Source organism: Teichococcus aerophilus (assembly GCF_014490485.1).
Taxonomy (GTDB): Bacteria; Pseudomonadota; Alphaproteobacteria; order Acetobacterales; family Acetobacteraceae; genus Pseudoroseomonas; species Pseudoroseomonas aerophila.
Map to the genome: position 1 here is coordinate 1 of NZ_JACTVA010000036.1, position 54980 is coordinate 54980.

The window sequence follows — 54980 nt, forward strand, 5'->3', positions numbered from 1 at the left end:
GGCGGCGCGGGCGGGCCAGTCGGCGGCGGCGGCCCAGCCATCGTCTACCACCAGCAGCAACGGCCCGTCGCCGGCGGTGGCGGCGCCCGGGCCCCAGACAGGGCGGGCCAGCCCCAGCACGATCAGCGCGGCCGCCGCCAGCCGCAGCAGCAGCAGCCACCAAGGCGTGCGGCTGGGCGTCTGCTCCGGCATCGGCAGGTCCCGCAACAGCCTCACGGCGGGGAAGGCCTGCCGGCGCGGTGCCGGCGGCGTCACGCGCAGCAGCCACCAGATGGCCGGCAACAGAGGCAGCGCCAGCAGCAACCAGGGAAGCACGAAGCCGATCGGGCCGAGTTGCAGCATCAGGGGCGGCCTATCCGGGCGAGAGGGTCTGCCACAACGCCAGCAACGCGGCCTCGGGCGGGGTGTCGGTACGGTGGGTGGCGAAACGCCAGCCGGCGGCACCGGCGATGGCGGCCAGCCCGGCACGGTGGGCGGCCAGCCGCTCGGCGTAGAGTGCCCGCACGCTTTCCACGCGGGGCAGCAGCAGCGGCGCGTCGCCGGTCAGTGCCTCGAAGCGGACGCGGCCGGTATAGGGCAGCGTCTCCTCCGCTGGGTCCAGGATCTGCAGCAGGTGGCCGGTGACGCCGCGCCCGGCCAGGGCGGCGACAGCGGCGCGCGTCTCCTCCAGCGGAGCCAGGAAATCGCTGAACAGCACGGCGCGGGCGTGGCGGGGCAGGGCATCATCGGCCGGTGGCGCGGTGTGGCGGCTGAGCGCATCGGCGAGCGAGGGCAGCACGCCGCGCCCGGTCCAGGCCCGGCGCTGGCCCAGCAGGCGCACCCGTTCCCCACCCCGCATCAGCAGCGCGGCGAGCGCCAGCAGCAGCAATTCAGCGCGTTCGGCCTTCCGGGGCAGGGCGGGCGTGCCGGACCATTGCATGGTCTGCCCGGCATCGCGCCACAGGGCGATGCTTTGCGCCGCCTCCCACTCGGTCTCCCGCACGAACAGGCGGTCGGACTTGGCGCTTTGGCGCCAGTCCAGCCGGCTGATGGAATCGCCGGCCAGGTAGGGGCGGAACTGCCAGAAGGCATCGCCCTGTCCGGCGCGGCGCCGGCCATGCACCCCCTGCATGACGGTGGAGGCGACCCGCTCGGCCGCCACAACCAGCGGCGGCAGCCGGGCACCCAGCGCCTCAGCCCGTAGCGCGGCGTTCGGCGCCGCGGGGCGGGAGGCGGGGGGCGAGGCGGGCGCCTCAGCCAAGGCTGGCCTTCAGCGCGCCGATGACATCGGCCAACTGCACCCCGTCCGCCCGGGCCGAGAAATTCAGCGCCATGCGGTGGCGCAGCACCGGCTCGGCCAGGGCCAGCACGTCCTCGATGCTCGGGGCCAGGCGGCCATCCAGCACGGCACGGGCGCGGGTGGCCAGCATCAGCGCCTGGGCGGCGCGCGGGCCGGGGCCCCAGGCCAGGTGCTTCCGCACCGCCTCCAGCGAACCGGTTTCCGGCCGGGCACCGCGTACCAGCTTCAGGATGGCGTCCAGCACCTGCTCGCCCACCGGGATGCGGCGGATCAGCGCCTGGGCGGCCAGCAACTCTGCCGCCGTCAGCGCCGGGCGTGCCTTGGCCTCCTGCGCGCCGGTGGTGGCCAGCAGCATGGCGCGCTCGGCGGCTTCGTCCGGGTAAGTGACCTCCACTTCCAGCAGGAAGCGGTCCAACTGCGCTTCCGGCAGCGGATAGGTCCCTTCCTGCTCGATCGGGTTCTGCGTCGCCAGCACATGGAAGGGCGCCGGCAGCGGGTAGGTGGTGCCGCCCACCGCCACCTTGCGCTCCTGCATGGCCTGCAGCAGCGCCGACTGCGTGCGGGGCGAGGCGCGGTTGATCTCGTCCGCCATCAGCAGCTGGCAGAAGATCGGGCCATGGATGAAGCGGAAGGCGCGCTTGCCGTCGCCGGCTTCCTCCAGCACCTCGCTGCCCAGGATATCAGCGGGCATCAGGTCGGGGGTGAACTGTACGCGGCCTTCATGCAGGCCCAGCACGGTGCCCAGCGTCTCCACCAGCCGCGTCTTGCCCAGGCCCGGCACGCCGACCAGCAGAACATGGCCGCCGGAGAGCAGGGTGATCAGCACCTGCTCCACCACAAGCGGCTGGCCGAAGATTACTTCGCCGACCGCGGCCTTGACGCGGGACAGGCGGCTTCCCAATGCCTCGACGTCCGCGACGAGGGATGTGGGGTCAATGGGGGCTGCCACTTCAACCATGCCAGTCGGGCTCCTTATATAGGCTGGATATGGGAGGCCGGGTGCTCTCCGCCAGCCGGCCCTTTATCCAGGAGCGAGACTTGGAAAGCTTATGACCCAGCGTATGACCAGCGGGCGTGCGGACAAAGCATTGAATGCGCCGCAACAGGAGGATGTGAGCGGCGCGTGCTGCCGCCCACAGCCGGATGCCAGCAGCGGCGGCCCTTGCGGCCTGCCCCTGGCGGGGCTGCGCCCGGGCCGCCCCGGTGCCACCAGCCCGGCCCGCCTACGCCACGAATGCGGCCCGCTGGAGATGCGGATCGCCCGGGACGGCAGCTGGCACTACAAGGGCAGCCCGATCGGCCGGAAGGAGCTGGTCTGCCTGTTCGCCTCCGTGCTGAAGCGGGAGGAGGATGGCAGCTACTGGCTGGAAACCCCGGTGGAGCGCGGGCAGATTGAGGTTGAGGACGCGCCCTTCATCGCCGTCGAGGTGTTCTGGCGCAGATGTGAGGGCCGCCAGTGCCTGACCTTCCGCACCAACCTCGATGAAATGATCACCGCGGACCACGACCACCCCATCCGTGTCGCCATCGACCCGCGCACGCGGGAGCCGCGGCCCTATGTGCAGGTCCGCCCCGGGCTGGAAGCCCGCATCAACCGCGCCGTGTTCTACGAGCTGGTCGCCCTGGCCGAGCCAGAGAAGGTGGAAGGCCGCGACCTGCTGGGCGTGTGGAGCGAGGGCGTATTCTTCCCCATCGACGACGCGCCGGCCGAGGCGCCGCCGCGCAAGGCCAGAAGCCGCGCCGCCAATGGCGCCACTGCCGCCGCCCGCACCGCCGGCGCCAAGTGAGCACCACGTTGCTGTCGGCCACCGAAGTGGCCGAACGCCTCTCCGACCCCGCCCGCCTGGCCCGCGCGGATGCGACGATGACAGAGGGGTGGGAGGACACCGGCCACCCGCCCATTGCCTCCGCCGTGCTGGTACCGGTGGTGATGCATCCGTCGCCCACCATTCTGCTGACGTTGCGGACCGCGAAGCTCTCCGCCCATGCCGGCCAGGTCGCCTTTCCCGGCGGCCGCATGGAGCCGGGCGAAAGCGCCGAGCAGGCCGCCCTACGGGAGAGTTGGGAAGAAGTCGGCCTCGGCCCCACTTTGCCTAAAGTGCTTGGCCGGTTGCCGGACCACCTGACCGGCACCGGCTACCGAATCACCCCGGTACTGGCGCTGGTGGAACCGCCGCTGCAATTGATCCCCGAACCAGGGGAGGTGGAGCTGATCTTCGAATACGACCTCTCCCGCCTGCTGGACCCCGCGCTGCCGCAGAAGCAACGGGCGAAATTCCGTGGCGCGGAACGGAGCTTCTGGGTGTGGCCGCATGAGCGGCACTACGTCTGGGGCGCCACGGCGGCCATTCTGCGCAATCTGGCGCTGGTGTTGCGCTGAAAATTGGACGGACGGGAGAAGGCCGGGGAAGGCATTCCCCGGACCCCTTCTTCTATTTTTGCGAATTGGCGTGAGGGCCGAAAACGGCTGGCGGGTGACATTTGGCTCATGTGTCGCTGCCGACGCCGATATGTCCTGCGCGACGCTTCCCCCTGAAGGGGCCACCCGGCGCACCAAACCACTTGCAGACATAAAAGAAGGGGCCGGGGATTCCCTCGCCGGCCTTCACCCGTCAAAACAAAAAATGCGGCCCCGAAGGGCCGCATTTCCTAAAAGGCGGGGGTGAGCCCCGTTCGTCGTGCGCGGATCAGAGGATCCGCAGGCGGCCCAGCACATAGCCAATGGCGGCGCCGATCAGCACGGAGGTCAGCGGTTGCTCGCGCACCGCATCGCCCAGCTGGCCGAGCGCGTTGGTCGCCTGGCCCTGCACCTGGTTGTAGGCGCCACGCGCCTGGGCGTTGCGGTCGCCAGTGACGCTGCCCACGGCTTCCTGCACACGGCCGAAGGCGTCGCGGGCGGCACCGGTCACGCGGTTCTCGTCAACCATCTGGCTATTCCTTCTGACTGTTCATGTCGGGCTTGATCGCCCGGTTGCGTGGTCTCAACGCGGCGTCTTCCAATTGGATGCGCGCAGATAGCGCTTGAATGGAATGCGCGTGGCGCACCTTGAAATCAGGCGCGACAAGCGTTCCGGAAGGCGCCGCACCGATTGCGCGGGGCGCGCATGCGTGCTGCCCTGCCGCCGCCATGCATGACGATCCTCCGCACGACCGGCTCCCGCCCCCCGAATGGCTCTCCCACGGCGCGCCCGCCGCCGTGCTCGCCGCGCTGCCGGGCGCGCGCGTGGTCGGCGGCGCGGTGCGGGATGCGCTGGCACGGCGGCCGGTGCATGATGTTGATGTCGCCGTGGCGCTGCCGCCGGAGGAAGCCGCGCGCCTGCTGCGCGAACGCGGGATCAAGGTGTTCGAAACCGGGCTGGCACACGGCACCGTCACCGCCGTGCTGGACCACCAGCCGGTGGAGGTGACGAGCCTGCGCCGGGATCTGGTGACCGATGGCCGCCATGCCGAGGTAGCCTGGAGCACCGACTGGCGGGAGGACGCCGCCCGGCGCGACTTCACCATCAACGCGCTGTCGATGGATGCCTCCGGCGCGCTGTGGGACTACTTCGGCGGTCGGCGGGACCTGGCGGCCGGCCGCGTGCGCTTCGTGGGTGACCCGGCGACGCGGCTGGCGGAAGATTACCTGCGCGTGCTGCGCTTCTTCCGCTTCCAGGCCCGCTACGGCACCGGCGCACCGGATGCGGCGGCGATACAGGCCATCCGGGACGCGGTGCCCGGCCTTGCCCGCCTCTCGGTGGAGCGGGTGTGGATGGAGCTCAAGCGGCTGCTGCAGGCGCCGGAGCCGTTGGAAGCGCTGGCGCTGATGCGTCAGACCGGCGTGCTGCCCGCCATCCTGCCGGAAGCCGACAGCACCGACGCCCTGGCGCGGCTGCTGGCCGCCAGGGCACCGGCTGAGCCCCTGTTGCGCCTGGCCGCCCTGCTGCGCCCCGGCACCGAGGCCGCTGCGCTGGCCCGCCGCCTGCGATTCTCCACCGCCGAGGCCGCCCGGCTGCGCGGTCTGCTGGACGCCTCCCTCCGCCCGGCGCCGGAGCTGGACGGCGCCTCCCTGCGCCGCTGGCTGGCCGAGGCGCCGGCGGACCTGCCCGCCGACCTGGCCTGGATGGCGGAGGCGGCGGATGGGCAGGACCGGGCCGCGCTGCGGCACCGCATCGACACCACGCCCCGTCCGGTCTTCCCGCTGCAGGGGCGGGATGCGCTGGCCGCCGGCCTGGCGCCCGGCCCCGCCATGGGGCAGGCCCTGGCCGCGGTGCGGGCCTGGTGGCTGGCCGGTGGCTGCGAGGCCGATGCCGCCGCGTGCCGCGCCGCGCTGCTCGCCCTGCAAAGTAACGGGCCAGCCTGACCAGACGATAGTGATTGCGAGGCATTCTCAGCGGGTATAGACGGCCCTGCAACGGATCGTCGCTGGACCGTGCCAGCCGCCGCCGTGCCCCCGAACGAGGTTGCCATGTCCATGACCCGCCGCGGTCTTCTTGCCCTCTCCGGGGCAGCGCTGCTGCCTGCCGTCCCGTCGCGCGCCGCGCCGGCCCCGGTGCAGGTCACCGACATCACCGGCCGTACCGTCACGGTCAAGGCACCGGTCGAGCGGATGATCATGGGGGAGGGGCGGCAGAGCTACCTCGTCGCCGCGCTGGACCGGCAGAACCCCTTCGGCCGCGTCGTCGGCTGGCGGGACGATTTCCGCAAGGCGGACCTCGATGGCTACACGATCTATGAGAAGCAGTTCCCGCAGATCGCCCGGATCCCCAGCTTCGGCGGCTGGAAGGATGGCGCCTTCGATATCGAGCAGGTGATCTCGCTCCGCCCCGACGTGGTGGTGATGAACCTGGAATCGAAGGTCGCCATCGACGATGGCGGGCTGATCGGCAAGCTGGAGCGGGTGGGCATCCCCATCGTCTTCATCGACTTCCGGGAGAAGCCGTTCGAGAACGCCGAGCGCAGCATCGCCATCATGGCCCAGGTGCTGGGGCGGGAGGAGCAGGGCCGCACCCTGGCCGATTACCGCCGCACGCAGATCGAGCGCGTCACCAGCCGCCTGCAGGGCTTCACCGGCCCACGCCCCAAGGTGATGATTGAGCGCGCGGCGGGCTACGACGAGAGCTGCTGCATGTCCTTCGGCGACGAGAATTTCGGCCGGATGGTCACGCTGGCGGGCGGCATCAACATCGCCGCCACGCTGATCCCCGGTACGTTCGGGGTGGTGAACCCGGAACAGGTGGTGGCGGCGCAGCCCGACGTGGTGGTGGCCACCGGCAGCAACTGGAAGCTCTACGCGCCGGATGGCGCCTGGGTCGGCGTCGGCCCCGGCGCGGACCAGGCGGTGGCGCGGCAACGGCTGCGCAAGCTGATGGAGCGCCCCGCCTACCGCACCCTGCCGGTGGCGCGCAGCAACCGCGTGCACGCCATCTGGCACCAATTCTACGACAGCCCCTACCAGTTCGTCGCCATCCAGGTCCTGGCCAAGTGGCTGCACCCGGAGCTGTTCGCCGACCTGGACCCAGACGCCACCTTCCGCGAGTTCCACGAGCGCTTCCTGCCCGTGGCCTATGCACCGGGCTACTGGGTCTCCCTCTCCGCATGAGCACGGCATTGCAGGCGGACAGCATCGCCGAGGGTCGCGGCGCCTATCGCCGGCTGGCGCGGCGCAAGCTGGTGCTGCTCGGCGTGCTGGCGGCGCTGCTGCTGGCCAGCCTCGTCGCCGACCTGACGCTGGGGCCCGCGCGCTATTCCTATACCGAGGTGGTGCGGGCGCTGCTGGGGCTGGACGTCCCGCTCTCCGTCAGCGTCGTCGTCTGGGAAATCCGCCTGCCGGTGGCGTTGATGGCGGTGGTGGTGGGGGCGGCACTGGCCGTCTCCGGCGCGCAGATGCAGACGGTGTTGAACAACCCGCTGGCCAGCCCCTTTACTCTTGGCATCTCCGCCGCTGCCGGCTTCGGCGCGGCGCTGGGCTTCGTGCTGGGGGTCAGCCTGCTGCCGGCCGGCTGGTCGGCCTGGACCATCCCGGCCAACGCGTTCCTCTCCGCCATGGGTTGCTCGCTGCTGATCCACTTCCTCAGCAAGCGCCGCGGCATGACGACCGAGACCATCGTGCTGCTCGGCATCGCACTGGTCTTCACCTTCAATGCGGCGCTGTCCGCCCTCGAATTCATTGCGTCCGAGCAGGCGCTGGCGGCGGTGGTGTTCTGGACCATGGGCAGCCTGGGCCGTACCACCTGGGTGAAGCTCGGCATCGCCACCCTTGTGCTGGTGGCCATCTGGCCGCTCTTCGCCCGCCAGGCCTGGGCGCTGACGGCGCTGCGCCTGGGCGAGCACAAGGCAGCCAGCTTCGGCATCCAGGTCGGCCGGCTGCGGCTGCAGACCATCCTGCTGGTCAGCGCCCTGGCCTCGATCTGCGTCTCCTTCGTCGGTACCATCGGCTTCATCGGTCTGGTGGGGCCGCACATCGCCCGCATGCTGGTGGGCGAGGACCAGCGTTTCTTCCTGCCGGCCTCCGCGCTGGCCGGGGCGCTGGTGCTCTCCGCCGCCTCCGTCCTCAGCAAGTCCATCATCCCCGGGTTGATCCTGCCGATCGGCGTCGTCACCGCGCTGGTGGGCGTGCCGTTCTTCTTCAGCCTGATCCTCAGCACACGGAGCCGCCCATGGTGATGATGCCCCCGGTGGCACCGCCCATGGTGACCATGATGGTCGAGGGGTTGGAGGTCGCCTATGGCCGCCGCCCCATCCTGCGTGGCGTGACGCTGCCGGCGCTGCGTGGCGGGCAGATCACCGCGCTGCTCGGCCCCAACGCCGCCGGCAAGTCCACCCTGTTCCGCCGTATCGTCGGCCAGCTCTCCGGCCCCGGCACCGTGGCGGTGGATGGCCGCGCGCTGCGTGACCTCTCGCCGCAGGATGCCGCCCAGCCCTGCTACCTGCCGCAGGATACCTCGGCCAACGCCGTGCTGACGGTGTTCGAGGCCGTGCTGCTGGCCGGCAAGCAAGGCGGCAGCTGGTCGGTGACCGATGCGGAAGCCGATGCCGTGACCCGCACGCTGATGATGCTGGAGATCGAGGACCTCGCCGGCCGCGGCCTGGGCGAGCTCAGCGGCGGCCAGCGGCAGATGGTCGGGCTGGCCCAGGCACTGGTGCGCAACCCGCGCATCCTGCTGCTGGACGAGCCGACCAGCGCGCTGGATCTGCAACGCCAGGTGGAAGTGCTGCACCTGCTGCGCGACCTGGCGGAACGCGACGGGCTGTGCGTCGTCGTGGCCATCCATGACCTCAATCAGGCCCTGCGCTTTGCGGATCAAGTGGTCGTACTCAGCCACGGCAGCATCGTCGCCAGCGGCGCTCCCACGGATGTGCTGACGCCGGCCCTGCTGCAAGAGGTCTATGGCGTGGAAGCCCGGCTTGAGACCTGCTCCCGCGGCGTGCCGTTCCTGACCGTCGACGGCTCGGTCCGGCGCCGCCGGGGCTGAAGGCCGAAGGGGAAGGAATTCCCCATCAAACCTATAGGTTTGATCCTTCTATTCTTTTTTCGAGGTTTTGGTGGTGATTGTTGAAGGGGTGGGGCTGAGAGACGGCTGGGTGCGCCGGAGGTCCGGGACCTCCGGCGACTGACGGTTCAGCGAGGGTGCCCCATTATTTAAATCTTCAAGAAGCGTCCGCTCTCAATCGTAAGTCGCGCCCGCAAACTCGCAGAAAAAAGATGGGGTCTGGGGAATTCTTTCCCCAGCCTTCCTGCTGCACCCATCACCAACCCCGATCAGTATTCCTGCAAAGAAGCAAAACCGCGCGCTCAGGAATGCGCCTTACTCAGCATCCCGCGCCCTCGGCCAGCAAACCGTCATGCTGGTTCAGGCAGGCAGCAACAGCGGGAACCGAGACCCTCAGCCGCCGGGCAGCAGCGCGCGCGCTTCCGCATCCCGTTCCCGCGGCCAGGCGAAGAAGTTGAAGACGTAGGGATCGGAGGCTGCGTAGTTCGAGGGGTCCGGGCTGGCCCGTTGCATGGTCGGGCGGTGCAGGGCGGTGGCGGGGTGCCAGCGCCCGTCCAAGGCGAAGCAAGTGGTGTAGTCCAGCGCGTCCAGGAAGGCGGGCACGGCCCAGGTGGAGCCTTCCCGGTGCCGTTCCTCCAGCTCCAGCGTCAGCACGGGGCGGCAGCGCAGCAGGGTGTCACGGGCGCCGCGCAGCACTTCGTACTCGGCGCCTTCGGCGTCGATCTTCATCGCGGTCAGGTCCTGCAGGCCGAAGCTGTCCAGCGTGACGACGGGCACCTGTACCTGTTCGGCGCCGACATGCTGCCCATAGCCGTCATAGGTTTTGACCAGCGAGGCCCATTGTTCCTGCCGCACGCCCTGCACCACGGGGACGGACAGCGTGAGCTGGCCGGGCGCATCGCCCAGCGCCTGCGGGATCGGCTCGATGGCGCCAAGGCCGGCGCAGGCGGCGGAGAGCCGGGCGAAGGCGGCCGGCAGCGGCTCGAAGGCCAGAACCTGCGCGCCGGGCAGGCGGCTGAGCGGCAGGGTGATCAGCCCGTCATGCGCGCCGACATCGACCAGCCGGCCGGGCCGGTGCAGCGCCGTCAGGAAGCGAAGTTCATCCATGGCGCCTGTCCCGATTCTGTCGGTTGCATCATGGCGGCGGGCGGTCCGGCGGCACAAGCCGTGCCCGGCGCGGGGGCCGCGGCGCGTGTGGTCGGCCGGCCTTTTTGCGCCGTGTAGGCACCGTCGCCATAGCGTTCCAATGCGCCGGCGACGGCACGGAACGACACGGCTGTGGCTGCTGCCAAGGCTGCGGCAGGGCCTGCCAAGGCACCGCCGCGCGATGCCACGCCAAGATGACGCTTAGGTTCTTTCCAGCGCTTCACATTGATTTTCCACAATGACCGATGTGACGCACGGCCCCCTTGCTGCGTTCCCCTCCCGTCTGGAACTTTGGGAGATACGCGCGATGCCGCAGGACCCTCGCACCACCTTCCCGCAACCGCCGCAGCCCGAGCAGCAGCAGCCTCCCCCCGGCCACACCAGCGCCATGGAGCCGAAGCCCGATCATGGCGAGACCTCCTACAAGGGCAGCGGCCGGCTGGCCGGCAAGGTCGCGTTGATCACCGGCGCCGATTCCGGCATCGGCCGTGCCGTTGCCATCGCCTATGCGCGGGAAGGGGCGGATGTCCTGATCTCCTATCTCGATGAGCATGACGATGCGGAAGAAACCGCCCGCTGGGTACGGGAATCCGGCCAGCGCGCTGTGCTGGCGCCGGGCGACATCATCGACCCCGCCCATTGCCGCTCCTTGGTCGAGCGGACGGTGGCCGAGCTCGGCGGCCTGCATGTGCTGGTGAACAACGCCGCCATGCAGCGCACCCATGAAGCGATCGACGAAATCAGCGACGAGGAATGGGACCTCACCTTCCGCACCAACATCTATGCGCAGTTCTACCTGTGCAAAGCCGCGCTGAAGCACATGCAGCCGGGCGCGACGATCGTGAACACCACCTCGATCAACGCCAAGAACCCGTCGCCGACGCTGCTGGCCTATGCCACCACCAAGGGCGCCATTGCCAACTTCACCGCGGGCCTGGCGCAGCTGGTGGCGGAGAAGGGTGTGCGAGTGAACTGCGTCGCCCCCGGCCCGATCTGGACTCCGCTGATCCCCTCCACCATGCCGGCGGAGGAGGTGAAGAGCTTCGGGCAGAACACGCCGATCGGCCGCGCCGGCCAGCCGGCCGAGCTGGCGCCGGCCTATGTGCTGCTGGCATCGGACGAATCCAGCTATATCACCGGTGCGCTGATCCCCGTCACCGGCGGCCGGCCGATGCTGTGACGCTGGCGGGGGCGCTGGCCGCCCCCGCCGTCAGCGCGGCGTGCGCGTCTCCTGGCGGAGCCGCAGCGCCCCCACCGGGTCGTCCGTGGTGAACACGTCGATGCCGAGGCCGAGGAGGCGGCGCACCGTCTCCTCGCCATTGCCGGCATAGGCGCCGATGGACAGCCCGGTGACGCGGCAGGCGGCCACGGTCGCCTCGTCGCAATCCATGCTGTGGGGCGCGATGGCACCGACGCCGGCTGCCTGGGCCGCCGCCAACACGCCGCGCATGCCCGCTTCCCGCCAGCACTGGCGAGAGACCAGCCAGATCGCCCGGCCGCCGAAGCGCGTATCCGCCGCGGCTTCGGCCGCCAATTCCAGCCGGAAGCTGCTGACAGTGGTGCGGCCCAGCAGCCCGGCCTCCGCCAGCACGGCGGCCGATTTCGCCAGCAGACCGGCATAGGGCACGCCCTCCGCCCCCACCTTCAACTCCATCCGCAGGCCGATGGGGGTGGGGGCGAAGATCGCCACCACCGCCGCCAGGGTCGGGACGGCCTCGCCATTCGTGCCCTTCAGCCGGATGCGGGACAGCGCCTCCAGCGGTCGCGCTGCCACCGGGCCCTGTGCTTCGGTGGTGCGGTCCAGCGTCGGGTCATGGATCACCACCACCTCGCCATCGGCGGAGAGGTGGATGTCGAACTCCACCTGTTCCACCGGCAGCCGGGCGGTCTGGCGGAAGGCGGTCGGGCTGTTCTCCGGCCACAGAATGGCGCCGCCGCGGTGGGATGCGATCCAGGTCATCACGCCTTCCAGTTCTGCGCGCGGAAATCCATGCCGAAGGACTGGCCGGCGCGCCAAGGCAGCTCCTTCAGCTTGGCGGTGAAGTTCACCGTCTGGTGCAGCACCGTATAGGCCGGGTCTTCCCGCTCCGCGATCTCCAGCATCCGGCGGAAGGTGCGCTGGCGCACCGCCAGGTCGACCGAGCCGTTCAGCGCCTCGCACAGCTGGCCGAATTCCTCGTTCTGCCAGGCGCCCACCTGCCATTGCTGGCCCTGCGGCCCGTGCGAGGTCGGCATGGAGGCCACCGGGTCGTTGAAGGCGGCGCTGTTGGACCAGTCCCAGATGCCGCGCATGCCATCCTTGGCCAACACCTGCGGGAAGTTCTCCCGCGTCTCGATCTTCACGTTCAGCCCGGCCTGCCGCCAGCCTTCCACCATGATCTGCGCCGTCGCCACCTGCCCGGTGTAGTAGTTGTTGAGCAGGCGGTAGGGGATCGGCTCGCCCTGGTAGTTGGCCTCCTTCAGCAGCCGCCGCGCCTCGGCCAGGTCGAAGCGGGGGGCTTCCCAGTCCCGCTGGTACATCTCGCCGTAGAATTCGAACTGCTCGCCGCGCGGGATGCTGGTGCGGCCGCCCCACAGCGCCTCGACGATGCCCTGGCGGTCGATGCTGTGCGTCATGGCGCGCCGCACCCGGGCATCGCGCAGCACCGGGTTGGTCTTGTCGAACACCGAGAGCCGCATGTTCATGATCAGCCCGCCCACCACGTGCTGGCGCGGCTTCGCTTCCACCTCCGCGATCAGGTCCGGCGGCACGTCGCAGGCAAACTGCGCCTCGCCCGAGGCCAGCATGTTGAGGCGGGAGGCGATCTCCGGCACCTCCACGAAGCGGATCTGCTTCAGCGGCGGCCGGCCGCCCCAATAGGCGTCATGCGCCACCAGGGTCAGGGACTGGTCGGGACGGAATTCCTCGATGGCATAGGGCCCGGTGCCGACCGGCTTGCGCGCCCAGTCCAGCCAGGACGGCGCCGCATCGAACGCGGCCTGGGAGGCGATCATGCCGGCATTCTGTGCGAAGCGGCCCTCGATGGCCGGGGTCGGGCGGTCGAAGCCGAAGCGGATGGTACCAGCGTCGATGATCTCGACCTTCACCAACCCCGGATAGGCCCGGCGGGCGATGGCGGCCACCTCCGCCGGCGCCGCCTTGCCCTGGCGGCTGGTCGGCACGCTGCCGAACAGGTTGGCACCGGCAGCGGCCTCCCGCCCCATCCGCGCGGTGCCGAAGGAGAACACCACGTCCTCCGCCGTCATCACCCGCCCATCATGGAAGCGCACGCCGGAGCGCAGGGAGACCTCCAGCGTCCGCTCATCCACCCGGCGCCAGGCGGTGGCCAGGCCGGGGCGCAGGGAAAGGTCGCCCAGCCAGTCCTGCATCATCAGCGTCTCGGCATAGGAGGCCATGAGCCGGGTACCGACATTGGAGGCCTCGCGCAGTGGCTCCAGCGTATTGGAGTTGGCCAGCTTCTGCACCGCGACGGTAATGCTGGGGCGCGGGTCGGCCCCCGGGCTGCCCTGGGCGATGGCGAAGCGGGGCAGGGCGGCACTCAGTGCGGCGCCGGCGGAAGCCAGCAGGAAAGGGCGGCGGTGCAGCATGGGGTCGTCTCCCGGCCGGCGGGCCCGGGCGCGGAAACCGGCGTCGCGCCGGTCCGCTCCCACGCGCCACGGCGTTGATTGGTCGCGCATTCGCGCCCCAAGCCGGTCTGGCCCGGGACGCGCACGCTCTAGCCGCCGCCGATGACGGGGCGATGACGCTTCGGCGTCAGTCGGCTGACAGCACGCAGCCCTGCCGATGCCGCAACGCAGCGTCCGTCAATTCGGAATGTTTCTGCCGGCTGTGGTTGGCTAAAATTGCGCCACTGCCCCAAATAGGAGCAGAAATTGTCTTTTATCGATAAGGTTCCAGAACGATGGCCGAGAGAGGCGCCGCTGCCGCCCACCAACGACCCTTGAACAGGCGGGACATCCGTACCCTTGTCCTCGCCTCGCTTGGCGGTGCCCTGGAATTCTACGACTTCATTATCTATGTCTTCTTCGCGGCGGCGATCGGTCACCTGTTCTTCCCGCCCGGCATGCCGGACTGGCTGCAGCAGGTACAGACCTTCGGCATCTTCGCCGCCGGCTACCTGGCGCGGCCGCTGGGTGGCATCGTCATGGCGCATTTCGGCGACCTGGTCGGCCGCAAGCGCATGTTCACCCTCTCTGTCTTCCTGATGGCGGTGCCGACGCTGCTGATCGGCCTGATGCCGACCTATGAGACCATTGGCTACGCCGCCCCCGTGCTGCTGCTGGTGTTCCGCATGATGCAGGGCGCGGCCATCGGCGGCGAAGGCCCCGGCGCCTGGGTGTTCGTGGCGGAGCACGTGCCCTCCAAGCATGTCGGCCTGGCCTGCGGCATGCTGACCGGCGGCCTGACGGGCGGCATCATGCTGGGCTCGCTGATGGCGACCGGCATCAACACCGTCTACACCCCGGCCGAGGTGTCGGAGTACGCTTGGCGCATTCCCTTCCTGGTCGGTGGCCTGTCGGGCCTGCTGGCGATGTATCTGCGCCGCTTCCTGCACGAGACGCCGATCTTCGAGGAAATGCGCGCCCAGGCGGCCCTGACCAAGGACATGCCGGTGAAGCAGGTGCTGAAGGGCCATGTGCCCGCCGTCATCCTCTCCATGCTGGTGACGTGGATGCTGACCGCCGCCGTGGTCGTGGTCATCCTGATGACGCCGGCCCTGATGCAGAAGATGCACGGCTTCACCCCCGTGGTGACGCTGGAGGCCAACCTGGTAGCCACCTTCATGCTGACCGTCTGCGCCATGGGCAGCGGCGTGTTGCTGGACCGCTTCGGCGCCGTGAAGGTCGGGCTGGTCGGCGGCGTGCTGCTGATCATCAGCACCTATGCGCTGTATATCGGCGCCGCCACGCACCCTGGCTGGCTGCTGCCGCTGTACGCCTTCGCCGGTGCCACGGTGGGCGTGATCAACGTGGTGCCCTACGTCATGGTCAACGCCTTCCCGCCCAGCGTGCGGTTCAGCGGCGTGTCCTTCAGCTACAACGTGGCCTACGCCATCTTCGGTGGCATCACGCCGCTGCTGGTCTCCCTGCTGGTGGCCGCCAACCCGTTGGGCCCGGCGCATTACGTGGCGGGCGTCGTGGTGGTCTTCCTGATCACCATGGCCACCCAGACCCGTGCCCGCCTGAGCCTCTCTGAACCCGAGGCGGTTCCGGCGCGCTGAGGGAAGGAAGGCCGGGAGGGAAGGAAGGCCGGGGAAGGAATTCCCCGGGCCCCTTCTTTTCTTTCTGCAAGTTTTCTGGGCGGGGCGGTTTTGGGTTTAATCTCTGCGCCCGGGTGGGGCGCGTATGGGGCCTCATCGCCGAGGCGACTGAAAGTTCAGCCCGCGCTGCCTTTTCGCTTCAAAGGTTCCGCCTGACCAGCGCCTGCCCCTGGGAAGCCGGGGCAACACCTGAACTCGAAGAAAAAAGATGGGGGCCTGGGGGAATTCCTTCCCCCAGCCTTCTTCCCACCCCTGACTCCCGCGAACTCGCTTCGCGCTGCACACCCAGCGATGCTAAGCGCCCACGCATGGCCGCCTCCAAGCTCCCCCCTGCCGAGACCACCCGTGCGCTGACCCTGCGTCTGTGGCGGGACTACATGCGCCACCACCGCGCCGGCATCGTGGTGGCGCTGGTCTGCACCCTGGCGCTGGCGGGCTTCACCGCGCTGTACCCCCTGGTCATCCAGCAGGCGTTCGACCTGTTTACCGAGGGCGACGACCGCATCGTCTGGTTGATCCCACCCACCATCATCGTGCTGACGGCGTGCAAGGCGCTGGCGCAGTACGGGCAGGCGGTCTCGGTGCAGGCGGTGGTGCTGCGGGTGATCGAATCCATCCAGAACGACCTGTTCCGCTCGCTGACGCGCGCCGACCTGGCGGTGGTGGCGCGGGAGGCACCGGCCCGCCACGCCGCCCGCTTCACCGCCGATGCGCAGGCCATTCGGGAAGCGCTGACCAAGGCCATCAACGGCCTGGCCAATGGCCTGACCGTCATCGGCCTCGTCGCCTCGATGATCTACCTGGATTGGCAGATGAGCCTGATCCTGGCCGTGCTGTACCCGGTGGCCATCGTGCCGGTGATGCGGCTGGGCAAGCGCATCCGCCGGGCTTCGGGCGGCATGCAGGAACGGGTGGGCGAGGCCGCCGCCATGCTGACCGAGAGTTTTTCCAGCGCCCGCGTCGTCCGCGCCTATGGGCTGGAGGCGCAGGAGGAAGCCCGCGCCGCCAATGCCTTCGCCCGGTTGCGGGATGCGCTGCTGCACATCGCCCGCACCCGCAGCAAGCTGGACCCGATTCTGGAGGCGCTGGGCGGCCTGGCCGTGGCCGGCGTGCTCTGCTTCGTCGGCTGGAAGGTCTCCACCGGCCGCGGCACGGTCGGCGAATTCACCGGCTTCGTCGCCGCCCTGCTGGTGGCGACGCAGCCGATGCGGGCGCTGGGCTCGTTGAACTCGGCGCTGCAGGAGGGCTTCGGCGGGCTGGTGCGGGTGTTCAACGAGATGGACCGCAAGCCGCTGATCGGCGCCCCCGCCGGCGCGCCCGCCCTGCCGGACGGCGCCGGGCGCGTCGAGTTCCGCGAGGTCGGCTTCCGCTATGGGGATGGGGAGGCGGTGCTGAACGGCCTGTCCTTCAGCGCGGAGCCGGGGCAGACGGTGGCGTTGGTCGGCCCCTCCGGCGCCGGCAAGTCCACCGCCCTGGCGCTGCTGCCCCGCCTGTACGACGCCACCAGCGGCGACATCCTGCTGGACGGCGTGCCGGTCAGTGGCGTGACGCTGGAAAGCCTGCGCGCCGCCATCGCCTATGTGGGGCAGGATGCGGTGATCTTCGACGACACCGCCCTGGCCAACATCGCCTGCGGCCACCCCGGCGCCACCCGTGCCGATGTGGAGGCCGCCGCCCGCGCCGCCGCCGCGCACGACTTCCTGGCGGCGCTTCCCGCCGGTTACGACACGGTGCTGGGCCCGGGCGGCTCCCGCCTCTCCGGCGGGCAGCGGCAGCGCGTGGCGCTGGCCCGCGCCCTGCTGCGCAACCCGCGCGTACTGTTGCTGGACGAGGCGACCAGCGCCCTGGATGCTGAGAACGAGGCCGCCGTGGGCCGCGCGCTGGAGACGCTGAGAGAGGGCCGCACCACCCTGGTCATTGCCCACCGCCTGGCCACGGTGCAGGAGGCCGACCGCATCGTGGTGATGCAGGACGGGCGCGCGGTGGAGCAGGGCACGCATGCCAGGCTGGTGGCGGAGGACGGGCTTTATGCCCGCATGGTCCGGACCCAGGCCTTCGCTGTCGAGTGAAGAGGTGAGGATGCGCCTGCCATGGCGCGCCGCTGCCCCGTTGGCGCCGGTGCCGCCGCAGGCGCACTCAAAACGGACAGAAAAAGAAAGGGCCTGGGGGAGTTCGTTCCCCCAACCTCGCCTATTCCCGCCGCAAGATCCCATCCACCAGCCGGTCCGCCCAGGCCCGGCTGCGGAAGGCGGCGCGCAGGGCGTGTTCGTCGTAATCCTGCTCCACCCAGTCCAGGAACGGCTTGGGGCCGTTGGTGCGGGTGAAGGCGGCGTATTCGCGGAAGAAGGCGTCCAGGATACCGGTCTTGCTGGCGGAGACGTGGCCGTGGCGCCAGGAGAGCTGGCGCATCGCCTCCTCCACCGGGCGGCCCTGCATCATCAGCCATAGCCCGGCGGCCAGGCCGGTGCGGTCGGCGCCGGACTTGCAGTGCAGCAGGGCGGGCTCGCGCATCTCGCGGAAGATGCCGGCCAGGCGCAGGATGCGGTCCTTATGCGGCGCGCCCCGGCTTTCCAGCGGCGCGTCGATCTGCACCAGCCCCAGCCCCGCCGCCGCTTCCCGCCCCAGCGCGTCGGAGCCGCAGCTCTCCCGCAGCCCGCGCAGGTTGATGACGGTGCGGATGCCGAAGCGCTGCGCGGCGGCGCGCAATTGCCGCGGGCCGGGGTGGTTGGAGCGGTAGAGGCGCCCGGCCTCCACCACGCCCCAATTGCGCCAGAGCAGGCGCAGCACCGCGTGGTCGACGAACAGGCTGTTAGTCCAGGCGGCACGGCGGCCGGCTGCGGAGGTGAGGTCTTGTGCCACGTCGCGGGTATGGGGGGGCGGGGGCGCCACGGCAAGGGCCAGGGGTGGCGGGGCTTCAGGGACGGCGGGTGGAGAACCAGTCGTGGCCCTCGGGGTCCTTGGCGGAATAGGTCACGCCGTAGCCGTGGTCCGCCAGGTCCTGGGTGATGCGGGCGCCGGCGGCGCGGGCGCGGTCCCGGTGCGCCTCCACATCCGGCAGGTAGACGAACACGCCCTGGGTGGTGGTGCCCCCGGCCACGTCCAGCGGGCTGGCCATGCCGAAGGCCTTGCGCCCTTCCGCACTGGCGATCTGCCCCAGCATGATGCGGCAGCCCTCCAGCATCATCTCGGCATGCAGGCCGCCGCCGGGCGTCTCGTTCCGCAATGTCTCGGTAAAGCCGAAGGCGCCGGTCAGCCAGTCCAGCGCCGCCTTCACGTCGCGGTAGATCAGGTAGGGGATGATCTCGGCCTTGCCCATGGTGCGATGACGCAACGAATCCCGCCCCCGCGTCACGCCGGCAGGCGGGTGCTCAAGCCCATTTCACCTCGGGCGGCAGCGACATCAGGATCGCCTCGGTGTTACCGCCGGTCCGCAGGCCGAACAGCGTGCCGCGGTCGTGCAGCAGGTTGAACTCCACGTAGCGGCCACGCCGCAGCAACTGGTGCTCACGCTCGGCCGGGGTGAAGGGCTCGGCCATGCGGCGGCGGACGATGGCGGGGTAGGCGGCCAGGAAGGCCTCGCCGACATCGCGGGTGAAGGCGAAATGGTCGGGCAGCCGGCTCTCATCCGCATCGTCACGGCCAAGCCAGTCGTAGAAGATGCCGCCCAGGCCGCGCGGCTCGTTGCGGTGGGGCAGGAAGAAGTACTCGTCGCACCACTGCTTGAAGCGCGGGTAGTAGGCGGGGTCGTGGCGATCGCAGGCGGCCTGGAAGGCGGCATGGAAGCCGGCGGCGTCCTCCAGCGACTCGGGGGCATCCATGGCCATCGGCGTCAGGTCCCCGCCGCCGCCGAACCAGGCCCGGGTGGTGGCGATGAAGCGGGTGTTCATGTGCACGGCCGGCACGCGGGGGGAGCGCATATGCGCCACCAGGGAGATGCCGGTGGCGATGAAGCGGGGGTCCGATTCGGCGCCGGGAATATTCTTGCGGAAATCCGCGCTGAACTCCCCATGTACGGTGGAGACGTTGACGCCGACCTTCTCGAACACCCGGCCCCGCATCACGCTCATCACCCCGCCGCCGCCTTCAGGGCGGCTCCAGGCGGTGCGCTGGAAACGCCCGGGTGCCGCATCGGCCAGGGGAACGGCGCCAGGAACGGCCCCGGCCGCGCCGCTTGCGGCACACTCGTCCTCGATAGCCTCGAAGGCGGCGCAGATCCGGTCCCGCAGCGACTCGAACCAGGCGCGGGCGTCCGGGGCGAGGGGGTGGGAGAAGGCGGTTTCCGGCATGGCATGCGCTTTCCTGGTGGCCAGGGCGGGCGGCTAGCCCAGCAAAGGGGGGCCTCGCAACCGCCGGGAGTAAAAGTGGCACGCCAGCGGCGATTGCCTCACCACGTTACGTGCCTTTATATGGCGGCAGCGCAACGTCGGCAGCACAGCTTCACGGCTGCCCGGAGCGCCCCCGCGCCTGTATGATTGCGGGGAATGACCTGCGGCCCATCTGCCCTGCCAGGAACGGGTGGCCGCCAACAGGGACGATGAGGAATGGCCGATACGCTTGCGCCGAGCAGCAGCCCGCCCACTACGGGTGGCCCGCATGCTCCCGCCGACGGAACGAAGCGGGATTTCCTGAAACTGGTTGCGGGTTCCTTCGCGGCGGTCGGTGTAGGCGCCATCGTGTGGCCCTTCATCCACTCCATGAACCCGGCCAAGGACGTGCTGGCGCTTGCCAGCACCGACGTGGACATCACCCATGTCGCCGAGGGTCAGGCCGTCACCGTCATGTGGCGCGGCAAGCCGGTCTTCGTCCGCCACCGCACGGCCAAGGAGATCGAGGAGGCCAAGGCCGTCCCACTCTCCGAGCTGCGGGACCCGCAGACGGACCAGGCCCGCGTGACGCGGGAGCCCTGGCTGATCGTCGTCGGCGTCTGCACCCATCTCGGCTGCGTGCCGCTGGGGCAGAAGTCCACCGACCCGCGTGGCGACTACGGCGGGTGGTTCTGCCCCTGCCACGGCAGCCACTATGACACCGCAGGCCGTATCCGCCGCGGCCCCGCCCCCCTGAACCTGGCTGTCCCGGAATACGAGTTCCGGTCCGACACCCAGGTCCGCATCGGCTGAGGACGGTACCCATGGCCGGTCTCCATAACAGCGAATTCGCCAACCCCGTCGTCCGCTGGATCGACCAGCGCATGCCGGTGTTCACCATGATGCAGAAGGAGTACGGGACCTTCCCGACTCCGCGGAATTTCAACTACTTCTGGAATTTCGGCGCCCTGGCCATGATCAACCTCGTGATCATGATCGCCACCGGCATCTTCCTGGCGATGAACTACACCGCCCATACCAGCCTGGCCTTCGACAGCGTCGAGCGCATCATGCGCGACGTGAACTACGGCTGGCTCATCCGCTACGTGCACATGAACGGCGCCTCGATGTTCTTCATCGTGGTCCTCGTCCATGTCTGGCGCGGCATGTACTACGGCTCCTACAAGGCACCGCGTGAGCTGCTCTGGATGCTCGGCGTCGTCATCTACCTGCTGATGATGGCCACCGCCTTCATGGGCTACGTGCTGCCCTGGGGCCAGATGTCCTTCTGGGGCGCCACCGTCATCACCAACCTGTTCTCGGCCATTCCGCTGGTCGGCAACAGCATCGTGACGCTGCTATGGGGCGGCTTCTCCGTGGACAACCCCACGCTGAACCGCTTCTTCAGCCTGCACTACCTGCTGCCCTTCGTGATCGTGGGCGTGGTGTTCCTGCACGTCGCCGCGCTGCACATCACCGGCTCCAACAACCCGCTGGGCATCGAGCCCAAGGGGCCGCAGGACACGCTGCCGTTCCACCCGTACTACACGGTCAAGGACAGCGTCGGCATCGTCGTCTACCTGATGGTGTTCGCCGTGCTGGTGTTCTTCGCGCCGAACTACCTGGGCCACCCGGACAACTACATCCCGGCCAATCCGCTCTCCACGCCCGCGCATATCGTGCCGGAATGGTACTTCCTGCCGTTCTACGCCATCCTGCGCGCGGTGCCGGACAAGCTGATGGGCGTGCTGGCGATGTTCGGCTCCATCCTGCTGCTGTTCGTGCTGCCCTGGCTGGACGGCTCCAAGGTCCGCTCCATGCGCTTCCGCCCGATCGCGAAGTGGCTGTTCCTGCTCTGGACGGTCAATTTCTTCGTGCTGATGTGGGCGGGCGGCAAGCCGGCCGAGGGCGTCTACGTCCTGATCTCCCGCCTCGCGACGGCCTATTACTTCGCGTACTTCCTGGTGCTGCTGCCGCTGCTGGGCAAGATCGAGCGCCCGCTGCCGCTGCCCGAGAGCATCAGCCGCCCCGTGCTGCGTGGGGGCGGACCGCTGCCCGGCGCCGCCACTGCCCAGCCGATGGAGAAGGCGTGACATGGCGCTTCGTTTCGTGAAGACCGCGGCCCTGGCCGCGGCGATCAGCCTGTCCGCCGCGATGTCGATGGGTGCCGCCCGGGCGGCGGAGGGCGAGGTGCATATCCCGCCCGCCGGCTTCTCCTTCAGCGGTGCCCTCGGCACCTATGACCGGGCCGAGCTGCAGCGTGGCTTCCAGATCTACAAGGAAGTCTGCTCGGCCTGCCATTCGATGCACCTGCTCTCCTACCGCAACCTGCGCGATATCGGGTTGAGCGAGGCGGAAGTGGCCGCCGTGGCCGCGTCCGTGCAGATCCAGGACGGCCCGAACGACAATGGCGAGATGTTCGAGCGCCCCGGCCGCGCCTCGGACCGTTTCCGCAGCCCCTTCGCCAACCCGGCGGCGGCGCGCGCGGCGAATAACGGCGCCCTGCCGCCGGATCTCTCCGTCATCACCAAGGCCCGCAACGGCGGCGCGGACTACATCCACGCGCTGCTGATTGGCTATGCCGAGCCGCCCGCCGGCCTCACCCTGGCGGAGGGGATGCACTACAACCAGTACTTCCCGGGCCACCAGATCGCCATGGCGCCGCCGCTGTCCCAGGACGGTCAGCTGACCTTCGGGGACGGCACCAACGCCACCGTGGACCGCATGTCCCGCGACGTCTCCGCCTTCCTGAACTGGGCGGCGGAGCCGGAGCTGGAGACGCGCCGCGCCATGGGCGTGCGGGTGCTGATCTTCCTGGCCATCCTGGGTGGCCTGACCTACGCCGTGAAGCGCAAGGTCTGGGCCGACGTCCATTAAGGACGTTCGCCAAACCCTCACTTGACCTGGACCAGGGCCGCCCGCACAGGGGCGGCCCTTTCCTGTTCTGGCCCACCCCTTGTTCGCGGAGACACGCTCCATGACCGACACCATCGAACCCGTCATCGGCCTGCTGGGCGGTTCCGGCCTCTATGACATCGACGGGCTGGAGGATCGTGAGTGGCGCACGGTCGAGAGCCCCTGGGGCAAGCCGTCCGACCAGCTGCTGTTCGGCCGTCTCTCCGGCGTGCGCTGCGTGTTCCTGCCGCGCCACGGCCGCGGCCATCCGCTGACGCCGTCCGACCTGAACTACCGCGCCAATATCGACGTCATGAAGCGTGCGGGGGTGACGGACATCCTCTCCCTCTCCGCCGTCGGCTCCCTCAACGGGGACCTGGCGCCGGGCACCTTCGTGATCGTCGACCAGTTCATCGACCGCACCTTCGCCCGCCAGAAGTCGTTCTTCGAATCCGGCTGCGTGGCGCATGTCTCCGTCGCCCACCCGGTCTGCCCGCGTATCGGCGACGCGGTGGAAGCGGCGGCGCGGGAGATCGGGCTGAAGCACAAGCGCGGCGGTACCTACCTGACCATGGAAGGCCCGCAATTCTCGACCAAGGCGGAGAGCGAGCTGTACCGCGCCTGGGGCTGCGACGTGATCGGCATGACCAACATGCCGGAGGCCAAGCTCGCCCGTGAGGCGGAGATTTGCTACGCGACGGTGGCGATGGTCACCGATTTCGATTGCTGGCACCCGGACCATGACGCCGTGACGGTCGATGCCGTGGTGAAGGTGCTGCTGGCGAATGCCGACCGCGCCAAGCAGCTGGTGAAGACCGTGGTGCCGATGCTGGGCCAGACGCGCGGCCTGTGCCCCGCCGGCTGCGACCGCGCGCTGGAATACGCGCTGGTGACGGCGCCGGAGAAGCGCGACCCGGCTCTGCTGGCCAAGCTGGACGCCGTGGCCGGCCGGGTGCTGAACCGGGCTGCCTGAGGCATGGCGCGGCGGGGTCTTCGCGGTACGGTCCTGACCTTCACGGGCGACCCGTTCCTGGCCGATGACCCCGCCGCCACCCTCTCCATCACCGAGGACGCGTTGGTGGTGCTGGAGGGCGGCCACATCGCCGTCATCGGCCCCTGGAGCCCGGAACGGGCGAGGGGGCTGGAGGTGACGCACTACCCGGATGCCATCCTCTGCCCCGGCTTCATCGACTGCCACGTCCACTACCCACAGACGCAGATGATCGGCGCCCATGGCGCCCAGCTGCTGGACTGGCTGGAGCGTTACACGTTCCCAACCGAAGCGCAGTTCGCCGATGCCGGCCACGCCGCCGCCGTGGCCAAGCTGTTCCTGGCCGAGCTGCTGCGCAACGGCACCACCACGGCCGCCGTGTACTGCACCGTCCACCCGCAATCGGTGGAAGCCTTCTTCACCGAGTCACACCGGCTGAACACCCGGATGATCGCCGGCAAGGTGCTGATGGACCGCAACGCCCCCGCCGCGCTGCTGGACACGGCGGAACGTGGCTACGCCGAATCCAAGGCCCTGATCGAGCGCTGGCATGGCCATGGCCGCCAACTCTACGCCGTGACCCCGCGCTTCGCCCCGACCTCGACGCCCACGCAGCTGGAAGCCGCGGGGCGGCTATGGCGGGAACACCCTGGCACCTACCTGCAGACCCATCTCAGCGAGAACCAGAAAGAAGTCGCCTGGGTGCAGGAGCTGTTCCCGGACCGCGCCGGCTACCTGGACGTCTACCACCAGGCGGGGCTGACCGGGCGGCGCGCCATCTTCGGCCACGCGGTGCATCTGACGGAGGCGGAGTTCGCCTGCTGCCACCGCACCGGTTCCGCCCTGGCGCATTGCCCAACCTCCAACCAGTTTCTTGGCAGCGGGCTGTTCCCCCTGTTCCAGGCCCGGCGGCGGGACCGCCCGGTCTGCGTCGGCCTGGGCACCGACCTTGGCGCCGGCACCAGTTTCTCGCTGCTTGGCACCCTGGGCGAGGCCTACAAGGTCGCCCATGCGCAGGACACCACGCTGGAGGCCTTGCACGGCTTCTACCTGGCCACGCGCGGCGGGGCGGAGGCGCTGGACCTGGTGGATAGCATCGGCAGCATCGCCCCGGGCCATGAGGCCGACATCGTGGTGCTGGACCTCAAGGCGACGCCACTGCTGGCTTTCCGCCTGGCCCACGCGCGGGACTGGGCGGAAAAGCTCTCCGTGCTGATGACGCTGGGCGACGACCGCGCCATCCGCGCCACCTGGGTGGCGGGCGAACTGCGCCACGAGCGGTGAGGCGCTGATGAGAGGGGCGCCGCCCCTCTACACTCTCCTCGCCAAAGGCCTCAGGCTTCTGGAAACCCGATTTGGGGGCGCCTGAAGGGAAGCGGTCGCAGCGACGTATCCCGGACAGGAATCGTCGGATCGCGTCAGATCTTATGCTCTGCTGGAAGGCTTGCAGGAGACCCGGACTCTGCGGCCTCGATAGCAGTGACCTGAACCCGCTGCGGGAGCATCCCACGACGATCCCGGCAAGCCGCTTCCAGGCGACGCGCCCAGGTCACTCGCGATCAGAACACCAAAGGCCGTCAGACGCTCCCCCGAGATGCCGCCGCACGGGCAATGGGGCAGGGGAGCGACTTCACCCACCTATTTCAGGTGCTGGGCGAAGAACCCCAGGCTGCGCTGTTCCGCCAGCATGGCATCTGTCGGGCTGTAGACCGGGCGTTCCTCGCAGGAGAAGCCGTGGCCGGCACCGGGGTAGGTGAATACTTCCACCCCAGGCTGTGCGGCGCGGATGGCCTCCACGTCGGTCTGCGGGATGCCCTTGTCCTCCTCACCAAAATGCAACTGCACCGGGCAGTGCGGCACTTCCTGGCGCGTCGCCGCGATGCCGCCGCCGTAATAGCCGACCGCGGCGCGGAAGCTGTTGCTGCGCGTCGCGCCCCACCAGGCAATGGTGCCGCCCCAGCAATAGCCGATGATCCCCAGCGGAATGCCGGCCGGCAGCGCCGCCGCGGCGGCCTCGATATCCAGCATCACCTGGGCATCGGTGATCTTGCCGCGCAGGGCGAGGCCCTTCTGAACATCCTCCTGCGTGTAGCCCAGCTCCGCATCACGCTCCGCCCGGTCGAACAGCGCCGGGCTGACGACGGCGAAGCCCTGCTGGGCATAGGTCTCGCACACATGGCGCATGTGGCGGTTCACGCCGAAGATCTCCTGCACCACCACCAGGCCTTGCCGCGCATCGGCCGGGCCGGTCTTCCAGGCCGAGAGGGTGTGGCCGTCGCTGGCTTTGAGTTCGATCCGCATGCCGTATTCTCCTGCCACGTTTGCAAGGCTGGCGCCTGGGTTTATCCTGGCCCCATGGCCGAAATCGTCAACCTCAACCGGTTCCGCAAAGCCGCCGCCAAGCAGGAAGCCACCCGCCAGGCGGACGCCAACCGGGTGAAGTTCGGCCGGGACAAAGCCACGAAGGCGCGGGACACCGAAGCGGAGCGCCGCCGCCAGGCAGTGCTGGACGGGGCGGCGCTGGAGCGGGACCCGAAGGGCAAGATCTGACGGTCTTATATGCAGTAAGGCCGGGAAAGGAATTCCCCGGGCCCCTTCTTTTTTTCTGAGAGTCTTCGGGTGTGGATGTGGGGACGTTGGCCATTCTGGCCCGACCGGGTTTCCACCGATGGTTCGTGACTGCCGAGGGCGACCGTTCAGCCCGGATGACACAGTCCTGCTCATGGCCGCAGCAGCCAGTCCTGAAGCCCCACGCCAACTGACAGAAAAAAGGATGGGATTTCGGGGGAATTCATTCCCCTGACCTTCTTTCCCCGTCCGATGTCGATCAGCCTTGGACCTCCGGTGACTGATGGCTCAGCCCGCGTGGCCCATATTCAGCATCACCAAGTCGCGATCACCAAGTCGCGCCCGCTCTCGGTCCTGAAGCGCCACGCCAAACGCGCAAAAAGAAGATGGGGTCCGGCGAAGCCTTTCCCCGGCCTTCACCCACCATGCCGGAAGAGCGCCTCCGTCAGGCCACGCCGCTGAGCGGAACCGCTTCGCCCTGGATGGCCTGCCGGACGGAGGAGAGCAGCTTGGTACGGTCCACCGGCTTCGGCAGGTGCCCGTCCATGCCGGCTTCCATGCAGGCCTGCACCGCGCCGTCCATTTCCTCGCCCGTGAGGGCCAGGATGGGAATGCGGTTGGGGCCGGGGCGGCGGCTTTCGGCGGCGCGGATGTGCCGGGTGGTCTCCAGGCCATCCATCTCCGGCATCTGCACATCCATCAGCACCAGGTCGAAGCTGCTTTCCGTCAGGGCCGCGATGGCGGCGTGGCCGCTTTCGGCCAGCACCACCTCGTGGTCGGCGGCTTCCAGCAGCGCCTGTACCACCAGCCGGTTCAGCGCCACGTCATCGACGACCAGGATGCGGAAGCTGCCGGCTGCCGGTCGCGGTGCCGTGGCGGCCGGCATGGCGGAGCCCAGCGGCAGCGGCAGGTTGGCCCAGAAGCGGCTGCCCTTGCCCTCCGGCCCCGGCGCCATACCGATCTGCCCGCCCATCGCCTCCACCAGCCCGGCGGAGATGGCGAGGCCGAGTCCGTTGCCCTCCCGCGTCTGGTTGTGCAGGCCCGGCATCTGGCTAAAATCGTGGAACAGCAGGCTGCGCTGTTCGGGCGGAATGCCGGGGCCGGTGTCGGTGACCTCCACGCGGATGCCGCCTTCGGCCAGGGCGTGCAGTTCCAGCCGCACCTCGCCATGCTCCGGGGTGAACTTCACTGCGTTGCCCAACAGGTTCAGCAGCACCTGCCGCAGGCGCAACTGGTCCCCCACAACCACCTGGGGGCAATCGGGCATCAGGGCGCCGGTCAGGCGGATCTGCTTGCGCCCGGCCTCGGGCTGCACCAGCATCATGGCGCTGTCCATCAACCGGCCCAGCGGCACTGGCTGGCTCTCGAAGGTCACGCGCCCGGCCTCGACCTGGGCAAGGTCCAGCACGTCGTTCACCAGGGCCAGCAAGTGGCGGCCGGCGCGTTCGATCATGCTGCCATGGCCGCGCGCCGCGGCGGGCAGGCTGCGGTCGGCCGTCAGCACCTGAGCCAGGCCGAGCACGCCGTTCAACGGCGTCCGCAGCTCATGGCTCATGCGCGCCAGGAAGCGGGACTTGGCGGCATTGGCGCGGTCCGCCGCGTCGCGGGAGAGGGCGATCTCGGCGACGGCGCGGTGCTGCTCCCGCTCCCGCACCATGGCCAGCAGGGCGAAGCTGGTGGCCACGGCATGCAGCATCGCCTCCAGCAGGGTGACGCCGTACCAATGGCTTTGCGGCAGCATGACGGAGGCGTGCCAGGCCGGCTGTACCAGCGCGAAGGGGATGCGCGACAGGATCAACACGCCATGTAGGCAGAAGGCCACCACCACCAGGGTGCGGAACACCTGCTGCTCATCCCGCTGGCGGGACAGTGTCCAGGCCGTGGCCACGATGTAGGCGCCCGCCAGGACCGAGGCGATGATGATGCGGAGCTCGACGATCTCGGTGGCGCCGGGGATGCGGCGCAGCACCAGCCATACCAGGCCGCCGACCAGCGCGATCGGCAGGTAGCCGGGCCGGTCGTCGAAGCGCCGCGCCGCGCTCCAGCACAGGCCGGTGGCGGTGAGGATCAGCGCATTGCCGAGGTCGATGGCCACCCAGGCCGGCACGCTCTCCCGCAATCCGCCCAGCAGGCCCCCGACCGAGAACAGTAGGTTGGCCCAGCCCCACAGCGCCAGCCCGCCGACGCGTGAGCCGCGCCAGGCAATGCTGAGCCACATCAGGCCAAGGGCAAAGGAGAGGAGGGTGCCTACAACCAGCAGCGTAGGCGCGTGAAGCTGCAAGAGCACCGTCCTGCGGAGGATAGAGAGCACCCCGCGGCGGCGCCGTGGGAATTCGCAATTCTATCGCAACTTCACGGTTCCGTTAATGGAAAATCTCTCGGTTCCGTGAGCGTGAGCCTGTCCGCCGCAGGGAATGCGGCGGACAAAGCGTGGTCGTTCGCCCGGTGCGTGACCCGCGGTCCAGCCGGTTCGGCCGGCGCGGAGCACGGCCCAGCCTGGTCAGACGTTGAAGCGGAACAGCATGATGTCGCCGTCCTTGACGACGTATTCCTTGCCTTCGATCTTGGCCTTGCCGGCTTCCTTCGCCGCCTGCTCCCCGCCCAGGGAGACATAGTCGTCATAGCCGATGGTCTCGGCGGCGATGAAGCCGCGCTCGAAATCGCCATGGATGACGCCGGCGGCCTGCGGGGCCTTCATGCCCTTGATGATGGTCCAGGCCCGGGCTTCCTTCGGCCCGACGGTGAAGTAGGTGATCAACCCCAGCAGGCTGTAGCCGGCCGCGATGACGCGATCGAGGCCGGAGTCGGAAAGCCCCAGCCCTTCCAGGAACTCGCCCCGGTCGGCCTCATCCATCTGGCTGATCTCGGCCTCGATGGCGGCGGAGACGACGACGGCCTTGGCGCCCTCGGCCTTCGCGCGCTCGAACACCTTGGCGGAGTGGGCGTTGCCCTCGCCGGCGGCGGCTTCCTCGACATTGCAGACATACAGCACCGGCTTGCTGGTCAGCAGCTGCAGCCGGCGCACCACCTCTTCCTCACCCTTGGGGATGGCGGTGCGGGCGGGCTTGCCGTTCTGCAGCGCGGCCAGGATGGGCTCGATCAGCGCCATCTGGCCGGAAGCCTCCTTGTCGCCGCTGCGGGCGCGCTTGGAAAGGTTGAAGCTGCGCTTCTCCAGGCTGTCCATGTCGGCCAGCATCAGCTCGGTCTCGATGATGTCGGCGTCGCGCAGCGGGTCGACGCTGCCCTCGACATGGGTGACGTCCCCGTCCTCGAAGCAGCGCAGCACGTGCACGATGGCGTCCGTCTCGCGGATATTGGCCAGGAACTGGTTGCCCAGGCCCTCGCCCTTGCTGGCGCCGCGCACCAGGCCGGCGATGTCCACGAACTCCAGGCTCGTGGGCACGATCTTGGCGCTCTTGCCGATCTTGGCGATGGTGTTCAGCCGGGCATCCGGCACCGCCACGCGGCCGACATTCGGCTCGATGGTGCAGAACGGATAGTTGGCGGCCTGGGCCGAGGCGGTCTGCGTCAGCGCGTTGAACAGGGTGGACTTGCCGACGTTCGGCAGGCCGACGATGCCGCAGTTGAAACCCATGATACCGGATACCTCAGGCGAACTTCAGGAAGGGGAAGGGGAGGGGCAGAGCGGCGCCCCTCCGGTCGTGGGGCGCGCGGCCACCCACGGCAAGGCCATGGGCGGCGGCGCGCCGGGGTCAGGCCAGCCCGTGCGCGATATCCTGCGCGATCTGCGCGGCGGCGATGCGGGCGGAGGCGTCGTCCGTCGGCAGGGAGAGCGCGGCGGCGCGCAGCTGCGTGACGGCACCGGCCAGAGAGACGTCCAGCGCCTCGGCCGCGGCGCGGATCAGGCCGGGGCGCGCGGCGGGGCCGGCCTCGGCCAGGGTCTGCGCGATGGCCAGGGCCAGGGAGGCACGCGCGGCCGCGGCCTCGATGGCACCTTCATGGTCGGTGTCGCTCTTGCGCAGGGCGGCGGCGGTGGAGGCGAGGGTGTTGGCCTGCGCCAGCAGGGAGGCAGCCAGCACGGCCACGCCGTTCGCCATGTCCTCGGGCCCCGGCCCGCCGAACTCGGCGGCCAGATCGGCCGCGGCGTCTTCGATCGCCATGTCTCAGCTCTCCTGTGTCAGTAGCGCAACGCGGGTCATGAACGCCTCCCGCTCGCCTTTGGCAAGCAGGGGTGCGGCATCCGCTACCGCATCCAGCATCGGCTCCAGCCAGGTGTCCACCTTCGCGAAGTTGCCGAGCACGTGTCCGGTGACTTTTTCCTTCATCCCCGGATGGCCGATGCCCAGCCGCACGCGCCAGTATTCGGGCGTGCCGAGCTTGCGGTCGGTATCCCGCAGGCCGTTATGGCCGGCGGCGCCGCCGCCACGCTTGATGCGGATCTTCGCGGGCGCGAGGTCCAGCTCATCGTGGAACAGCGTGATGTCCTCGGGCGGGATCTTGTGGAAGGCGGCAGCCGCCTGCACCGATTCGCCGGAGAGATTCATGTAGGTGAGGGGCTTGAGGGCGAGCACCTTGGTGCCACCCAGCATGCCCTCGGCCACCAGACCCTTGAATCGGTTCCGCCACGGCGTGAAGCCGTGGCGGCGCGCGATGGCGTCCAGCGCCAGGAAGCCGATATTGTGCCGGTGCCGCGCCTGGCCCGGCTCCGGATTGCCGAGACCGACCCAGAGCAACACCGTCACGAATCCTGCTTCTTACTTCTTGCCCTTGGCGGCCTTGCCCTTGGCGGGCGCGGCAACGGCGACGGGGGCGACGATGATCTCTTCCTCGACCACCTTCGGCGGCGCGATGGAGGCGACCACGAAGTTGCCGGCCTGCACGGGCTTGGCGCCGGCCTTGTCCTTCACGTCATCCCAGTGGAAGGAATGGCCGATGTTGAACTCGCCCAGGTCGACCTCGAAGTGCTCGGGCACCTGGTCGGGATCGCACAGCACTTCCAGCTCGCGGTAGACGGTGTTTACCACGCCGCCTTCCTTGACGCCGGGGTTCGTCGCCTCGTTCAGGATCACCAGCGGCACCTTGACGCGGATCAGCTGACCCGGGGCCAGGCGCTGGAAGTCCACGTGCATCGGCGTGTCCTTCAGCGGGTGGAACTGCACGTCGCGCATCAGCGTGCGGACGGTCGGGCCATCCTTCACCGCGACCTCGTACAGGTGCGACGCCCAGCCGCCCTTGTGCATTTCCTTCATCACGTCGCGCGGGTCGAGGGCGATCAGCACCGCCTCCTCCTTCGCGCCGTAGATGACGGCGGGGACCAGCCCCTGCCTCCGAGTAGCGCGCGCCGCCCCCTTACCGGCCAACTCGCGCGCCTCGGCTTCGATCCGAATGGTTTGGACCATGTGTCCGTGCTCCGCTCATAAAAGGCGCCGCGCCGGGACGATGCCCGGGGCGCCATGCCTCGCCCAGGGGCAGGATGCCCAAAGACGATCGCGCCGGCCTCCAGGGGTGCCAGCGCGCGGGCGGGGGATAGCAATTTCGCTCTCCTGGCGCAATGGCGGCGTGGCCGCCCTCAGCCCTGCGGGCAGGGCGGCGCGTAGTTGATCATCCAGGGCGTGCCGTAGCCGTCCACCAGCATGCCGAACCGCTCTGCCCAGAAGGTCTGCGCCAGCGGCATAGTCACGCTGCCGCCTTCGGCCAGGGCGGCGAAGATCCGTTCGGCCTCCGCCGCCGAGGTGGGCGCGAAGTGCACGGCGAAGCCCTGGGGGCGGCTGTACTGGCCCTGCGGGCAGTCGGAAGCCATCAGATGCTGGCCGTCCAGCTCCAGGCAGGCATGCATCACCTGGTTGCGCATCTCGGGCGACGAGGCTTCGCTGCCTGGTACGTCGCCCGGCCGCAGCATGGCGACGATCCGGCCGCCCAGCACGTCCCGGTACAGGGTGAAGGCGGCTTCGCAGGTTCCGTCGAAGAACAGATAGGTCGCGACTGGCATGGGATATCCTCCTGTCCGGCCTTCGCCCGGCCGTTATAGGTTGATATCAACATAATTAAGCGTGGTCAAAGCACATGGGCGGGGCGCCGGATGGATTTGACACGCATTCGCAAACCTCTAATGAACGATCCGTCATCTTCCACCGGAAGAGCAATTGGGGGCTGGGATGTTCAAGCGGTTTCGCGTCACCCTTGGGGCATTGTCCCTCGCCATGGCCGCCACGGCGGCGCAGGCCGCAGAGGTGAACCTCTACACCACGCGGGAGCCGGCGCTGATCCGCCCGCTGCTGGAGCGCTTCACGCAGCAGACCGGCACCACCGTCAACACCGTCTTCGTCCAGGGCGGCCTGGCCGAGCGTATGGCCGCCGAGGGCACGCGCTCCGCCGCCGATGTCGCCATGGTGGTCGATATCGGTAACCTGATGGAGCTGGTGGACAAGAACCTCTCCCAGCCGGTGCAGTCCGCCGTGTTGGAAGGCGCCATCCCGGCCAATCTGCGCGGGCCGGATGGCCGCTGGTTCGCCCTCTCCACCCGTGCGCGCGCCATCTATGTGTCGCGGGACCGGGTGCCGGAAGCCGACGCTGCGAAGCTGACCTACGAGGACCTGGCCGATCCGCGCTTCAAGGGCCGCGTCTGCATCCGGTCCGGCCAGCACCCCTACAACACCGCGCTGTTCGCCGGCCTGCTGGTGCAGCATGGCGAGGCCTGGCTGCGTGATTACCTGACGCGCCTGAAGGCCAACCTGGCCCGCCGCGCCGCCGGCGGCGACCGGGAAGTGGCGCGCGACATCATGGCCGGGCTGTGCGACGTCGGCGTCGCCAACACTTACTATGCCGGGCTGATGCTGGCCGGCCGGGGCGGCGAGGAGCAGGTGCGCTGGGGCCAGGCCATCCGCGTGGTGCTGCCTTCCGGTGGCACCGCCATCAACGTCTCCGGCGCCGTGGTGGCGCGCCATGCGCCCAACCGGGCCGAGGCGGTGAAGCTGCTGGAATTCCTGGTCTCGCCCGAGGCGCAGGCGCTCTACGCCGAGGCGAATTTCGAGTACCCGGTGCGCCCGGATGCGCCGCTGAACACCATCGTCGCCGGCTTCGGCACGCTTCGCGTGGCCGGCACTTCGCTGCCGGAGATCGCCGCCCAGCGCGCCCTGGCCAGCCGCATCGTCGATGAGGTCGGCTTCGACCGCTGAGGCGAGATTTCCCTGAGGGCAGCGCTCGCCGCTGCCCATGCTGCCGCCACCGCCCGTCCATGCCTAGCATGGGCGGGCGCATGCCATCCGGCCCCCGCATCCGTGAGACTCCCGCCCACCATGACCATGCCGCCTGAGCATCCCGCCCGATGCGCGTGAGGCTGGCCGCCTGCCTGGCGGTGGCGCCGGTGGTGCTGCCAGTGCTGGCGCTGGCCGGCGCGGCGGCCGCCGGTTCGGGCGACCTATGGCCACACCTGCTGCGCTTCGTGCTGCCGCAGGCGCTGGTGGAGACGGTGCTGCTGCTGGCCGGCGTCGGGGCCCTGGTGGTGCTGGTCGGCACCGGCACGGCCTGGCTGGTCACATGCTACCGCTTTCCGGGGCGGCGCGTGCTGTCCGGCGCCCTGGTGCTGCCGTTGGCGCTGCCGGGCTACGTCGCCGCCTATGCCTGGCTGGATGTCATGCACCCGGCCGGCCCGGTGCAGACGGCGCTGCGCCGGACGCTGGGGCTGACCGACCCGCGCGCCATCCCGCTGCCGGAGATCCGCTCGCTCGGCGGCTGCATCCTGGTGATGGGGATGGTGCTGTTTCCGTACGTCTACCTGGCCGCCCGCGCCGCCTTCCGCACCCAGGGGGTGGAGGTGCTGCGCGCCGGCCGTGCCGCCGGGGCCGGGGGCTGGCTGCTGTTCCGCCGCATCGGCCTGCCGATGGCGCGCCCCGCCGTCGCCGCCGGGGCCGCCCTGGCGCTGATGGAGACGCTGAACGACGTGGGCGCCGCTGAGTTCCTCGGGGTGCGGACGTTGACCGTCTCCGTCTACGTCACCTGGATCACCCGCTCCTCGCTGGAGGGCGCGGCGCAGATCGCGCTGGTGCTGCTGGCGCTGGTGGCGGCGGTGGTGGCGCTGGAACGCTGGGGCCGGGCGCCGGGCGCGCATGCGGTGGACAGTTCCGCCACCCTGCAGCCGCGCGCGCTTCCCTGGCCCGCCGGGCTGGCGGCGATGCTGGCCTGCGCGCTGCCGGTGCTGCTGGGCTTCGTGGTGCCGGCCGGCTACCTGCTATGGGCGGCGGCGCGGCGCATCGGCGAGTTCGGCCTGCCGCCGGACCTGTGGCGCTGGATCGGCAACAGCGCCTTCCTGGCCGGCCTGGCCACGGCGCTGGCGCTGCTGCTGGCGCTGCCCCTGGCCTATGGCGCACGGCGGGATACCTGGACGCGCATGGGGCGCCCCGGCCTGGGCGCGCTGCTGCTGAAGCTGGGCATGCTGGGCTACGCGCTGCCGGGCGGCGTGGCGGCGGTGGGCCTGATCATCGCCTTCGGCAAGCTGGACGACCTGGCCGCCAGTTGGGCACCGGTGGCGCTCTCCGGCAGCCTGGGCGCGGTGGTGCTGGCCTATGTCATCCGCTTCCTGGCCATTCCGGCCAGCGGGCTGGATGCCGCCTATTCGCGCATCCGGCGGGAGGTCGACTGGTCCGCCCAATCCATGGGGGCGGGAAGCACCCGCCTGGTGTGGCGCATCCACCTGCCGCTGCTGTTGCCGGCCTTGTCCTCCGCCGCCCTGCTGACCTTCCTGGATGCCATGAAGGAGTTGCCCGCCACCCTGCTGCTGCGCCCGTTGAACACCGAGACCCTGGCCACCGCCCTGTATGCCGAGGCCGCGCGCGGCACCTATGAGGAAGGCGCCGTGGCCGCCCTGTCCCTGGTGGCGGTAGGGCTGGCGCCGATCCTGGTACTGGCGTGCCGGGCGACGAAGCCTCACTTGTCGCTGCGTTGACGGCACGCTTCCGCGAGGCGGGGCCGGCTGGCTTCACACTGCGGGGAGACCGGCTGTGGGCGCATTGCCGCGCCTACGCCGGGTGGCCAGCATAGGCGGCCGGAGCCAAAGGAAAGACCCCGAAGCGATGCAGCCTTTCGTCCCTATCGTGGCCCTGGCCGCCGCGCTGGCCATGCCTTCCCTGACGGCCCAGGCCCAAGGCAAGGACCCGGCCCCATCGGGGCAGCCGCGCGGCGCGTCGGCGGTGGTGCAGTCCGCCGTGCCGGGCATCGTATTCGTACCTCTGGCCACCCTGCCTGCCGCGCCCGCTGCGGCCGCGAACCGGGAAGGCTGCGAACACCTGCTGGCCAAGCCGGCCTCGCCCGCCGCGCGGCAGGTGGCGGCGTCCGGCTGGGCGGTGACGGCGGAGGTGCCGCTCGGCCGCTACCGGGCGGTCAGCTTCGTCGGGAAGCTGGAGCCTTCCACCAGCGGCACCTGCCAACTCAGCGACGGCAACGTGGCGATCTACGAGGGGGAGCAGCTTCGTGCCGTGGCCTATGCCGGCCGCGCCGCCCAAAGGAGCCTGGGGCGCGCGGTGGCGCTGGAAGGCGTCGGCCTGCGGCTGTGGGACGGGGACATCCTGCCCGGACCCCTGGCCGACCTGCGGTTGAATGGCGATGGCAGCCTCAGCATCGTCGCGCTGGCGGCGGAGGAGCGGCGGTGCCAGGGCCGGGCCGTCATCCCCAACATCCTGGGCATGCCGATGGATGCCGCCCGCGCCGCACTGCTGGGTGCCGGCTGGCGGCCGGTGGCGGGGAGCAACTCCACCCCCGGGTCGCGCGAGGCCGATCTGACGCGGCGAGGGATCACGGAAGTCGATGGGTGTTCCGGCACCGGCATGGGCTTCTGCCGCTTCAACTATGTCGGCGCCGCCGGCAGGCTCGGCGTCATCACCGCTGGGGAGGCCGACCCGCCGACGGTCAGCGACTACGACGTGCAGTGCAACGCTGGGTAGTGGGGGGACCGACATTCGGCGTCGGACAGGAAGGCCGGGGAAAGAATTCCCCAGGCTCCTTCTTTCTGCGAGTCTTTCGGGCGTGGCCGCGGGGGGGACAGCATCCTTTGAACCCAACCTGGGTTCGCGCCGGAGGTCCAAGGCCTCCGGCGATTGAGGGTTCAGTCCACGCGGCCTTCTATAGTCCTCATGGCGTTCCCCCCTAGTCCTGAAGCCTGACGCCAAACTCGCAGAAAAAAAGAGGGGGTTTCAGGGGAATTTCTTCCCCTGACCGTCCCGGCCCCTGGGCACCTTGTCCAGGGTGGGCGCGGGTCGAGGCCGGTCAGATTTCCGGCAGCTCCGCCGGGTCGAAGTGCCAGGCCGTTTCCCCGTTGGCCGGGGGCGTCACCCAAAGCGGCAGCGCGTTGGGCGTGCGCACGTTGATCGGCAGCCCGGCCACGGCGCGGAAGGCACGCCACAGAGCCCCATGCGCCACCACCAGCACCGGGCCCGGCTTCGCCAACGCCCGGTCCAGCGCCGCGACGGTGCGCTGCTTCAGCGCTTCGAAGCTCTCGCCATCATCCGGCGTCAGCTTGCCGTCCACCCAGTCGTCGAACCAGCCGCCCATGGGCTGGCCTTCCTGCACGCCGAAGGAGACCTCCCGCAGCCCCTCATCGGTTTCCACCGGCAGGCCCAGCTTGGCCGCCACGACTTCCGCCGTGTTGCGGGCACGGGAGAGGGGGGAAGCGATGATGGTGGCGATGGTGCGCGGGCCGGTGGAGAGCGCTTCCAACGCCTTCGCCGCCCGCTCCGCCTGGGCCCAGCCCAGCGTATTCAGCGGGATGTCCACATTGCCCTGGCTGAGGCCGCGGGCGTTCCAGTCCGTCTCACCATGGCGGAGGAACCAGAAAGGGGTCGCGCGGGGGACTTCCAGGCTCATGCCGCCATTCCGGAGGCGGCGAGCGCGCGCTGCACGGCCGGGCGGCCCAGCATGGCCTTCAAATGCGCCTCGATCCGCGGCGGCACCGGCATGCCGACGCGCTTCACCGCCCAGTATTCCACGAAGAACAACGCGGCGTCGGCGATGCTGTAGCCCTGCGGCATCACCCAGGTGTCGCCCTTCCAGGTCTTGTCGATCGTCTCCAGGTACTCGGCTGCCAGAGCCTTGCCCTGCTCGATCACCTTGGCCTCGTCGGCCGGGTTCGGCGTGAAGCGGCTGGCGCGGAACTGCCGGGTAAAGCCCTGCGGATGCACGGTGCCGGCAATGTAGTCGACGAAGGAGAGGGTGTCCGCCTGCGCTTCCACATCGGCCGGCCACAACCCGGCCTCGGAGAAGGTGGAGCCCAGATAGAAGGCGATGGCGGTCAGCTCGGTCAGCACGGCGCCGTTGTCGCGCACCAGCACCGGCACTTTGCCCTTGGGGTTGATAGCGCGGAATTCCGGCGTGTTCTGCGCCTGGTCCTTCAGCGCGACCAGCTGCAGCTCGAAGGGGCGGCCGATCTCTTCCAGAATGACATGGATGGCGACGGAGCAGGCGCCGGGCGAATAGTAGAGCTTCATAAGACCCCCCTTGGGATAGCCGGATTCGGCGGGGAGCATCGGCGGGCCGGACGGCTGCCGCAAGGGGGTGGGGGGTAAAGGCTGGGGGAAGGAATTCCCCCAGGCCCCCATCTTTTTTCTGCGAGTTAAGGGTTTTGGGCGGGAGGCGTGCCGAGCTGACGAGGCGGTCGCGCGAAGCTGTGGCCCGCGCGCCCCGGAGGATTACAGCGGCCGGGCAGCGCCCTTCAGTCCGACCTAAAAAACTCGAAAAAAGAAGATGGGGTCCGGGGAATTCCTTCCCCGCCTTACCTGCCCGCTAATCCAGCTTCTTCAGCAACTCGCGCGAATACGGGGCGAAGCCGGCACGCAGATAGGTCTGTTCCGCCCGGTCGTTGCCGGCGACGACGCCGATCAGCATCCGGTCCAGGCCCTCGGCGCGGGTTAGGCGCTCGGCTTCCGCCAGCAGGGCGCGGCCGACGCCGCTGCCCCGCACGGCTTCGCGCACATACAACTCGCTGACATAGCCATGCGCGCGGCGGTCGGGGTGCACGAAGGGGGCCTGGCGGGCGAAGATGAGGAAGAGATGGCCGATGACGGCGCCATCCCGCTCGGCCACCAGCTGGTGGCCGCCCGATTCAGCGATGCGCCGTTCGGAATGGGACAGGGAGGCCTCGGCACCTGCGCGGTCGGTGGCGCGGTCGCCGGTGATGGCGTCCTCGAAGCGGTTCAGGCCCTGGAACTGTTCCAGAAGCGCCTCACGATCCGTGGGCCGGGCCGCGCGGATCGTGAGGCCGTTCATCAGCTGAACAGGGTGGAGACGGAGCTCTCTTCCGAGATGCGGCGCATCGCCTCGGCCAGCAGCGGCGCGATGGTCAACTGCCGGATGTTGGAGGAGACACGGACCGCTTCCGTCGCCTGGATGCTGTCTGTCACCACCATCTGCTCGATCGGCGCGGCGCCGATGCGGGCGACGGCACCGCCGGAGAACACGCCGTGCGTGACGTACACGCTGGCGGAGCGGGCGCCGTTCTTCAGCAGCGCCTCGGCCGCGTTGCAGAGCGTGCCGCCGGAGTCGACGATGTCGTCGACCAGGATGCAGTCGCGGCCCTCGACCTCACCGATCACGTTCATCACCTCGGAGACGCCGGCGCGGGGGCGGCGCTTGTCGATGATGGCGAGGTCAGTGTGCAGCCGCGCCGCGATGGCACGGGCGCGGACCACGCCGCCGACATCGGGGGAGACGACCATCAGGTCCCGGCCCTTGTAGTGCTCCAGGATATCCCGGGCGAACAGGGGGGCGGCGAACAGGTTGTCGACCGGGATGTCGAAGAAGCCCTGGATCTGGCCTGCGTGCAGGTCCAGCGTCAGCACACGGTCGGCACCGGCCTCGGCGATGAGGTTGGCGACCAGCTTGGCGCTGATCGGCGTGCGGGAGCCGGACTTACGATCCTGCCGCGCATAGCCGAAATAGGGGATCACTGCCGTGACGCGGCGTGCGGAGGCGCGGCGCAGCGCATCCAGCATGATCAGCAATTCCATGAGGTTGTCATTCGTCGGGTAGCTGGTCGACTGAATGACGAACACGTCCTCGCCGCGGACATTTTCGTGGATTTCCACGAAGATCTCCATGTCGGCGAAACGGCGCACCGAGGCCTGCGTCAGGGGCAGGTTCAGTGCTGCGGCGACCGCCTCGGCGAGGGGGCGGTTGCTGTTACAAGCGATGATCTTCATCCGGGGGCGCTTCTCCGGCCAGCGGGTTCGGCCGGCGGAAGCCGACCCGGCGAGGGACGGCGCGTGGTAGCAACGTGACGGTGGGATGTCCATGCGCTCAGGGGGTCCGCATGTGCGGTATGCGCTGCCTGGGGCGGAAAAACGACCTTGTTGTGTTATATTGTACCAGAAGCGTGGACCTGGGCACCGCGCCTGCGGGGAGCGTTCGCTGCATCTGGCGCCGCACGGAGGAGTAGCGAAGCCGCGCACCCGCCGGTATGTCCCGCGCCATGCAGGGCAAGGCGGCCGCGCGGCCGGACATCGTCGTCTTCGATACCGAGACCACCGGGCTGACGGCGCAGGACCGCGTCGTCTCCCTCGGCGCCATACGGCTGGGGCCGGACCTGGCGCGGCTGGGCAGCCTGCACCTGGTGTTCAATCCGGGGCGGGAGAGCCATTGGGCGGCGGAGCGGGTGCACGGGCTTTCCGCCCATTACCTTTCCTTCCAGCCGCCCTTTGCGGCGCATCTGGCGGAGGTGCGGGCGTTCTTCGCCGGCGCCGCGCTGGCCGCGCACAACCTGGATTTCGACACCCGCATGCTGAACCGGGAGCTGGCCGTGCTCGGCGCCCCGTTGCTGGACCCGCGCCCCGGCGACCGCTGCACCATGCGGGAATGGAGCGCGCGGGCGGGCGGTGGACGCGCGGGACTGGATATCGTCATCACCACGCTGGGCCTGGCGCGGCAGGGCACGATGCACGGCGCGTTCGAGGATGCGGTGCTGGCCGGCTGCGTGCTGCGTTGGCTGGATGGCGCGCCGCACGGCCCCTGCGGCCCGCTGCTGCCGCCAGGGAATGAGCGCCCGGCACAGGATACTGCGCTCTCCGCCGCCGTGGCCGGGGTCACCACCCTGGCCGGCAAGCGCATCGTCCTGACCGGCGAATTGCGTGGGCTGAGCCGGGAGGATGCGGCGGCCGCCCTGGAGCGCAATGGCGCCCGGCGGCAGATGGCGGTCAACCGGCTGACCGATTACGTGGTGATGGGCGCCGCCCCCGGCCCGGCCAAGCTGCGCGCCATCCGCCAGTTGCAGCAGCAGCACGGCCGCCCGCTGATCCTGCCGGAGGCCGAGTTCCTCCGGCTGGTCGGCGGCTAGGGCGGATTGATGTTCCGCCTTGGGCAGGAAGGCCGGGGAAGGAAGTCCCCGGCCCTCTTCTTCTTTGCTGCGAATTTTGAGACGGGGCCGTTGAGCGTCAGGCTTTCTGGAGCCAGGCCGGAGGTCCATGACCGCCGGAGTCTGATGCTTCAGCCCGTGTAGCCCGTGATCCTTCTTCCGGCGCCGGTCCCGAAGCCGCAGGCCAATGAACAAAAGAAAGATGGGGTTTCACTGGAATTCATTCCCCCTGGCCTTCCTTCCCGCAGAAGGCGGAATGACGCGATCAAACATGGACGGCGAGCATGCGGCGGCAAGGAATGTGAACGCATCATGCTCCAGAGCGGCCGTCATTGGTGGCCGCGCAAAGCATGCACCACGCCGCCGGGCAAGGTTCAGGACGGGTCCGCCGCATCCCCTGCGCCGGCCGCGTTCTAGCCCCGGGCGAAGTCGGCGGCTGCGGCGATCTGCGCCTCGCTTGGGGTGATGCCGGTGTAGAGGACGAACTGCTCCACCGCCTGCAGCGTCGCTACCTCGGCGCCGGTGATGACGGTCTTGCCCAGTGCGCGGGCGCGGCGGATCAGCGGCGTCTCCGGCGGCAGGTTCACCACGTCGAACACCACGCTCGCCTCCGCGATCAGCGCTTCAGGGAAGGCCAGCTCGGTGGCTTCCGGCGCGCCTTCCATGCCGATCGGGGTGATGTTCACCAGCATCGGCGCGGCGGTCGCCTCCGCCTGCCAGCCGAAGCCGCATGCGGACGCCAGGGCACGCCCGGCGGCCTCGTTGCGGGAGACGACGGTACCCTGGCTGAAGCCGGCATCGCGCAGGGCGGAAACCACCGCCTTGGCCATGCCGCCGCTGCCACGGGAGACGAAGCCGGTGCTGGCCGGCACGCCATGCTTCACCAGCAGCGGCGCGATGGCGGCATAGTCGGTGTTGTGGCCGCTCAGCCGCCCGTCATCATTGACGATGGTATTGACCGAACTGATGGCCGCCGCCGAGGGCGCCATCGTATCCAGCAACGGGATGCAGGCCTCCTTGAACGGCATCGACACGGCGCAGCCGCGGATGCCGAACGCCCGCAGGCCGCCAATCGCTGACGGCAAGTCCCGCGTGGTGAAGGCCTTGTAGATGTAGTCCAGCCCCAGCGCCGCATAGAGATGGTTGTGGAACCGCGAGCCAAAGGTACCCGGCCGGCCCGCGAGCGACATGCAGACCGTGGTGTCACGGCCGATGGTAAGGCGGGTCGGGGGCATTGCGGTCACGGCGAAATCCTTGCGGCAAAAGCTGCGGCATAGCGATGCATCGCCCTGGTGCCGTCAAGGGAGCGCCTGTGCAAGGGGGTGCAGGAAGCCGCACGCCTGCCTACGTCGTTGATTGGGGCGTTGGTGTTCCGCGTCTGGGCGACCCGTGGGCTTGGCGTGAAAGACATATGGCTTGCTTCGGTGCCCTTGAGAGGGGCGCTGCCCCTCTCAAACTCTCCCCGCCAAAGGCCTGAGGTCTTCGGAAACCCGCGACTGGGTGTTCATGGGGAAAGCGGAGACTCTCTTAATGCATTGTATTCAAACATATATTCTGTAGTTCTGAGGTTGTTGCGGATCGCATTGAGTGGCGGGCAAAAGATCTCATCCAGGGGAAATTGGACAGGACACCCCACCACACAGCCACCGCCCGACATTTAGCCCCACCGCCAGACTCGAAGAAAAAAGATGGCGGCCTGGGGGAATTCCTTCCCCCAGCCTTCCGCCAACCCCGCGAGCGACTAACGACGCCGCCGCTGCGCTGGCACTGGTGCTGCCGCCGGGGTTGCCGGCGCCGCGGCGGGCGTGGCGGCCGGGGTGCTGCCGCGCAGGGGTGGCTCGGCCATGTTCTGCGGGCCCGGGGGTGCGCCGGCATTGGCCAGCACGTCGCGGATACCGGCCGAGGCTTCGTTGGCCACGACGAAGGCGACGTCGCCCCAGTAGCGGTTCAGCGTGCCGCGCGGCACTTCGTTGATCTGCAGCACCCGGCCCAGCTCGTAGCCATCGCGGCGGGTCACGGTCCACAGCACTTCCACGCGCTGCTGGTTGTTCGGTGCGTCGGCCATGGTGACGTGGCCTTCCACCGCGTAGTCGGCGCCATCCGCGTTGTTCTGCGGCACCAGCCCGCGCTGCGTCAGGAATTCCTGCATCTTGGCGGTCAGGCTGGTGTTGCCGTCGCCGGGGGCGCCGCGCACCGGCACCAGGCGCAGGCGCGGCGGCGCCTTGCCGGTCAGGGCCTCCGGGTGCGTGGTCTTGCGCGCGGCCTCGATGCCGGCGAGCAGCGCGGCGATGCCGGGCGCGTCCCGGTCACCCAGGCGCTTGAAGACGGAGGGTGCCTCGCTGCCCCAGGCCGCCAGCGGCACCGGGGCGCCGGTGTTGCTGGCCAGGGACTGGCCATCGGCGCTGTAGAGCGTGTAGCGCGGCACGATGGAATTGCGGTCCCCATCCGGCCGCTGGACGACGATGCTCAGCCGCAGGTCCAGCGGCTGCGGCTCGGTTACCGCGGCGGGAACCTCGGCGTCGCGCAGGGCCAGCGCCATGGCTTCCGCCAGGTCCTTGGTGGCCTCGTCCGTCAGCAGCACGTCGGAGGGCGGGGGGACGGCGATGCGGTAGGCCGGCGGCAGCGCCAGGCGCGCCGCGTCCCCGCCGGGGTTGCCGCTGTAGGGCCGCAGGTCGCCACAGGCGGCCACCAGCAGCAGGGCCGCCACGGTCAGGCAGTGCGGCAGGCGCCGCAGCAGGGAACCGCGCCCGAAGGCTTCAGACCAGGGCAATACAGGACACCATCATTGTGACGAGGAGAAGCAGCATGAACATGATCATGTAAGGCACGCTTGCAGGCCTATTGCGGCAGGGCGATGGCGGAGAGCTGGTGGCCGATCGGCCCGCCCCCCGCCAGGGTGTTGCGGCGATAGCTGAAGAAACGAGCTTCGTCGGCCAGGGTATCGGCAGGTACGATGGCCACGGTGCCGGTGCCCGCCGCGCGCAGCCGGGCGGCGCAGTAGCCGGCCAGGTCGAACTGCCAGCGGTCCTCCCGCTGGCCGGGGGCGAAGAAGCGGGCGGCATCGGCGCTGGCGGCCAGGGCGGCATCCCGCATATCGGGCCCGACCTCGTAGGAAGGCTGGCGGATGCAGGGGCCGACCACGGCGGCGATATCCTGCCGCCGGGCGCCCAGCGCCTCCATGGCGGCGATGGTGGCTTCCAGCACGCCGCCCACGGCGCCGCGCCAGCCGGCATGGGCGCCGCCGACCACGCCGGCCTTGTGGTCCGCGAACAGGATGGGGCCGCAATCGGCGGTGACGATGCCCAGCGCCAGGCCAGGGCGGTCCGTCACCATCGCATCCGCCTGCGGGCGCGCATCCAGCGGGATGGGGGCGGTGACGTGCGCGACGGCGATGCCGTGCACCTGGGTCAGGCCGGACAGCTTCGCCGGGTCCATCCCGATGGCCTGCATGGCCAGCGCGCGGTTGCGGGCCACCGCGTCGGCATCGTCCTTGCCGGAGAGCGAGCAGTTCAGGCTGGCAAAGCGGCCGGTGGAGACGCCGCCATTGCGGGTGAAGAAGCCGTGCGGCAGGCCATCCAGGGCCAGGTCGGTCAGGAACTCGGCGGTCATGCGGGCGATACCTCGAAACCGGGCGGTGCGGGCAATTGGGGATGGCAGAGCGTGAGCGCCTTGAACAGCCGCCCCATGCCTTCCGGCGCCACCAGCCGCTGGGCGGCGGAGAGCTGCATGCCGGCGGTATGCGGCGCGGCGCGGGCCAGCATGGCGGCGCGAGTCACCAGCCCCAGCGATTGCAGGAACAGGCCCTGCGGCACCGGCCCATGCGCGGCGGCGCCGGCGGTACGGGCCACGCGGGCGAGTGCGGCGAAATCGACATGGGCGGTGATGTCCACGCTGCCGGGCTCGGCCAGCGGGTCGGCCGCGTCGTGGCCGGAGAGGGCCTGCAGGCTGTCGCCCAGCCCGCTCTCCGCCGGGCCATAATCCAGGAACAGCGCCGCGCCGCCCTGGGCCGCCAGCCGGGTGGCGAGGGTGGCGATGAAGCTCTCCGACGCCTGGTTCCATTCCTGGATGGCGCCTTCCGGCGCTTCCACGGGCAGGGGCGGGTGGTCCTGGGCCGGGGCCTCCATGAAGGCGCCGTCCTGCACGAATCGCTCGGCCCAGCCGGCGCCGCGGCGGACGAACTGGCGGATCGGCAGCGCGTCCAGAAACTCGTTGCCGAGGATGATGGCGGGGCCGGGCGGCAGGGTCGTGGCGTTGTCGTGCCATGCGGCGACGCCATCGCCCAGTGCCTCGGCCTGCCGGGCGCGCAGGCTGGGGCTGGTCTCCACCAGATGCACCTGCAGGGCGGCACGGAAGGCCGGCATGGCGCTGGCGATGCCGCGTAGCGCATCCGCCATCAGCGTGCCGCGTCCAGGGCCGAACTCCACCAGATGCACCGGGGCAGGGGCGCCCATCTGCTGCCAGACCACGGCGGCCCACAGCCCCAGGCACTCGCCAAAGGCTTGGGACATTTCTGGCGCCGTGGTGAAATCCCCCCGCGCGCCGATCGCCTCCCGCCCCGCGTAATAGGCCGTGGCGGCGCGGGCCATGAAGTGGTCGAGGCGCTCGGCGCCGCCTAGCGGCGACCTAGGAGGCCGCAGGTTCAAGCGGGCAGGCCCGCCGGCACCGGCCGCGCGCGCAGCATGAAGAACAGGCCGACCAGCACCATCGGGATGGAGAGCAACTGCCCCATCGTGGCGCCGCCGAACAGGAAGCCCAGCTGCGCATCCGGCTGGCGGAAGAACTCGCCGATGATGCGGGCCAGGCCGTAGCCGGCCAGGAAGGCGCCGGCGGTGAAGCCCAGCCGGGCGCGGATGGCGGGGATGTGGATCAGCGTCTGCACGACGGCCAGCAGCACCAGCCCCTCCATGCCCGCCTGATACAACTGGCTGGGGTGGCGGGGCAGCGGCCCGCCGGTGGGGAACACCATGGCCCAGGGCACGTCCGACACCCGGCCCCACAGCTCGCCATTGATGAAGTTGGCCAGCCGGCCGAAGAACAGCCCGACCGGGACGATGGCGCAGATCCGGTCCCCGAATCCGAGGATGCTGATCTTCTGCTGCCGGCAATAGAGCAGTATGGCCACGATGACGCCGGCGGCGCCGCCATGGAACGACATGCCGCCCTGCCAGACGTAGAACACCTCCCACGGCACGCTGAGATAGCGCTCGAACCCGTAGAACAGCACGTAGCCCAGCCGCCCGCCCAGGATGACGCCCAGCACCGCCCAGGTGACGAAGTCATCCACCTGCTGCTGGGTGGCGACGACGGGGTGCAGCCCCACCAGCCGCTTCATCCACTGCCAGCCGATGACGATGCCGGCGATATAGGCCAGCGCGTACCAGCGGATGGCGATGGGCCCGATCTGGATCAGCGTCGGGTCGATGGCGGGAAACGGAATGGCGAGGAACATGCCCGGCCCTTTCAGACGTAGGGGTCGGGCTGGGTCAGGAAGCGCTGCACGTAGCGCGCCACCCCTTCCTCCAGCCCCGTGGCGGTGCCGGTGAAGCCGGCGGCGCGCAGCCGGTCCATCCGCGCCTGGGTGTAGTACTGGTACTTGCCTTCCAAATCGACCGGCATGTCCACGAAGGCGATGTCCGGCTCCTTGCCCAGCGCGGTGTAGATGGCGCGGGTCAGGTCCAGGAAGCTGCGGGCGGTGCCGGTGCCGACATTGAACAGGCCGGAGACCTGCGGATGGTCCAGCAGCCACAGCATCACCGCCACGCAGTCATCCACATGGACGAAGTCGCGCAACTGCTCTCCATCGGCGATGCCCTTGCGGTCGCTGCGGAACAGGGTGGCGGGGTTGCCGGCGTTGATCTGGCGGAACTTGTGCAGCACCACGCTGGCCATGCGGCCCTTGTGGAATTCGTTCGGCCCATAGACGTTGAAGAACTTCAGCCCGGCCCATTGCGGCGGCGCCTTGCGCCCGCGCGCCAGCAGGTCGGCGATCCGCCGGTCCGTCGCGTGCTTGGACCAGCCATAGAGGTTCAGCGGCCGCAGCGCGGCCAGCGCTTCGGGCGAGGCATCGTCGTCGAAGCCCTGGTCGCCGCCGCCATAGGTGGCGCCGGAGGACGCATAGATCAGCGGCACCTCGTTCTCGGCGCACCAGGAGAACAGGCGCAGCGTCATGGAGAGGTTGCTCTCCGCCACCAGGTCTCCGTCCGTCACCGTCGTGTCGCTGACGGCGCCCAGGTGCAGGATGGCCTTCGGGCGCGGGCTATCGGCCAGCCAGTCCCACAACCGGTCCGGCGGCAGCAGGCCGGCGATGCCGTGATGGGCCAGATTGCGCCACTTCTCGCGTCCCGTATCGCCGGCGCGCAGCCGGTCCACCACCAGGACTTCCTCCCCCCGCGCGCACAGAGCCGCGACGAGGTTGGAGCCGATGAAACCGGCCCCTCCGGTCACTAGATACATGCAGTGAAATCCATGGGCGCGCAGAGCCTTCCGCGATGCGAAGGTCCAAGTGACTTCATCCAGGGGAGCCGTGCCCGGCGGAACGTATCCGCCCGGCCCCGCTCCCCGGGGTTGTTCCTCGGGCGCGGCGGGTATAGGCGCCGTGCCGTGACAGCGGCAAGCGCCGATGCCCGGCGGCCCGGCGGCGGGCCGGCTGGCCATGGCGTCCACAGGCAGGGTTTTTGGAGGTTGGGATGACGGATTCGAATACCAGCGGCGGCGCGACGGGTGGCACGGCTGGCGGTCCTGGCCGCCGTGGGCGCTTCTTCGACGACCTGGCCGGCGTGGCCGGCGGCGCCTTCTCGGTGATGGCCGGGGCGCGCGCGGAGATCGAGGCGGCGGTGAAGTCGCAGATGGAAATCCTGGTGCAGAAGCTGGACCTGGTCCGTCGCGAGGACCTGGACGCCGCCTTGGAAGTGGCCCGCCGGGCGCGCGAGGAATCCACCGCCCTCTCCGCCCGCGTCGCGGCGCTGGAAGCCAAGCTGGGCGGCGAGGCCGACGCCACCCCGGGCGGCGATGCCGCGGCCGAGGCGCCGAAGCCGAAGGAAGACCCCAAGGACCCGGCCAGCCTGGCCTGAGGGGCACGAGAGAGGGCCAGGGCCTAGAGGCTGTTATGGACCTGCCGCTAGAAGCTTGATTTTGCAGGCTTTCCGCGCCGAGCCCTTATATAGAAAGTCAAGCAATTTCAGCTGTTTATGGGTGGTCCATAACAGCCTCTAGTGCCCTGGCCCTTTTCTTTTGGGAGGTAGGAAGGCCGGGGAAAGAATTCCCCGGACCCCTTTTTTTCTTCGAGTTTGGTTTTGCACTTTGAGAGCCTGCTTGGAAACTCTGGCGGCTGAGGGCGCGGCCGGGATTTTTAGTGCCAGCGCGGAGGTGGCTTGGCCCAATGCCAGGACATTGGGCCAAGCCGCTGACAAAGCTGGCGCGGAAAAGCCCGCCGTGACTGATTCGCCTGATTTTCCAAACGGGCTCTGAGGGGCGGGGGTCGTGAAGGCTTACTCTCATAAGGCTGAGAGAGGATGCTCGGTTGATATTGAATTGGGTGCCGCAGATTGAACCCAATCGCCAGAGGCCCCGGATCTCTTGCGCGAACCGTGTCATTCCAGCGCGACGCCTCGACACGCAGGCCGGCAAAAACTCGAAAAAATGAAGAAGGGGTCCGGGGAATTCTTTCCCCGGCCTTCTTCCCACTTCCCCAGAGGCGCACCGCCGTCCAGACGCAACGAAGGCCGGGGAGGGTTCCCCGGCCTTCGCCGTCATTCAGTAACGGTAGTAGCCGCGCGGCGGGCCACGGTAGTAGCGCGGCGGCGGGCCACGGTGGCGCCAGTGGCCCTGCGGCGGGCCGCGGTAGTAGGCGCGGGGCGGGGCGTAGTAACGGCGCGGCGGCGGGCCGCGGTAGTAGCCGCGCGGCGGCGGGCCGTAGCGGTAGTACTGCACCGGGGTCACGCCCGGCTGGCCGTGCGTGATGGCGGCGACGGCCGGCGGTGCGGCTTCAGCCGGGCTCGGCGCGACCATCGCCCCGGCGCCGAGGCCCAGAGCGATCAGCCCTGCGGCTGCGAACCGCTTCAGGCCGGAGAGCGTCAGGAGACGTGGCATCTGGTTGTTCCTCCTCGTCATGACCTCTGATTTCGGGGTCGTCTGAGGCGGAACGGTGGCAACGGGCGGGCGAGCGCATGGCCGCCCAACACGAAGCTGTGAGGCGGCGTGCCGTGTCAGAGGAGCGGCGGTCGTCGGCCAAGCGGGCGCACAGTGCGCGCGACCCAGGCGGCCCCGTAGCGGCCAGGTGGACAGGCTGCCAGGTATGGCGCGGTACCGGTCAGCCTTCGGCGGCGGCGCGGAGGCGGGCCCGGTCCTCCGGCAGGTCGAGCGCCTGCTCGGCCCGCTTCAACGCCAGCGCGGCCTGGGCTGCGGCTTCCTCGCGGAAGGTTGCGGGGGCCAGAGCGGCCAGCGCGGCAAAGGTCTTCTGCAGGCGGATGGCGACCTCCAGCGTGCCGGCGCCATGCCGCGCCACCGGGCCGAAGGCGTCGTCCAGCAGGTCGGCGGCGTCGAGGGCGGGGACGCGGATCTGGGGGTATTCGGTCTCGGGCGGCTGCTCCAGCGGCCGCGACCAGGCCGCCAGCACCCGCGTCGCGCTGCCCAGCACGCCGATGACGGTGCCGGAGTCGTTGACGGCGGCGGAGAGCGCCTTGTCCGCGATCTCACCCAGCACGATGAGGCCGAAGCGCGGGTCCTGCTCGAAGGTCCGGTCGGTGCCGATGAGGAAGGCGTCCCGCAGGCGGTCATGCGCCTCGGGTTCCAGGCCCTCCGGCAGCCAGGCCAGGGGGCGGGCGGGGTGGACGAAGCAGCCGGGCATCGCCGCGACGTCGATGACGCGCTCGCCGGCCTGCCGGGCCAGGCGGCCGACATCCACATGCTGCACATAGCCGATGGCCGTGGGGTAGAGCGGCACCGGCTGGTGCGTGCCCGGCAGGCGCGGCGCACCACCCAGGAAAGGCGCGCGCCGCCGGTCCTCGAACGCGGCCAGGGCGGCGGCTTCCACCCGCTCCACCGTCTCCCCCACCCGGCCCATGCGGGAGAGGTGCTGCATCCAGCGCAGCAGCGTGACGATGATGATGGCGATGACGGCGACGGTGGCGCCCAGCAGCAGCAGCCGCCCGCCCGCCCCGTACAGGCCGCTGGCGAGCGCGATGATGCCGACGATGCTGAACATGAAGGCGCCGATGAAGGTGGCCAGCGCGTTCTGCGTCGTCCGGTCCTGCACCAGCAACCGCGTCGCCCGCGGCGAGACGCCGGAGGAGGCTGAGGCGAGCGCAGACACCAGGATGGTGAGTGAGAAGGTGGTGACCGACAGCATCGAGGAGGCGAGGACCCCCAGGATGTTGCCGGCCGCATCGGCGCCTACGCGCAGCGCGAAGCCTTCCGGCACCAGCCACTGGAACTCGGCCGCCAGCAAGGCCACCACGATGCCGGCGAAGCAGTAGAGGGCGCTGTGCACCCAGTTCTGCCGCAGAATTCGCCGGAGAGTCAGTTGCCAGCGCGACATGGTGGCCCTCTTCCTTGTCTGGAAGACGGCTCAGCTGCCGCCCGGGGGGTGGAACGCCGGCGGTGGTGTCACCGTTGGCGCCCCCCGGCGGGAATCAGGCGAAGACGCGGGCGAAGATGGTCTCGACGTGGCGGAAGTCGCGCTGCGGGTCGATGGCACCGTCCAGCGCGGCGGCATCCATCGTGCCGCCCACTTCCGGGTCGGCCAGCAGGTTGTCGCGGAACGACTTGGCGTCCGGCTGGCCCAGCTTGGTCCAGGTGGCCATGGCGGCGCGCTGCACGGCGGCGTAGGACGCCTCGCGCGACAGGCCCGCCTGCGTCAGCGCCAGCAGCACCTTCTGGCTGTGGACGACGCCGCCCAGGCTTTCCAGGTTCGCGGCCATCTGCGCCGGGTAGATCGTCAGCTTCTCCATCATCCCCGCCAGGCGGCCCAGGGCGAAGTCCAGCGTGATGGTGGCGTCGGGGCCGATGAAGCGCTCGACGGAGGAGTGGCTGATATCGCGCTCATGCCACAGCGCCACGTTCTCCAGCGCCGGCATCGCGTAGCCGCGCACCACGCGGGCCAAGCCGGTCAGGTTCTCGCTCAGCACCGGGTTGCGCTTGTGCGGCATGGCGGAGGAGCCCTTCTGGCCCGGGTGGAAGTATTCTTCCGCCTCCCGCACCTCGGAGCGCTGCAGGTGGCGCACTTCCGTCGCCAGCCGCTCGATGGCCGAGGCCACCAGAGCCAGGGCGCAGAAATAGGCTGCGTGCCGGTCGCGCGGGATGACCTGGGTGGAGGAGGGCTCGACCGCCAGCCCGAGCTTGGCCGCGACGAAATCTTCCACGCGTGGGTCGACACTCGCGAAGGTGCCGACGGGGCCGGAGATGGCGCAGGTGGCAACCTCGGCGCGGGCGGCGACCACGCGGGCGCGGCAGCGGGCGAATTCGGCGTAATGCCCGGCCAGCTTCAGGCCGAAGGTCGTCGGCTCGGCATGGATGCCGTGGCTGCGGCCGATGGTCGGCGTGAACTTGTGCTCGATCGCCCGCGCCTTCAGCGCCGCCAGCACGCGGTCCAGATCCGCGATCAGGATGTCCGCCGCGCGGGTCAGCTGCACGGACAGGCAGGTGTCCAGCACGTCGGAGCTGGTCATGCCCTGGTGCATGAAGCGGGCGTCCTCGCCGATGCCTTCGGCCATCCAGGTCAGGAAGGCGATGACGTCGTGGCGGGTCACGCCCTCGATCTCGTCGATCCGGGCGATGTCGGCAGCGGAGATCGCGGCGGCGCGGGGGGCGCCCTTCTCGCGGATCACCTTGGCGGACTCGGCGGGGATGGTGCCCAGCTCGCCCATCTTCTCGGCCGCCAGCGCTTCAATCTCGAACCAGATCTGGTAGCGGGTCTCGGATGACCAGATCGCAGCCATTTCGGGGCGGGAGTAGCGCGGAACCATAGGGGCGATCCTTGGAAGGGGGAGGGCGGCAGGGGTGTGGCCCCTCCGGTTCCGGTTGACAAGCCCGGCCCAAGCAAGCGATGGCGCATTCTCTTACGCCGGGATGCGAACAACATGGATTTATCTGCCTGGATGCCTGAGCTGATTGCGCTCGGGCAGGTACTGCTGATCGACCTTGTGCTGGCGGGCGACAACGCCATCGTCGTCGGCATGGCCGCCGCCGGCCTGCCGGCCGAGCAGCGCCGCAAGGCCATCTTCTGGGGCATCGCCGCCGCGACCATCATGCGGATCGGCTTCGCCGCCATCACCACCCAGCTTTTGGCCATCGTTGGCCTGACGCTGGCCGGCGGCGTGTTGCTGCTGTGGGTCTGCTACAAGATGTTCCGCGAGCTTCAGCGCGGCCATCAGCCCGAGGTCACGGAAGCCGAGCTGGAGGCGCAGGCCCAGGCGCCCGGCAACCGCAAGACCCTGAAGGGCGCCATCATCCAGATCCTGGTGGCCGACGTGTCGATGAGCCTGGACAACGTCCTGGCCGTCGCCGGCGCCGCCAAGGAGCATCTGTGGGTGCTGGTGGTGGGCCTCGCCATCTCGGTCGTGTTGATGGGCGTCGCGGCGACCTTTATCGCCCGGCTGCTGGAACGGCACCGCTGGATCGCCTGGGTGGGCCTGCTGGTCATCCTGTACGTGGCCGTGCAGATGATCTGGACGGGCGGCGGCGAAGTGCTGCCCTACCTGAATGGCGGCCCCCGCGCCGCGAACTGAGGTGACGGCCGGCTTGCCCGGCCACGCCCCACCCCGTGCCTGCACCCGGGCCTGCGATCGACGGAAGCGGCTGGCGCCGCCCCTGCCGAACCCACCCCGGCCATGACGAGGAAAGCCGCCCCACGAGTTGGGGCGGCTTTTTTCATGGCTGGCGCGCGCTGTTTGTGAAGCCTGCCCGGCTTCACCCGGCGGAAACCTCCCTGTAACTTCGCCTCACCCTCTTTCCCGTGGGGCGCCGTGCCGGGCGACGCCATGCGGGTTCCTGCTCAAATTCTTCGTGGGGATCCCAATGGAAGCGTATACCGGCATGCTGTCCGGCCTGGCAGAGATCATCTGGCTCAACATCATTCTCTCGGGCGACAACGCGGTCGTCATCGGCCTGGCGGCCGCCGGGCTGCCGGCGCATATGCGCGGCAAGGCCGTGCTGTTCGGCGTCATCGCCGCCGCCGTGCTGCGGATCGTCTTCTCCATCTTCGCCACCATGCTGCTGTCGCTGTGGTGGATCGACCTCGTGGGCGGCCTGGCGCTGCTCTACATCGCCTGGACGTTCTTCCGCGAACTGCGCGAGGACAAGAGCGAGACGGATATCGAGGCCGAGAGCGGCCACAAGAAGACCATCGGCCAGGCGCTGTGGCAGATCATCATCGCCGACGTGTCGATGAGCCTGGACAACGTGCTGGCCGTGGCCGCCGTGGCGCGCAACAACCTGCAATTGCTGATCATCGGCCTGGGCATTTCCATCGTCATGATGGGCCTGTTGGGCGGCTTGCTGGCCAAGGTACTGGAAAGGTTCAAGATCATTGCCTATGTCGGCGTGGCGCTGATTGTCTGGATCGGCGCTCAGCTGCTCTGGGAAGGTATCATCATGGCCAATGCGACGCTTCACTTCGGCTTGCCGCTGCCCCTGCCGGAGGCGGCGCATTGAAGGCTTGGCTGCTTCCCGCCCTGGCCGGCGCCACGCTGCTAAGCGCGTGCGCCGTGCCCCAGGACCCGGACGCCGCCGCCCGGGCCGCCGCCGGCACGCGGCCGCCCCTGGCCACCGTGCTGGCACGCCTGCCGGTGGAGGTGGCCGGGTTCGACCGGGGCGAGACGACCAATTTCGAGGAGCGCCAGCCCGGCTACGGCAGCGCGGTGGAATACACCACCCCGGCCCGCAACGGCTTGCCGGCGCGGGCCGCCGTCGCTTCCGTCATGATCTACGACATGGGCCGGCCGCCGTTGCCGGATAACGCCCCGGCCGAGCTGGTCACGCCGCTGCTGGACGAGGCCGTGCGCGAAGCCACCGTGCTGCCGCCCGGCCGCACCCTGGCCGAGACCGGCCGCCGCACCCTGGCCCTGCCGGCCGGCGGCAGCATGACCTGCGCCGACCTCTCCGGCAGCTTCGGCCGCACAGCGGTGGAACAGCAGGTCTGCGCCGGCACCGCCGCCGGCCGCTTCCTGCGTGTGCACGTCACCATGCCGCGCCGGAACAGCAACGCCGGCGATGCCGACGAATTCACCCGCGGCGTCGCCCAGGCGCTGCGTGGCACGCCGGTCGCGCTGGTTCGCTGAGGCGGGCGGGAGAAACGAGGGGGAAGGCCGGGGAAGGAATTCCCCGGTCCCCTTCTTCTTCCTTCAAGTTTTGTTTGAGGCTTGGGCCGGCGCCATAGAGCTACAGGGCCAGGCCGGGCTTCCGGGCGCTGCCCGCCTAATATTTATCTTTAAAAACAAAAGCTTACTGCATACGTCTCATGCAGAAGCGTTCATCGAAACTCGCGCTGGGGTGGACACCTGCGACGATGACCAATCCTCGAAGCACCACGAAAAGCTCGCAAAAAGAAGATGGGGTCCGGGGAATTCCTTCCCCGGCCTTCCTCTTCCGCCTCTTTGATCGGTCTTCAGTTCCGGTTGCGCGGCCAGTCGAGACGCGGTTCGGAGCGGGAGGAGGGCGCCGCCCCACGCGCCGGCGCATCCGGCCAGGCGGCTGGCGGCGGTACGGGGGGCGCCACGCGCGGCGCTGCGTAGTCGCGCGCCGGGGTGGCGACGTAGCTGGCCGGGGGCTCCACCCATTCATCGGTGGCGGCGGGGCCGCGGCGGGGCGGTGCGGGTTCACCCATGCGCAGGGCGAGGCTGCGGATTTCGGCCTGGATCTCGTCCAGTTGCACTTCCAGAGCTTCCAGCCGCGCCTTCACCCCGAATACGCTGAAGGGCATCAGCAGGAAGGCCGCGGCGCAGAGCAGCCCGAGGGCCAGCAGTAGCAGCCCCGTCCAATCCGGCATGCCGGGAATGGACAGGGTGGTGGCGAGATTGCGCATGCTGTCCACGGTTCAGCCCCCCGTCACGCTCATATGCCGGCCCACGGCGGGCGCCTTGCGGCGCCGGTCGATAATGAAGTCGTGCCCCTTGGGCTTGCGGGCGATCGCGTCGCGGATCGCCTGCTGCAACCCGGCCTCATCCACCGAGGGGTCCCGCAGCACGGCGCGCAGGTCGGCGGCGTCGTCCTGGCCCAGGCACATGTAGAGCGTGCCGGTGCAGGTCAGCCGCACGCGGTTGCAGCTCTCGCAGAAATTGTGGGTCATGGGCGTGATGAAGCCGAGGCGCCGGCCGGTCTCGGCCACCGTGAAGTAGCGGGCGGGGCCGCCGGTAGCGTAATCGGTATCCTCCAGCGTCCAGGTCTGCCGGAGACGGGAGCGCACCATGGAGAGGGGCAGGTACTGGTCGGTCCGCTCGCCGGTGATCTCGCCCAGCGGCATGGTCTCGATCAGGGTAAGGTCGAAGCCATGCTCGCCGCACCAGGCGATCAGGCGGTCGAACTCATCCTCGTTCACGCCCTTCATGGCGACGGCGTTGATCTTCACGGCCAGGCCGGCGCCCTTGGCGGCGAAGATGCCATCCATGGTCTTTTCCAGGTCGCCCCAGCGGGTCAGCGCCTTGAAGGTGCCCGGGTCCAGCGAGTCGAGGCTGACATTGATGCGGCGGACGCCGGCCTCGTACAGGCCCTCGGCGTGCTTGGTCAGCTGGGTGCCGTTGGTGGTGACCGTCAGCTCCTGCAGCCCGCCGCCGCCGATC

The 54980-nt window shown here is 69.6% G+C and carries 55 protein-coding genes (1 of these 55 running past the window's edge); 23 read left to right on the forward strand and 32 right to left on the reverse strand.

The window, feature by feature from the left end:
- The 3 genes from IBL26_RS17395 to IBL26_RS17405 form a co-directional block, all read right to left on the reverse strand.
- Positions 1-342: BatA domain-containing protein (locus IBL26_RS17395; RefSeq protein WP_187785781.1), on the reverse strand; the 342-nt coding region annotated here is incomplete at its 3' end.
- A 10-nt stretch (positions 343-352) separates the two neighbouring features.
- Positions 353-1240: a DUF58 domain-containing protein gene (locus IBL26_RS17400; protein WP_241749505.1), complete on the reverse strand. Its 888-nt coding sequence runs from the start codon at positions 1238-1240 to the stop codon at positions 353-355.
- Positions 1233-2237 (reverse strand): AAA family ATPase, encoded by a 1005-nt coding sequence (locus tag IBL26_RS17405; protein WP_187785782.1) that lies wholly within the window; start codon positions 2235-2237, stop codon positions 1233-1235. The genes IBL26_RS17400 and IBL26_RS17405 overlap by 8 nt, the downstream gene beginning before the upstream one ends.
- 91 nt (positions 2238-2328) lie before the next feature.
- On the opposite strand from IBL26_RS17405, the gene IBL26_RS17410 reads away from it, so the two are divergent.
- Together IBL26_RS17410 and IBL26_RS17415 are read left to right on the forward strand one after the other, a co-directional pair.
- Positions 2329-3066: a DUF1285 domain-containing protein gene (locus tag IBL26_RS17410; protein WP_241749507.1), complete on the forward strand. Its 738-nt coding sequence runs from the start codon at positions 2329-2331 to the stop codon at positions 3064-3066.
- The gene (locus IBL26_RS17415; protein WP_187785783.1) at positions 3063-3659 is read left to right on the forward strand and encodes a CoA pyrophosphatase; all 597 of its coding nucleotides are present in this window, start codon (positions 3063-3065) and stop codon (positions 3657-3659) included. Before IBL26_RS17410 ends, IBL26_RS17415 begins: the two co-directional genes overlap by 4 nt.
- Before the next feature lie 307 nt (positions 3660-3966).
- Here the strand turns inward: IBL26_RS17415 and IBL26_RS17420 are convergent, their stop codons facing one another.
- Positions 3967-4206, reverse strand: a complete 240-nt coding sequence (locus tag IBL26_RS17420; protein WP_187785784.1) for a CsbD family protein — start codon at positions 4204-4206, stop codon at positions 3967-3969.
- A 200-nt stretch (positions 4207-4406) separates the two neighbouring features.
- Between IBL26_RS17420 and IBL26_RS17425 the strand changes: the two genes are divergently transcribed.
- From IBL26_RS17425 to IBL26_RS17440, 4 genes are all read left to right on the forward strand, one after another.
- Entirely contained in the window at positions 4407-5621 is a 1215-nt protein-coding gene (locus IBL26_RS17425) for a CCA tRNA nucleotidyltransferase (RefSeq protein ID WP_187785785.1), read from the forward strand.
- Between the two features lie 105 nt (positions 5622-5726).
- A complete protein-coding gene (locus IBL26_RS17430; protein ID WP_206684254.1) occupies positions 5727-6860 on the forward strand; it encodes an ABC transporter substrate-binding protein in 1134 nt (377 codons plus the stop codon).
- On the forward strand, positions 6857-7924 hold the full coding sequence (locus IBL26_RS17435; RefSeq protein WP_187785786.1) for a FecCD family ABC transporter permease: 1068 nt from the start codon (positions 6857-6859) through the stop codon (positions 7922-7924). Before IBL26_RS17430 ends, IBL26_RS17435 begins: the two co-directional genes overlap by 4 nt.
- Positions 7918-8733, forward strand: a complete 816-nt coding sequence (locus tag IBL26_RS17440; RefSeq protein WP_206684255.1) for an ABC transporter ATP-binding protein — start codon at positions 7918-7920, stop codon at positions 8731-8733. Before IBL26_RS17435 ends, IBL26_RS17440 begins: the two co-directional genes overlap by 7 nt.
- A 411-nt stretch (positions 8734-9144) precedes the next feature.
- On the opposite strand, the gene IBL26_RS17445 is transcribed toward IBL26_RS17440, so the two are convergent.
- A complete protein-coding gene (locus IBL26_RS17445) occupies positions 9145-9858 on the reverse strand; it encodes an FkbM family methyltransferase (protein WP_187785787.1) in 714 nt (237 codons plus the stop codon).
- Positions 9859-10204: 346 nt separating this feature from the next.
- Here IBL26_RS17445 and IBL26_RS17450 point away from each other — a divergent pair, with 346 nt between their 5' ends.
- Positions 10205-11077: an SDR family oxidoreductase gene (locus IBL26_RS17450; RefSeq protein WP_187785788.1), complete on the forward strand. Its 873-nt coding sequence runs from the start codon at positions 10205-10207 to the stop codon at positions 11075-11077.
- Positions 11078-11107: 30 nt separating this feature from the next.
- Here IBL26_RS17450 and IBL26_RS17455 read toward each other — a convergent pair whose 3' ends face one another.
- Both IBL26_RS17455 and IBL26_RS17460 read right to left on the reverse strand, forming a co-directional pair.
- Entirely contained in the window at positions 11108-11857 is a 750-nt protein-coding gene (locus tag IBL26_RS17455) for a glycerophosphodiester phosphodiesterase family protein (protein WP_187785789.1), read from the reverse strand.
- Positions 11857-13485 carry an ABC transporter substrate-binding protein gene (locus IBL26_RS17460; protein ID WP_187785790.1) on the reverse strand — a complete coding sequence of 543 codons (1629 nt, stop codon included), beginning with the start codon at positions 13483-13485 and terminating at the stop codon, positions 11857-11859. Before IBL26_RS17460 ends, IBL26_RS17455 begins: the two co-directional genes overlap by 1 nt.
- A gap of 353 nt (positions 13486-13838) precedes the next feature.
- Between IBL26_RS17460 and IBL26_RS17465 the strand changes: the two genes are divergently transcribed.
- Positions 13839-15119, forward strand: a complete 1281-nt coding sequence (locus IBL26_RS17465) for an MFS transporter (protein WP_241749509.1) — start codon at positions 13839-13841, stop codon at positions 15117-15119.
- A gap of 347 nt (positions 15120-15466) precedes the next feature.
- Positions 15467-17227 (forward strand): ABC transporter ATP-binding protein, encoded by a 1761-nt coding sequence (locus IBL26_RS17470; RefSeq protein WP_187785792.1) that lies wholly within the window; start codon positions 15467-15469, stop codon positions 17225-17227.
- A 121-nt stretch (positions 17228-17348) separates the two neighbouring features.
- Here the strand turns inward: IBL26_RS17470 and IBL26_RS17475 are convergent, their stop codons facing one another.
- From IBL26_RS17475 to hemF, 3 genes are read right to left on the reverse strand one after another with little or no spacing between them, the layout of a single operon-like run.
- Positions 17349-18017 (reverse strand): tyrosine-protein phosphatase, encoded by a 669-nt coding sequence (locus tag IBL26_RS17475; RefSeq protein ID WP_187785793.1) that lies wholly within the window; start codon positions 18015-18017, stop codon positions 17349-17351.
- 55 nt (positions 18018-18072) lie between these two features.
- Positions 18073-18489, reverse strand: coding sequence for a VOC family protein (locus IBL26_RS17480; RefSeq protein WP_187785794.1), 417 nt, complete (start codon positions 18487-18489; stop codon positions 18073-18075).
- 37 nt (positions 18490-18526) lie between these two features.
- Complete coding sequence (gene hemF, locus IBL26_RS17485; protein ID WP_187785795.1) at positions 18527-19444, reverse strand: oxygen-dependent coproporphyrinogen oxidase; 918 nt, start codon at positions 19442-19444, stop codon at positions 18527-18529.
- 255 nt (positions 19445-19699) lie between these two features.
- Here hemF and petA point away from each other — a divergent pair, with 255 nt between their 5' ends.
- From petA to guaD, 5 genes are all read left to right on the forward strand, one after another.
- Positions 19700-20275: a ubiquinol-cytochrome c reductase iron-sulfur subunit gene (gene petA, locus IBL26_RS17490; protein WP_187785796.1), complete on the forward strand. Its 576-nt coding sequence runs from the start codon at positions 19700-19702 to the stop codon at positions 20273-20275.
- Positions 20276-20286: 11 nt separating this feature from the next.
- On the forward strand, positions 20287-21555 hold the full coding sequence (locus IBL26_RS17495) for a cytochrome b (RefSeq protein ID WP_187785797.1): 1269 nt from the start codon (positions 20287-20289) through the stop codon (positions 21553-21555).
- Between the two features lies 1 nt (position 21556).
- Entirely contained in the window at positions 21557-22339 is a 783-nt protein-coding gene (locus IBL26_RS17500) for a cytochrome c1 (RefSeq protein WP_187785798.1), read from the forward strand.
- Positions 22340-22439: 100 nt separating this feature from the next.
- Entirely contained in the window at positions 22440-23330 is an 891-nt protein-coding gene (locus IBL26_RS17505) for an S-methyl-5'-thioadenosine phosphorylase (protein WP_187785799.1), read from the forward strand.
- Between the two features lie 3 nt (positions 23331-23333).
- On the forward strand, positions 23334-24632 hold the full coding sequence (guaD, locus tag IBL26_RS17510; protein WP_187785800.1) for a guanine deaminase: 1299 nt from the start codon (positions 23334-23336) through the stop codon (positions 24630-24632).
- A 354-nt stretch (positions 24633-24986) separates the two neighbouring features.
- Here guaD and IBL26_RS17515 read toward each other — a convergent pair whose 3' ends face one another.
- On the reverse strand, positions 24987-25649 hold the full coding sequence (locus IBL26_RS17515; protein ID WP_187785801.1) for a dienelactone hydrolase family protein: 663 nt from the start codon (positions 25647-25649) through the stop codon (positions 24987-24989).
- 54 nt (positions 25650-25703) lie between these two features.
- Between IBL26_RS17515 and IBL26_RS17520 the strand changes: the two genes are divergently transcribed.
- On the forward strand, positions 25704-25898 hold the full coding sequence (locus IBL26_RS17520) for a DUF4169 family protein (RefSeq protein ID WP_187785802.1): 195 nt from the start codon (positions 25704-25706) through the stop codon (positions 25896-25898).
- Positions 25899-26361: 463 nt separating this feature from the next.
- Here IBL26_RS17520 and IBL26_RS17525 read toward each other — a convergent pair whose 3' ends face one another.
- From IBL26_RS17525 to IBL26_RS17550, 6 genes are all read right to left on the reverse strand, one after another.
- Positions 26362-28197: an ATP-binding protein gene (locus IBL26_RS17525; RefSeq protein ID WP_187785803.1), complete on the reverse strand. Its 1836-nt coding sequence runs from the start codon at positions 28195-28197 to the stop codon at positions 26362-26364.
- A 219-nt stretch (positions 28198-28416) separates the two neighbouring features.
- On the reverse strand, positions 28417-29511 hold the full coding sequence (gene ychF / locus IBL26_RS17530; protein WP_187785804.1) for a redox-regulated ATPase YchF: 1095 nt from the start codon (positions 29509-29511) through the stop codon (positions 28417-28419).
- A gap of 118 nt (positions 29512-29629) precedes the next feature.
- Positions 29630-30037 carry a hypothetical protein gene (locus IBL26_RS17535; RefSeq protein ID WP_187785805.1) on the reverse strand — a complete coding sequence of 136 codons (408 nt, stop codon included), beginning with the start codon at positions 30035-30037 and terminating at the stop codon, positions 29630-29632.
- 3 nt (positions 30038-30040) lie between these two features.
- The gene (gene pth, locus IBL26_RS17540) at positions 30041-30613 is read right to left on the reverse strand and encodes an aminoacyl-tRNA hydrolase (protein WP_187785835.1); all 573 of its coding nucleotides are present in this window, start codon (positions 30611-30613) and stop codon (positions 30041-30043) included.
- A gap of 18 nt (positions 30614-30631) precedes the next feature.
- Positions 30632-31276 (reverse strand): 50S ribosomal protein L25/general stress protein Ctc, encoded by a 645-nt coding sequence (locus tag IBL26_RS17545; RefSeq protein WP_187785806.1) that lies wholly within the window; start codon positions 31274-31276, stop codon positions 30632-30634.
- Positions 31277-31446: 170 nt separating this feature from the next.
- Complete coding sequence (locus IBL26_RS17550; RefSeq protein ID WP_187785807.1) at positions 31447-31866, reverse strand: VOC family protein; 420 nt, start codon at positions 31864-31866, stop codon at positions 31447-31449.
- A gap of 166 nt (positions 31867-32032) precedes the next feature.
- Here IBL26_RS17550 and IBL26_RS17555 point away from each other — a divergent pair, with 166 nt between their 5' ends.
- From IBL26_RS17555 to IBL26_RS17565, 3 genes are all read left to right on the forward strand, one after another.
- Complete coding sequence (locus IBL26_RS17555; RefSeq protein WP_187785808.1) at positions 32033-33052, forward strand: extracellular solute-binding protein; 1020 nt, start codon at positions 32033-32035, stop codon at positions 33050-33052.
- Between the two features lie 149 nt (positions 33053-33201).
- A complete protein-coding gene (locus IBL26_RS17560; RefSeq protein ID WP_187785809.1) occupies positions 33202-34818 on the forward strand; it encodes an ABC transporter permease in 1617 nt (538 codons plus the stop codon).
- 127 nt (positions 34819-34945) lie between these two features.
- Positions 34946-35812 (forward strand): hypothetical protein, encoded by an 867-nt coding sequence (locus IBL26_RS17565; protein ID WP_194443632.1) that lies wholly within the window; start codon positions 34946-34948, stop codon positions 35810-35812.
- Positions 35813-36134: 322 nt separating this feature from the next.
- Here IBL26_RS17565 and IBL26_RS17570 read toward each other — a convergent pair whose 3' ends face one another.
- The 4 genes from IBL26_RS17570 to IBL26_RS17585 form a co-directional block, all read right to left on the reverse strand.
- Entirely contained in the window at positions 36135-36731 is a 597-nt protein-coding gene (locus IBL26_RS17570) for a histidine phosphatase family protein (protein WP_187785810.1), read from the reverse strand.
- Complete coding sequence (locus IBL26_RS17575) at positions 36728-37351, reverse strand: glutathione S-transferase family protein (protein ID WP_187785811.1); 624 nt, start codon at positions 37349-37351, stop codon at positions 36728-36730. The genes IBL26_RS17570 and IBL26_RS17575 overlap by 4 nt, the downstream gene beginning before the upstream one ends.
- Positions 37352-37646: 295 nt before the next feature.
- A complete protein-coding gene (locus IBL26_RS17580; protein WP_187785812.1) occupies positions 37647-38129 on the reverse strand; it encodes a GNAT family N-acetyltransferase in 483 nt (160 codons plus the stop codon).
- On the reverse strand, positions 38129-39061 hold the full coding sequence (locus IBL26_RS17585) for a ribose-phosphate pyrophosphokinase (RefSeq protein WP_187785813.1): 933 nt from the start codon (positions 39059-39061) through the stop codon (positions 38129-38131). The genes IBL26_RS17580 and IBL26_RS17585 overlap by 1 nt, the downstream gene beginning before the upstream one ends.
- A gap of 257 nt (positions 39062-39318) precedes the next feature.
- On the opposite strand from IBL26_RS17585, the gene IBL26_RS17590 reads away from it, so the two are divergent.
- On the forward strand, positions 39319-40191 hold the full coding sequence (locus IBL26_RS17590) for an exonuclease domain-containing protein (RefSeq protein ID WP_187785814.1): 873 nt from the start codon (positions 39319-39321) through the stop codon (positions 40189-40191).
- Positions 40192-40622: 431 nt separating this feature from the next.
- On the opposite strand, the gene IBL26_RS17595 is transcribed toward IBL26_RS17590, so the two are convergent.
- From IBL26_RS17595 to rfaD, 6 genes are all read right to left on the reverse strand, one after another.
- Positions 40623-41444, reverse strand: coding sequence for a shikimate 5-dehydrogenase (locus IBL26_RS17595; RefSeq protein WP_187785837.1), 822 nt, complete (start codon positions 41442-41444; stop codon positions 40623-40625).
- 506 nt (positions 41445-41950) lie between these two features.
- Complete coding sequence (locus tag IBL26_RS17600; RefSeq protein WP_187785815.1) at positions 41951-42979, reverse strand: hypothetical protein; 1029 nt, start codon at positions 42977-42979, stop codon at positions 41951-41953.
- A gap of 68 nt (positions 42980-43047) precedes the next feature.
- Positions 43048-43818 (reverse strand): peptidoglycan editing factor PgeF, encoded by a 771-nt coding sequence (gene pgeF, locus IBL26_RS17605; RefSeq protein ID WP_187785816.1) that lies wholly within the window; start codon positions 43816-43818, stop codon positions 43048-43050.
- The gene (locus IBL26_RS17610) at positions 43815-44795 is read right to left on the reverse strand and encodes a class I SAM-dependent methyltransferase (RefSeq protein ID WP_187785838.1); all 981 of its coding nucleotides are present in this window, start codon (positions 44793-44795) and stop codon (positions 43815-43817) included. Before IBL26_RS17610 ends, pgeF begins: the two co-directional genes overlap by 4 nt.
- Positions 44796-44848: 53 nt before the next feature.
- The gene (gene lgt, locus IBL26_RS17615; RefSeq protein WP_187785817.1) at positions 44849-45658 is read right to left on the reverse strand and encodes a prolipoprotein diacylglyceryl transferase; all 810 of its coding nucleotides are present in this window, start codon (positions 45656-45658) and stop codon (positions 44849-44851) included.
- A gap of 11 nt (positions 45659-45669) precedes the next feature.
- Entirely contained in the window at positions 45670-46662 is a 993-nt protein-coding gene (gene rfaD, locus IBL26_RS17620) for an ADP-glyceromanno-heptose 6-epimerase (protein WP_187785818.1), read from the reverse strand.
- Between the two features lie 233 nt (positions 46663-46895).
- On the opposite strand from rfaD, the gene IBL26_RS17625 reads away from it, so the two are divergent.
- Entirely contained in the window at positions 46896-47279 is a 384-nt protein-coding gene (locus IBL26_RS17625; RefSeq protein ID WP_187785819.1) for an accessory factor UbiK family protein, read from the forward strand.
- Positions 47280-47961: 682 nt separating this feature from the next.
- On the opposite strand, the gene IBL26_RS17630 is transcribed toward IBL26_RS17625, so the two are convergent.
- From IBL26_RS17630 to purB, 3 genes are all read right to left on the reverse strand, one after another.
- Positions 47962-48297 carry a hypothetical protein gene (locus tag IBL26_RS17630; protein WP_187785820.1) on the reverse strand — a complete coding sequence of 112 codons (336 nt, stop codon included), beginning with the start codon at positions 48295-48297 and terminating at the stop codon, positions 47962-47964.
- Between the two features lie 220 nt (positions 48298-48517).
- Positions 48518-49744: a DUF2254 domain-containing protein gene (locus IBL26_RS17635; RefSeq protein WP_187785821.1), complete on the reverse strand. Its 1227-nt coding sequence runs from the start codon at positions 49742-49744 to the stop codon at positions 48518-48520.
- Between the two features lie 94 nt (positions 49745-49838).
- Complete coding sequence (gene purB, locus IBL26_RS17640; protein WP_187785822.1) at positions 49839-51170, reverse strand: adenylosuccinate lyase; 1332 nt, start codon at positions 51168-51170, stop codon at positions 49839-49841.
- A gap of 114 nt (positions 51171-51284) precedes the next feature.
- On the opposite strand from purB, the gene IBL26_RS17645 reads away from it, so the two are divergent.
- From IBL26_RS17645 to IBL26_RS17655, 3 genes are all read left to right on the forward strand, one after another.
- Entirely contained in the window at positions 51285-51932 is a 648-nt protein-coding gene (locus IBL26_RS17645; RefSeq protein WP_187785823.1) for a TerC family protein, read from the forward strand.
- Between the two features lie 289 nt (positions 51933-52221).
- Positions 52222-52857: a YjbE family putative metal transport protein gene (locus tag IBL26_RS17650; RefSeq protein WP_187785824.1), complete on the forward strand. Its 636-nt coding sequence runs from the start codon at positions 52222-52224 to the stop codon at positions 52855-52857.
- Positions 52854-53483 (forward strand): hypothetical protein, encoded by a 630-nt coding sequence (locus IBL26_RS17655; protein ID WP_187785825.1) that lies wholly within the window; start codon positions 52854-52856, stop codon positions 53481-53483. The genes IBL26_RS17650 and IBL26_RS17655 overlap by 4 nt, the downstream gene beginning before the upstream one ends.
- Before the next feature lie 326 nt (positions 53484-53809).
- On the opposite strand, the gene IBL26_RS17660 is transcribed toward IBL26_RS17655, so the two are convergent.
- Both IBL26_RS17660 and moaA read right to left on the reverse strand, forming a co-directional pair.
- On the reverse strand, positions 53810-54226 hold the full coding sequence (locus IBL26_RS17660; protein WP_187785826.1) for a hypothetical protein: 417 nt from the start codon (positions 54224-54226) through the stop codon (positions 53810-53812).
- Positions 54227-54238: 12 nt separating this feature from the next.
- Positions 54239-54980 carry the 3' portion of a GTP 3',8-cyclase MoaA gene (gene moaA, locus IBL26_RS17665; protein ID WP_194443633.1) on the reverse strand. 251 nt of this gene lie beyond the right edge of the window, so only the last 742 of its 993 coding nucleotides appear in the window; its start codon lies off the right edge, out of view; it ends in the stop codon at positions 54239-54241.

Bases quoted from the DNA above. Each gene is read 5' to 3' on its own strand.
- IBL26_RS17405 (WP_187785782.1), bottom strand. From the start codon at position 2,237: ATGGTTGAAGTGGCAGCCCCCATTGACCCCACATCCCTCGTCGCGGAC.
- IBL26_RS17410 (WP_241749507.1), top strand. From the start codon at position 2,329: ATGACCCAGCGTATGACCAGCGGGCGTGCGGACAAAGCATTGAATGCG.
- IBL26_RS17420 (WP_187785784.1), bottom strand. From the start codon at position 4,206: ATGGTTGACGAGAACCGCGTGACCGGTGCCGCCCGCGACGCCTTCGGC.
- IBL26_RS17425 (WP_187785785.1), top strand. From the start codon at position 4,407: ATGCATGACGATCCTCCGCACGACCGGCTCCCGCCCCCCGAATGGCTC.
- IBL26_RS17430 (WP_206684254.1), top strand. From the start codon at position 5,727: ATGTCCATGACCCGCCGCGGTCTTCTTGCCCTCTCCGGGGCAGCGCTG.
- IBL26_RS17435 (WP_187785786.1), top strand. From the start codon at position 6,857: ATGAGCACGGCATTGCAGGCGGACAGCATCGCCGAGGGTCGCGGCGCC.
- IBL26_RS17440 (WP_206684255.1), top strand. From the start codon at position 7,918: ATGGTGATGATGCCCCCGGTGGCACCGCCCATGGTGACCATGATGGTC.
- IBL26_RS17445 (WP_187785787.1), bottom strand. From the start codon at position 9,858: ATGGATGAACTTCGCTTCCTGACGGCGCTGCACCGGCCCGGCCGGCTG.
- IBL26_RS17450 (WP_187785788.1), top strand. From the start codon at position 10,205: ATGCCGCAGGACCCTCGCACCACCTTCCCGCAACCGCCGCAGCCCGAG.
- IBL26_RS17455 (WP_187785789.1), bottom strand. From the start codon at position 11,857: ATGACCTGGATCGCATCCCACCGCGGCGGCGCCATTCTGTGGCCGGAG.
- IBL26_RS17460 (WP_187785790.1), bottom strand. From the start codon at position 13,485: ATGCTGCACCGCCGCCCTTTCCTGCTGGCTTCCGCCGGCGCCGCACTG.
- IBL26_RS17470 (WP_187785792.1), top strand. From the start codon at position 15,467: ATGGCCGCCTCCAAGCTCCCCCCTGCCGAGACCACCCGTGCGCTGACC.
- hemF (WP_187785795.1), bottom strand. From the start codon at position 19,444: ATGCCGGAAACCGCCTTCTCCCACCCCCTCGCCCCGGACGCCCGCGCC.
- petA (WP_187785796.1), top strand. From the start codon at position 19,700: ATGGCCGATACGCTTGCGCCGAGCAGCAGCCCGCCCACTACGGGTGGC.
- IBL26_RS17495 (WP_187785797.1), top strand. From the start codon at position 20,287: ATGGCCGGTCTCCATAACAGCGAATTCGCCAACCCCGTCGTCCGCTGG.
- IBL26_RS17500 (WP_187785798.1), top strand. From the start codon at position 21,557: ATGGCGCTTCGTTTCGTGAAGACCGCGGCCCTGGCCGCGGCGATCAGC.
- IBL26_RS17505 (WP_187785799.1), top strand. From the start codon at position 22,440: ATGACCGACACCATCGAACCCGTCATCGGCCTGCTGGGCGGTTCCGGC.
- guaD (WP_187785800.1), top strand. From the start codon at position 23,334: ATGGCGCGGCGGGGTCTTCGCGGTACGGTCCTGACCTTCACGGGCGAC.
- IBL26_RS17515 (WP_187785801.1), bottom strand. From the start codon at position 25,649: ATGCGGATCGAACTCAAAGCCAGCGACGGCCACACCCTCTCGGCCTGG.
- IBL26_RS17520 (WP_187785802.1), top strand. From the start codon at position 25,704: ATGGCCGAAATCGTCAACCTCAACCGGTTCCGCAAAGCCGCCGCCAAG.
- ychF (WP_187785804.1), bottom strand. From the start codon at position 29,511: ATGGGTTTCAACTGCGGCATCGTCGGCCTGCCGAACGTCGGCAAGTCC.
- IBL26_RS17535 (WP_187785805.1), bottom strand. From the start codon at position 30,037: ATGGCGATCGAAGACGCCGCGGCCGATCTGGCCGCCGAGTTCGGCGGG.
- IBL26_RS17545 (WP_187785806.1), bottom strand. From the start codon at position 31,276: ATGGTCCAAACCATTCGGATCGAAGCCGAGGCGCGCGAGTTGGCCGGT.
- IBL26_RS17550 (WP_187785807.1), bottom strand. From the start codon at position 31,866: ATGCCAGTCGCGACCTATCTGTTCTTCGACGGAACCTGCGAAGCCGCC.
- IBL26_RS17555 (WP_187785808.1), top strand. From the start codon at position 32,033: ATGTTCAAGCGGTTTCGCGTCACCCTTGGGGCATTGTCCCTCGCCATG.
- IBL26_RS17560 (WP_187785809.1), top strand. From the start codon at position 33,202: ATGCGCGTGAGGCTGGCCGCCTGCCTGGCGGTGGCGCCGGTGGTGCTG.
- IBL26_RS17565 (WP_194443632.1), top strand. From the start codon at position 34,946: ATGCAGCCTTTCGTCCCTATCGTGGCCCTGGCCGCCGCGCTGGCCATG.
- IBL26_RS17570 (WP_187785810.1), bottom strand. From the start codon at position 36,731: ATGAGCCTGGAAGTCCCCCGCGCGACCCCTTTCTGGTTCCTCCGCCAT.
- IBL26_RS17575 (WP_187785811.1), bottom strand. From the start codon at position 37,351: ATGAAGCTCTACTATTCGCCCGGCGCCTGCTCCGTCGCCATCCATGTC.
- IBL26_RS17580 (WP_187785812.1), bottom strand. From the start codon at position 38,129: ATGAACGGCCTCACGATCCGCGCGGCCCGGCCCACGGATCGTGAGGCG.
- IBL26_RS17585 (WP_187785813.1), bottom strand. From the start codon at position 39,061: ATGAAGATCATCGCTTGTAACAGCAACCGCCCCCTCGCCGAGGCGGTC.
- IBL26_RS17590 (WP_187785814.1), top strand. From the start codon at position 39,319: ATGTCCCGCGCCATGCAGGGCAAGGCGGCCGCGCGGCCGGACATCGTC.
- IBL26_RS17595 (WP_187785837.1), bottom strand. From the start codon at position 41,444: ATGCCCCCGACCCGCCTTACCATCGGCCGTGACACCACGGTCTGCATG.
- pgeF (WP_187785816.1), bottom strand. From the start codon at position 43,818: ATGACCGCCGAGTTCCTGACCGACCTGGCCCTGGATGGCCTGCCGCAC.
- IBL26_RS17610 (WP_187785838.1), bottom strand. From the start codon at position 44,795: ATGGCCCGCGCCGCCACGGCCTATTACGCGGGGCGGGAGGCGATCGGC.
- lgt (WP_187785817.1), bottom strand. From the start codon at position 45,658: ATGTTCCTCGCCATTCCGTTTCCCGCCATCGACCCGACGCTGATCCAG.
- rfaD (WP_187785818.1), bottom strand. From the start codon at position 46,662: ATGTATCTAGTGACCGGAGGGGCCGGTTTCATCGGCTCCAACCTCGTC.
- IBL26_RS17625 (WP_187785819.1), top strand. From the start codon at position 46,896: ATGACGGATTCGAATACCAGCGGCGGCGCGACGGGTGGCACGGCTGGC.
- IBL26_RS17630 (WP_187785820.1), bottom strand. From the start codon at position 48,297: ATGCCACGTCTCCTGACGCTCTCCGGCCTGAAGCGGTTCGCAGCCGCA.
- IBL26_RS17635 (WP_187785821.1), bottom strand. From the start codon at position 49,744: ATGTCGCGCTGGCAACTGACTCTCCGGCGAATTCTGCGGCAGAACTGG.
- purB (WP_187785822.1), bottom strand. From the start codon at position 51,170: ATGGTTCCGCGCTACTCCCGCCCCGAAATGGCTGCGATCTGGTCATCC.
- IBL26_RS17645 (WP_187785823.1), top strand. From the start codon at position 51,285: ATGGATTTATCTGCCTGGATGCCTGAGCTGATTGCGCTCGGGCAGGTA.
- IBL26_RS17650 (WP_187785824.1), top strand. From the start codon at position 52,222: ATGGAAGCGTATACCGGCATGCTGTCCGGCCTGGCAGAGATCATCTGG.
- IBL26_RS17660 (WP_187785826.1), bottom strand. From the start codon at position 54,226: ATGCGCAATCTCGCCACCACCCTGTCCATTCCCGGCATGCCGGATTGG.